General features: G+C 34.9%; 44 protein-coding genes and 4 tRNA genes. 39 read left to right on the top strand and 9 right to left on the bottom strand.

Annotation, left to right across the window (positions count from 1 at the left end):
• Positions 1–413, top strand: a 413-nt coding sequence (locus tag BKH43_RS06490; protein WP_253248067.1) for a methyl-accepting chemotaxis protein, incomplete at its 5' end; no start/stop codon positions are given.
• A gap of 940 nt (positions 414–1,353) precedes the next feature.
• Here BKH43_RS06490 and BKH43_RS06485 read toward each other — a convergent pair.
• Both BKH43_RS06485 and nrfH read right to left on the bottom strand, forming a co-directional pair.
• Positions 1,354–3,210: an ammonia-forming cytochrome c nitrite reductase subunit c552 gene (locus tag BKH43_RS06485; RefSeq protein WP_095229804.1), complete on the bottom strand. Its 1,857-nt coding sequence runs from the start codon at positions 3,208–3,210 to the stop codon at positions 1,354–1,356.
• A gap of 68 nt (positions 3,211–3,278) precedes the next feature.
• Entirely contained in the window at positions 3,279–3,737 is a 459-nt protein-coding gene (nrfH, locus tag BKH43_RS06480) for a cytochrome c nitrite reductase small subunit (protein ID WP_095229814.1), read from the bottom strand.
• Positions 3,738–4,398: 661 nt separating this feature from the next.
• On the opposite strand from nrfH, the gene BKH43_RS06475 reads away from it, so the two are divergent.
• From BKH43_RS06475 to BKH43_RS06425, 11 genes are all read left to right on the top strand, one after another.
• Positions 4,399–5,124 (top strand): pirin family protein, encoded by a 726-nt coding sequence (locus tag BKH43_RS06475; protein WP_095229802.1) that lies wholly within the window; start codon positions 4,399–4,401, stop codon positions 5,122–5,124.
• A 256-nt stretch (positions 5,125–5,380) separates the two neighbouring features.
• Complete coding sequence (locus BKH43_RS06470) at positions 5,381–7,003, top strand: ATP-binding cassette domain-containing protein (RefSeq protein ID WP_095229800.1); 1,623 nt, start codon at positions 5,381–5,383, stop codon at positions 7,001–7,003.
• Positions 7,004–7,028: 25 nt separating this feature from the next.
• Positions 7,029–7,652, top strand: coding sequence for an FAD-dependent thymidylate synthase (gene thyX / locus BKH43_RS06465; RefSeq protein ID WP_095229812.1), 624 nt, complete (start codon positions 7,029–7,031; stop codon positions 7,650–7,652).
• An 11-nt stretch (positions 7,653–7,663) separates the two neighbouring features.
• The gene (locus tag BKH43_RS06460; protein WP_095229798.1) at positions 7,664–9,166 is read left to right on the top strand and encodes an ATPase, T2SS/T4P/T4SS family; all 1,503 of its coding nucleotides are present in this window, start codon (positions 7,664–7,666) and stop codon (positions 9,164–9,166) included.
• Positions 9,163–9,894, top strand: coding sequence for a hypothetical protein (locus BKH43_RS06455; RefSeq protein WP_095229796.1), 732 nt, complete (start codon positions 9,163–9,165; stop codon positions 9,892–9,894). The genes BKH43_RS06460 and BKH43_RS06455 overlap by 4 nt, the downstream gene beginning before the upstream one ends.
• A 67-nt stretch (positions 9,895–9,961) precedes the next feature.
• A complete protein-coding gene (locus tag BKH43_RS06450) occupies positions 9,962–10,522 on the top strand; it encodes a flagellar FLiS export co-chaperone (RefSeq protein WP_095229794.1) in 561 nt (186 codons plus the stop codon).
• Between the two features lie 92 nt (positions 10,523–10,614).
• The gene (locus tag BKH43_RS06445) at positions 10,615–11,907 is read left to right on the top strand and encodes an AAA family ATPase (protein WP_095229792.1); all 1,293 of its coding nucleotides are present in this window, start codon (positions 10,615–10,617) and stop codon (positions 11,905–11,907) included.
• Positions 11,908–12,685: 778 nt separating this feature from the next.
• A complete protein-coding gene (locus tag BKH43_RS06440; RefSeq protein ID WP_143429044.1) occupies positions 12,686–13,459 on the top strand; it encodes a hypothetical protein in 774 nt (257 codons plus the stop codon).
• Positions 13,460–14,209: 750 nt separating this feature from the next.
• On the top strand, positions 14,210–15,298 hold the full coding sequence (locus BKH43_RS06435; protein ID WP_095229787.1) for a nickel-cobalt-cadmium resistance protein: 1,089 nt from the start codon (positions 14,210–14,212) through the stop codon (positions 15,296–15,298).
• Positions 15,298–18,357: an efflux RND transporter permease subunit gene (locus BKH43_RS06430; protein ID WP_095229785.1), complete on the top strand. Its 3,060-nt coding sequence runs from the start codon at positions 15,298–15,300 to the stop codon at positions 18,355–18,357. Before BKH43_RS06435 ends, BKH43_RS06430 begins: the two co-directional genes overlap by 1 nt.
• Before the next feature lie 10 nt (positions 18,358–18,367).
• The gene (locus tag BKH43_RS06425; protein WP_095229783.1) at positions 18,368–18,673 is read left to right on the top strand and encodes a DUF3240 family protein; all 306 of its coding nucleotides are present in this window, start codon (positions 18,368–18,370) and stop codon (positions 18,671–18,673) included.
• Between the two features lie 201 nt (positions 18,674–18,874).
• On the opposite strand, the gene BKH43_RS06420 is transcribed toward BKH43_RS06425, so the two are convergent.
• Positions 18,875–20,209 carry a TolC family protein gene (locus tag BKH43_RS06420; protein ID WP_172402337.1) on the bottom strand — a complete coding sequence of 445 codons (1,335 nt, stop codon included), beginning with the start codon at positions 20,207–20,209 and terminating at the stop codon, positions 18,875–18,877.
• 249 nt (positions 20,210–20,458) lie between these two features.
• A complete protein-coding gene (hemE, locus tag BKH43_RS06415; RefSeq protein ID WP_095229779.1) occupies positions 20,459–21,490 on the bottom strand; it encodes a uroporphyrinogen decarboxylase in 1,032 nt (343 codons plus the stop codon).
• 79 nt (positions 21,491–21,569) lie between these two features.
• Here hemE and fabD point away from each other — a divergent pair, with 79 nt between their 5' ends.
• The 4 genes from fabD to BKH43_RS06395 are packed head-to-tail and all read left to right on the top strand — an operon-like array spanning position 21,570 to position 24,723.
• Complete coding sequence (gene fabD / locus BKH43_RS06410; protein WP_095229778.1) at positions 21,570–22,487, top strand: ACP S-malonyltransferase; 918 nt, start codon at positions 21,570–21,572, stop codon at positions 22,485–22,487.
• A gap of 49 nt (positions 22,488–22,536) precedes the next feature.
• Positions 22,537–23,247 carry a septum site-determining protein MinC gene (locus BKH43_RS06405; protein WP_095229776.1) on the top strand — a complete coding sequence of 237 codons (711 nt, stop codon included), beginning with the start codon at positions 22,537–22,539 and terminating at the stop codon, positions 23,245–23,247.
• Positions 23,248–23,259: 12 nt separating this feature from the next.
• On the top strand, positions 23,260–24,159 hold the full coding sequence (gene lpxC, locus BKH43_RS06400; protein WP_095229774.1) for a UDP-3-O-acyl-N-acetylglucosamine deacetylase: 900 nt from the start codon (positions 23,260–23,262) through the stop codon (positions 24,157–24,159).
• A gap of 21 nt (positions 24,160–24,180) precedes the next feature.
• Positions 24,181–24,723: a hypothetical protein gene (locus BKH43_RS06395; RefSeq protein WP_095229772.1), complete on the top strand. Its 543-nt coding sequence runs from the start codon at positions 24,181–24,183 to the stop codon at positions 24,721–24,723.
• A gap of 37 nt (positions 24,724–24,760) precedes the next feature.
• Here BKH43_RS06395 and BKH43_RS06390 read toward each other — a convergent pair whose 3' ends face one another.
• A complete protein-coding gene (locus BKH43_RS06390) occupies positions 24,761–25,486 on the bottom strand; it encodes a hypothetical protein (protein ID WP_095229770.1) in 726 nt (241 codons plus the stop codon).
• Positions 25,487–25,516: 30 nt separating this feature from the next.
• Positions 25,517–26,557: an aldo/keto reductase gene (locus BKH43_RS06385; RefSeq protein ID WP_095229768.1), complete on the bottom strand. Its 1,041-nt coding sequence runs from the start codon at positions 26,555–26,557 to the stop codon at positions 25,517–25,519.
• A gap of 76 nt (positions 26,558–26,633) precedes the next feature.
• Between BKH43_RS06385 and htpX the strand changes: the two genes are divergently transcribed.
• Genes htpX through glmU form a run of 11 tightly spaced genes read left to right on the top strand, consistent with a single transcriptional unit; the run spans position 26,634 to position 38,940 of the window.
• Positions 26,634–27,572: a zinc metalloprotease HtpX gene (htpX, locus tag BKH43_RS06380; protein WP_095229766.1), complete on the top strand. Its 939-nt coding sequence runs from the start codon at positions 26,634–26,636 to the stop codon at positions 27,570–27,572.
• Between the two features lie 34 nt (positions 27,573–27,606).
• A complete protein-coding gene (locus BKH43_RS06375) occupies positions 27,607–28,107 on the top strand; it encodes an HIT domain-containing protein (RefSeq protein ID WP_095229810.1) in 501 nt (166 codons plus the stop codon).
• A gap of 36 nt (positions 28,108–28,143) precedes the next feature.
• The gene (locus BKH43_RS06370; RefSeq protein WP_095229764.1) at positions 28,144–28,983 is read left to right on the top strand and encodes an ankyrin repeat domain-containing protein; all 840 of its coding nucleotides are present in this window, start codon (positions 28,144–28,146) and stop codon (positions 28,981–28,983) included.
• Between the two features lie 34 nt (positions 28,984–29,017).
• Positions 29,018–29,260 carry a phosphoribosylformylglycinamidine synthase subunit PurS gene (gene purS / locus BKH43_RS06365; RefSeq protein WP_095229762.1) on the top strand — a complete coding sequence of 81 codons (243 nt, stop codon included), beginning with the start codon at positions 29,018–29,020 and terminating at the stop codon, positions 29,258–29,260.
• A complete protein-coding gene (gene purQ / locus BKH43_RS06360; RefSeq protein WP_095229760.1) occupies positions 29,257–29,976 on the top strand; it encodes a phosphoribosylformylglycinamidine synthase subunit PurQ in 720 nt (239 codons plus the stop codon). Before purS ends, purQ begins: the two co-directional genes overlap by 4 nt.
• Positions 29,977–30,035: 59 nt before the next feature.
• Positions 30,036–31,979: a sel1 repeat family protein gene (locus BKH43_RS08665; RefSeq protein WP_253248066.1), complete on the top strand. Its 1,944-nt coding sequence runs from the start codon at positions 30,036–30,038 to the stop codon at positions 31,977–31,979.
• 2 nt (positions 31,980–31,981) lie between these two features.
• The gene (locus BKH43_RS06350) at positions 31,982–32,995 is read left to right on the top strand and encodes a tetraacyldisaccharide 4'-kinase (RefSeq protein ID WP_253248065.1); all 1,014 of its coding nucleotides are present in this window, start codon (positions 31,982–31,984) and stop codon (positions 32,993–32,995) included.
• Between the two features lie 3 nt (positions 32,996–32,998).
• Positions 32,999–34,294: a glycosyltransferase gene (locus BKH43_RS06345; protein WP_095229758.1), complete on the top strand. Its 1,296-nt coding sequence runs from the start codon at positions 32,999–33,001 to the stop codon at positions 34,292–34,294.
• 9 nt (positions 34,295–34,303) lie between these two features.
• Positions 34,304–35,719 carry a glycosyltransferase gene (locus BKH43_RS06340; protein ID WP_095229755.1) on the top strand — a complete coding sequence of 472 codons (1,416 nt, stop codon included), beginning with the start codon at positions 34,304–34,306 and terminating at the stop codon, positions 35,717–35,719.
• Between the two features lie 60 nt (positions 35,720–35,779).
• Complete coding sequence (gene speA, locus BKH43_RS06335) at positions 35,780–37,627, top strand: arginine decarboxylase (protein ID WP_095229751.1); 1,848 nt, start codon at positions 35,780–35,782, stop codon at positions 37,625–37,627.
• 2 nt (positions 37,628–37,629) lie between these two features.
• Positions 37,630–38,940, top strand: a complete 1,311-nt coding sequence (gene glmU, locus BKH43_RS06330; RefSeq protein WP_095229749.1) for a bifunctional UDP-N-acetylglucosamine diphosphorylase/glucosamine-1-phosphate N-acetyltransferase GlmU — start codon at positions 37,630–37,632, stop codon at positions 38,938–38,940.
• Positions 38,941–38,968: 28 nt separating this feature from the next.
• On the opposite strand, the gene BKH43_RS06325 is transcribed toward glmU, so the two are convergent.
• Positions 38,969–39,871, bottom strand: a complete 903-nt coding sequence (locus BKH43_RS06325; RefSeq protein WP_095229747.1) for a HemK/PrmC family methyltransferase — start codon at positions 39,869–39,871, stop codon at positions 38,969–38,971.
• The gene (locus BKH43_RS06320) at positions 39,872–41,071 is read right to left on the bottom strand and encodes a M48 family metallopeptidase (protein WP_095229745.1); all 1,200 of its coding nucleotides are present in this window, start codon (positions 41,069–41,071) and stop codon (positions 39,872–39,874) included.
• A 228-nt stretch (positions 41,072–41,299) separates the two neighbouring features.
• On the opposite strand from BKH43_RS06320, the gene BKH43_RS06315 reads away from it, so the two are divergent.
• A complete protein-coding gene (locus BKH43_RS06315) occupies positions 41,300–42,196 on the top strand; it encodes a phosphatidylglycerol lysyltransferase domain-containing protein (RefSeq protein ID WP_095229743.1) in 897 nt (298 codons plus the stop codon).
• A complete protein-coding gene (locus BKH43_RS06310; protein WP_095229741.1) occupies positions 42,193–43,704 on the top strand; it encodes an anthranilate synthase component I family protein in 1,512 nt (503 codons plus the stop codon). The genes BKH43_RS06315 and BKH43_RS06310 overlap by 4 nt, the downstream gene beginning before the upstream one ends.
• Positions 43,705–43,893: 189 nt before the next feature.
• On the opposite strand, the gene BKH43_RS06305 is transcribed toward BKH43_RS06310, so the two are convergent.
• Positions 43,894–44,628: a hypothetical protein gene (locus BKH43_RS06305; RefSeq protein ID WP_095229739.1), complete on the bottom strand. Its 735-nt coding sequence runs from the start codon at positions 44,626–44,628 to the stop codon at positions 43,894–43,896.
• 90 nt (positions 44,629–44,718) lie between these two features.
• Here BKH43_RS06305 and BKH43_RS06300 point away from each other — a divergent pair, with 90 nt between their 5' ends.
• From BKH43_RS06300 to BKH43_RS06255, 10 genes are all read left to right on the top strand, one after another.
• Positions 44,719–46,092, top strand: a complete 1,374-nt coding sequence (locus BKH43_RS06300; protein WP_095229737.1) for a potassium transporter TrkG — start codon at positions 44,719–44,721, stop codon at positions 46,090–46,092.
• Between the two features lie 9 nt (positions 46,093–46,101).
• Positions 46,102–46,752, top strand: a complete 651-nt coding sequence (locus tag BKH43_RS06295) for a TrkA family potassium uptake protein (protein WP_095229735.1) — start codon at positions 46,102–46,104, stop codon at positions 46,750–46,752.
• Between the two features lie 200 nt (positions 46,753–46,952).
• Positions 46,953–47,028 (top strand) — tRNA-Lys (locus BKH43_RS06290).
• Positions 47,029–47,055: 27 nt separating this feature from the next.
• A tRNA-Glu gene (locus tag BKH43_RS06285) sits at positions 47,056–47,130 on the top strand.
• A gap of 25 nt (positions 47,131–47,155) precedes the next feature.
• Positions 47,156–47,231 (top strand) — tRNA-Val (locus BKH43_RS06280).
• A gap of 20 nt (positions 47,232–47,251) precedes the next feature.
• Positions 47,252–47,328: transfer RNA gene (locus BKH43_RS06275), tRNA-Asp, on the top strand.
• Between the two features lie 413 nt (positions 47,329–47,741).
• Entirely contained in the window at positions 47,742–48,902 is a 1,161-nt protein-coding gene (locus tag BKH43_RS06270; RefSeq protein WP_095229734.1) for an epoxyqueuosine reductase QueH, read from the top strand.
• Complete coding sequence (gene sppA / locus BKH43_RS06265; protein WP_095229732.1) at positions 48,899–49,762, top strand: signal peptide peptidase SppA; 864 nt, start codon at positions 48,899–48,901, stop codon at positions 49,760–49,762. The genes BKH43_RS06270 and sppA overlap by 4 nt, the downstream gene beginning before the upstream one ends.
• Positions 49,753–50,595 (top strand): formyltetrahydrofolate deformylase, encoded by an 843-nt coding sequence (gene purU, locus BKH43_RS06260; RefSeq protein WP_095229730.1) that lies wholly within the window; start codon positions 49,753–49,755, stop codon positions 50,593–50,595. Before sppA ends, purU begins: the two co-directional genes overlap by 10 nt.
• An 899-nt stretch (positions 50,596–51,494) precedes the next feature.
• A partial coding sequence (locus BKH43_RS06255) for a cache domain-containing protein (protein WP_143429043.1) occupies positions 51,495–52,802 on the top strand: 1,308 nt, incomplete at its 3' end.

Here is a 52,802-nt window from a genome sequence, read left to right as displayed (position 1 = left end):
AAGTTATCTCTCAATCTGAAGATATTAAAAGTGTTACTGTTATTATTAAAGACATAGCAGATCAAATAAATCTCTTAGCTCTTAATGCAGCTATAGAAGCTGCACGTGCAGGAGAACATGGAAGAGGATTTGCAGTAGTAGCAGATGAAGTAAGAAAACTAGCAGAAAGAACTCAAAAGTCTTTAGGAGAAATAGAATCTAATACTAATATCTTAGTTCAATCAATTAATGATATGGCTGAATCTATAAAAGAACAAGCTAATGGTATAACTCAAATAAATGATGCTATATCTTTATTAGAACAATCTACTCAAGGTAATGTAAATATAGCTGATGATGCTACTAAGATATCTAGTAATGTAACTCATATAGCAGATGAGATAATGAGTGATGCTAATAGGAAGAAGGTGTGAGGAGACTTGTTAAGTAGGCTTATAGGGGGAAGATAGGTTGATGGATTTATTGGTAGATAGGTTTATAGATAAGTAGACTTATTGGGCTAGTAAGTAGGATTTGTTAGGTAGATAAATTATTATTTTTAACCAGCAGCTATCTATATACAATGAAGCTTCCAATAATTATAGTTTCCTAAGCCGAAGGCATTCTCGCTTTGTTTCGTGGTGCAAAAAAATGGAATTAAGTAAGCAGTAGTGCTTACGCCATTTTTTTCAAGGAAACTTCGTTTTCAAGGAAGCTAACGCTTTGCTAGAAACGAAAAAAGTGATGCCCTCCCCTTATTTGCCGAAAAAGGCTTTCTTAAAAGAAAGCCCTAGTTGCTTACAGCAACCAAACTTGTTTCTAGGAAGCTTACGCTTTCACAGGCTTTGCGGGAGTGAGGAGGGGTTAAACCCCTTTTTTTTATTAAAAAAAACACATAAATAATAAATAATGCAAAAAAGAAAGTGTTGGAATAATGTCCAATCAAGATTGCAAAAAAGTAGTGCTTCCTATGCTATATGATTGATCTTAATAGGATAGGTAGGATTATTAGCTAGGTGGATAGTTTAATACTTTTATACCTTCATGCTAAGGTGTGAGGTTATAAGTTGGTTTATAGGGTTTATTAGGTTTATGATAAGAAATAAGTAGAAGTATAGACAACAAATAAGGGAGAATGGAATCTGGGAATTAAGATTCTATAAGTAATTTAGGTTTCTATACTTATAGGTTAATGTATTAGATTGGCATTTTTAGTGCAACTCTTATAGGAGCATTTTCTTTTAAGACCTAAGATATAAATAAAACACTGCTTTAAGCCTTTTTTTGTTTGCATAAGACTTAAAGACAGTTATAAATGATACCTCTCTACTTATAACTTTTTATATAAGCAGAGGGTAAGTAGTAAGATTTAGACTACTGGGTGTTTACATCTTTATCTAACTTTTCATAGTCGTAAGGATCAGTTTCTTTATCAAGTTGTAATAAGGCAGGAGAAGGAGCATCACCTACACCTTTACTATGATGAAACTTATCACCTTTTTTGCCACCATACATATCATCTACTAGTTTTAAGATTCCTGGATTTAGTTTTTGTATATCTTCAAACTTATAGTTTCTAGGAGTATAGGCTATATGATATTTGGCTGCTATGGTGCCAAGTTTTGCTTGTGCTAGGCGAGACTGATCTATGCTTTGAAGTAAGATTCTAGCCGCTTCTTCAGGGTTATGGAATCCACTTGAGTTTTCAGAAGCTGTAAAGTCTACTCTCATAGAAGCCTTTCTATGAAGTTCTAAAACATCTTTTAAAACAGCGCTAATCTTTTTGTCATCAGCCTTGCCATCAGTTTGAAACTCTGGAAGCTTTCCTAACTCAACTCTTACATCTCTAACATCATGTATCATGCTAACTAAGGCGTACTCTGCTGCTCTTTGATCATGGCCTATAGAAGTTTGGATTCTAAGGACTTGGTTTTTTAAGTACTCTACACTTTGAGTGTGACAAGCCTTACAAGAAGCGTTCATATCATCTAGTGGTGAAGTTACATTATGTTGACTAACTTTAGAGGCCCCTTGTCTAATATAAGGCATGTGACAGTCTGCACAACTTACACCATTAGCCGCGTGTACACTTCCACTATACATCTCAGCTTCAGGATGTTGCATTTTTAAGATAGGTGCTTTTGTAAGCGCGTGAGTGAAGTCATCAGGGAAAATATCTCTTACAGAATCATAATACTTATCTAACATCTCTATCCTAAAAGGCTTACCTTTAGGCCAAAAAGTCCATGGATAAGTAAGCTCTATACCGTTTACTTCTTTAGTAGTAGCATGGTTTCCATCCCTCCAAATATCTATTTCATCTACTGTTTTTTGAGTGCCATTCCACCATTTTGACTTGCCATCTTGGGCTATGCTTTCTCCCATAACTGTAACTTTGTGTCCAACTGGTTTAAAGTAGTATTCAACGTGGCACTGAGTACAAACTAAAGTTCTCATCTCTGCTCTTGTAGCTTTTATACCATAGTCTTTATCAGGTTGATAACCTCTAGCCATGTAGCCTTTTATGGCTGCTGGTCTTGTGATCCTTAAGCCCATATCATTTGGATTATGACAGTCAGAACAAGTTATACCCATCTTAGTTCCACCATGTGGGCTAACGTGGGCTTCTGCACTTTGATCTTTCATAACAGGGACATTTTTTATCATAGTCCAGTAGTCTGTTGAGCTAAATACGGCAAAGTCGCCTTTTGCTACATTTTTATAAAGCCAAGGCATCCATCCACTGTGGCATTGCATACAAGCTGCTGGTTGACCACCAAAGCCTTTTAGGCCGTGAGAGTTTATTAAGTCTTTATGATTACGCCCTGTTTCCATTTGATCGATTTGTGCGTAGTAGTGACCTCTATCTTCATTGAAATCTACTGCAAAGGTGTATCCCGCCCAGATTTGAGTAAGCTGTGGATATCTCATAAGCTTGCTATAGCTTATATTGCCACCATAGTCTGTATAGTTGGGATCTTTTTTAGTCACACTTAGATACATATCAAGATAGCTAGGGAAAAGTTTACCCCAAGTTGTAAAGCGCGGGTCATCATCGCTTAAGCTTACTGTTGAAGTAACACTTGTTTGAGCACGCAACTTTGCTGCCTCTTCTTGTTTTTTAGAGTTTATACTGTGATTAAACCATGCTATGGCTATGATTATAATTATGATGATAACTAAGACTACCCACCATATCCACTTTTTGCCTTTTATCCTATCTCCTTGCATTTTCTCTCCTTTGTGAAATTAAACTTATTTTGAGCTTTGTTGTTTGCAAATATTTTTCCCTTCCCATTTTAAAATCCCCTTTTATGACCCATGCCTGCATGACAAGAGACGCAGTTTAAAGCATCTCCATTATTAGGATGGTTTTTTAAAGTTGGATTTACTGCATTACTTGCATAAGGCATGTGACAGGCTATGCAGTTAGCTTGAACTACTTTTTTTGTGTTCTCACTTGCACTTAGATTAGGTGGCAAGTTGTCGTTAAATGTAAACTCATAAGCGTGCCCTACACCACTTTTAGCCTTTGCCATCCACTTGCCTACAAAATCATGAGGCAAGTGACAATCTATACACTTAGCATGTTTTGCATGAGGACTTTTTAGCCAGTCGCTATAGACGTCATTCATAACATGGCAGTTATTGCAAGCTTTAGAATCACTACTTAGATAGCTAAAGCCTTTGGCGTTATAAAAGGTATAGCTTCCTTGTAGTATCACCACCACTAAGGCTATACCCACTATAATGGGCAGCCACTTAGTGTAGGTATAAAAGCTTTTTTCTTCATCATCTCTATTTTTGTTTTGTTTATCTGGCTTTTCCACTTCTTTTTTGCCCCCTTTGCTTGGTGAAACGCACCTTTTTCTCCCTTTACTTATTAAGAGTTGGTGTTGTAAGTCTTAGTTTTTGACCTAAGTTAGTTTTTCCTTCATATATTGAGCTATCTCTATACTTTTGTAAGTTATGCAAAAGTAAATAAAGATTAAATGATTGTAATGTTTTTTCTTGTAAATGTAGTGTGATTTTGATCAAATTATGAATATTTTGTTAAGAAAATATAAATTTTTATTAATAAATAGTAAATTTTAGTAGGTGATAAGTATTATTAATAGCTTTTTGAAGATCTAACTTCTAACTTATCTAGCAAGGACATTCAAGGCTTTAAAATCTAAAGTTTTTCTATGATGGTGATGCTAGATAGCCTTTTTAGTAACCTATAAAAGGCTATATTTTAATAGTAGTAAAATAAACTCATACTTTTATATATTTATAGATAGATATTAAAGATAAGAAGTTTTAGGCTTAAAGCCTTTTTAGATTCTGTTTAAGTTTTTATACTTCTCACATAAAGCTTACAAACTTAAGCGATATAATTTTTATCTACTAAAAAAGAACTTAATAAGGCTAAAAAACATGCTAGAAAAGATAGATAAAGATGTGATGCATGTTGCAAGTCGTGGTTGGCTTACAAGTCGCTTTCACTTTTCTTTTGCTGAGTACTATGACTCTAAAAATATACACTTTGGTGTATTACGCGTGTTAAATGATGACATAGTGGCTCCACAAACAGGCTTTGAAACTCACTCTCACAAAGATATGGAGATAGTAAGTTATGTGGTTGAAGGAGAGTTAACGCATAAAGATTCTATGAAAAACAAAGAGACCTTAGATGCGCATAATGTGCAGTATATGAGTGCAGGCACTGGGGTAACTCACTCTGAGAAAAATGATAGTGAAAGTTTGTATTTAAGATTTTTACAAATCTGGATTTATCCAGATAAGAATAACTTAACTCCAAATTACGGCTCTTTTAAGTATGAAAAAAAAGACTTTGTAAATACCATAAAGCATATAGTTTCGCCTCTTAGTGGAAGTGCAAGTGTTAAGATAAATCAAGATGCAAACATTTATGCAAGCTTGCTAGAAGAAAACGCTACGCTTAGCTTTGAGTTACAAGAAAAGCGCCAAATCTATCTTGTTATGATAGAAGGAGTTATGCTTATAAATAATATGGAAGTAAGTAAATATGACGCAGTAAAAATCACAGATGAGTTAACCTTAAGCTTTAAAGCCTTGGCTAACTCTCATTTTTTGTTTATAGAAATGGCTAGTGCTGTAAGTGATGTAGATTATTTTTAACAAGCACTCATCCATGACAACAAAACTTCCAATAATTATAATTTTTTAAGGCCTGTGGCATTTTTGCTTTGTTTCAGTGCTGGAATAAAAGCTAGTTAACCTTGCAAAAAGTAATCTTGCCTATGCTATATGATGCTTTATAAGCACAAGAAAAAGATTTTTATCAATCTTTTATAAAAAAGCCTTTTGACATAGTAATATAACTAAAACATTATAGAAACTAGATTCTAAGGCTAGTTTAAACCTAAGGACGCAAATGCTACAAACTATTAATCTATCAATGAGATATGCCACAAAAAAGCTTTTTGAAGGTGTAAATATAAAATTAGATTCTGGAAAAAGGTATGGCCTTATAGGGGCTAATGGCGCTGGGAAATCTACATTTTTAAAAATCCTTTCAAACGAGCTAGAAGCAAGTAGTGGGGATATAGTTATAAATAATGGCCTTCGTTTAGGCGTGTTAAAGCAAGATCAGTACGCTTATGAAGACTTAAGCTTAAAAGATGCTGTTTTAATAGGCAATAAGAGGCTTTATGAGTGTATGAAAGAAAAAGAGAGACTTTATGCAGAGGGTGATTTAAGCGATGATAAGGTAAATGAGCGCTTAGCTGAGTTAGAGATGATTTATGCTGAAGAAGACCCAATGTATGAAGTTGAAGTAGTTATAGAAAAGATTTTAGAAGACTTAGGATTCCCCGCTAGCAAGCAAGATGACTTGATGAGTTCAATTACAAGTAGTGAGAAGTTTAAGATTTTACTAGCACAAGTACTTTTTTATAAGCCTGAGATTTTGCTTTTAGATGAGCCTACTAACAACCTTGATTTGCCTTCTATCAACTGGCTTGAAGAGCATCTAAAACGTCATGAGGGTACTATGATAGTTATAAGCCATGATAGGCACTTTTTAAATTCAGTCTGTACTAATATCTTAGATATGGACTTTGGAAATGTACGTGAGTTTAGTGGAAACTATGATGACTGGTATATAGAATCTACTTTAATAGCAAAGCAGCAAGATGCTGAGCGTAATAAAAAGCTAAAAGAAAAAGAAGAGCTAGAAAGCTTTATAGCACGCTTTAGTGCTAATGCTTCTAAGGCCAAGCAAGCAACATCACGCCAAAAACAACTTGATAAGCTAAACATAGAAGCACTCAAAATCTCAAGTCGTCGCGATCCAAGTATCGTTTTTAAACCAAAAAGAAGTATAGGTAATGAAGCCCTAGAGTGCGAAAATCTAACCTTTAGCTATAACGATTCTAAGCTTATAGAAAACCTAAGTCTAAAGTTTTTACCTGGTGAAAAAGTGGCATTGATTGGCCCAAATGGCGTTGGTAAGACTACTTTGTGTCGTCTTTTAGTAGAAGACTTAAAGCCAAAAAGTGGCACTGTTAAGTGGGGAGCTACCATAGAAAAAGGCTACTTTCCACAAAATGTAAGTGAGAGCATAAAAAGCGAAGAGACCTTGTATGAGTGGCTAAGAAGCTTTGATAAAAAAATGGATTCTAATGAGATAAGAAGCGCTTTAGGACGTATGCTTTTTAGTGGACCTGAGCAAGAGAAAAAAGTAAGCCAACTTAGTGGAGGCGAAAAACATCGCATGGTTATATCTCAACTTATGCTAGCAGGAGGGAATTTTTTAGTGCTAGATGAGCCAACTAACCATCTTGACTTAGAAGCTATCATAGCTTTAGGTGAAGGGCTTTATAAGTTTAGTGGTAATGTTATATGTGTAAGCCACGATAGGGAGTTAATTAGCGCTTATGCAAACCGCATCATAGAGTTAGAGCCAACTCCTAATGGAGTAAAAGTCATAGACTTTAAAGGAAGCTATGAAGAGTACTTAGAATCTAAGGGGCAAGATCTTAAAGGAGGCAGATAAGATGGAAGCAAAAAGCATAGATTCTATAAATATAACCTTGCTTCATCATACCCCCTTAAGTGTGTGTTCTCACGCTATACGCACTTGTTGGGAAAGCCACGCTAAAAGTGATAATGGCGGGGAAAATGACAAGGCACTAATTTATAGAGTAGGCAATGTCAACAAACATAAATCAACTCTAGAACATCTAGTTTATAACTTTGACATTAAAGGTATAAGTCGTGCTTGCTTGCAAGAGTTAGCACGCCACCGTATGGCTAATCTTAGCGTAAAGTCTACAAGATACACTTTAAAAGAGCTAAGAAAAGAAGAAGGCTTTTTAGATTCTAAAGATGGCTTAGAGAGGGCAACTAAGTATATAGTTTTAACAAATAATCCTGAGATAGATAAAGCCAGCCTAGAAGCTTTAGAAAACATTAAGAAGCTTTTAGATTCTGGTCTTCCTAATGACATAGCTAAGTACTCTTTGCCAGAGTGTTATAAGACTAGTTTAGTTTGGAGTATAAATGCTAGAAGTTTGCAAAACTTTTTAGAGTTACGCACTTCAAAAAATGCCCTTTGGGAGATAAGAAATCTTGCTTTTAAGATTTATGAAGCCCTGCCAGAAGAGCATAAGTATCTTTTTGTAGACTATCTAGCAAAAGATTAAAAAACAAATAGATGAAAAGCCAACCCCTCCTTTATGAAGCCAATCCCTACACTAACTTAACTCCTTTTTTAAACCTCTTAGATGAAGATAGGCAAAAGGATCTAATCTTAGATTTGCTTAGTAAAGATGGCATAGACTTAGAGCACTTTTTAGAAAGTAATCTAGATAATGAAGCCCTAATCTTTAAAGCCTTAAAAAACGAAGGGATAGAGTATATAGATATAGATTCTATACGCCTGGTTAATATCTTAATACTGCCTCAAGAGTTTTTACCAGCCATAGTAGTTGAAGTCTTAGCACAGACAAAACACCTTAAGCTTATAGCTCCTAACTTTTTAAACCACTTCCATAAGCTTAATATCACGCAAAGCATAAATGATAAGTTTAAAGACTATGAGATAGATTTTTGTGTGTGTTCTCACTATATGTTAAAAAAGATAAATATAGCCTTGAAGTTTAAGTATGAAAGCAAGGAAGTAAGCATAGCTTCTTTGCTAAGTTATGCAAGCTTGTTAAATGCTAGTGATATACATCTAGTTGCCAAAGGTAGCAAAGCTAGTTTTTATATAAGGCTTGAAGGAATCTTGCATTTTATTAGAAACCTAGAGTTAGGGAACTTTTTAAGTATCTCTAAGCAGCTAAAGCTTTTAAGCAATGTTGATATTACTAATAGATTTAACGCGCTAGATGGGCACTTTAATATAGAAGTAGATTCTAAAACCCTAGATATAAGAAGCTCTTTTCTCTTCCTTAAAGAAGGAGAATCTATAGTCTTAAGACTGCCTAGCTTAAAAACTAAGAGCTTTACTTTTAAAGACTTAGGTTTAGATGCTAAGTTTATAAACTTGCTTAAAGATAGTTTAGAAGCAAAGTCTGGGCTTATACTTATAAGTGGTCCAACTGGAAGTGGAAAAACTACGACACTTTATACTTGCTTAGAGCATATTAATAAAGGAGCTAAAAAGATAGTAACTATAGAAGATCCAGTAGAAAAAGACATAGAAGGCATCTCTCAGTGTGAAGTTAAAGAAAACTTTGGCTTTGAAGTAGCTTTGAAATATGTACTTCGTCAAGATCCTGATGTGATAATGATAGGCGAGATAAGGGATAAAGAAACGCTTGCTCTAGCTTTGATGGCAGCTTTAAGTGGGCATCTAGTCTTAGCAAGCATTCACTCAAGCTCAGTTTTTAGCATCATACAAAGACTTAGGAACCTTGGGGCTAAAAAGCATGTCTTAAAAGCAACTTTAAGGCTTTTTATATCTCAAAGACTACTAATGACTAAGTGTTTAGAGTGTGATGGAAGAGGCTGTATAAGCTGTTATTTTAGTGGGCTAGGTAAAAGAAAACTTATAAATGAATATCTTCCTTTTACCCCCTCTTTAGATTCCATAATGGATAGTGTTAGTTTGCTAGAAAACTTTTTTCAAACTAGTGATATCCCTTCACTTGAAGTCCAAGCACACGAGCTTTTTAAAAAAGGTATCATAACTAAAGGAGAAAGTCTTATATGAAAAAGCTTTACTTTATAGTCTTTTTTACCTTTTCTTTTAGTCTTCCTTTGCTTTATGCAGAAGGGAGTAATATGGGAGGTAATGATATAAACTTTGGAGATAACTCCCACTCCTATGATGATCTTGTTATGAACCCTAAAGACTATGTTCCTTTAGAATCTAGTAGTAAAGGGGTTGATTTAAAGTCGGAGTTTATAAATGCTAAAGTTAGCATCATGAAAAGAAGTGGGCGTTTTATAGGTGTCTCTATAGGAACTTTTCCTTTTCAGCCTGTAGATTCCAAAGAGACTAACTATCCTATAGCACTTGGAGTTTATGGAGGGGTTATAACCTATCTAAATGACGCTATAGGAGTTAGAGGCTATCTTAAGGCTGAAGGTGCTTTACACAACATAGCTTTTATAAATAACGCTGCCATACACTCTGGCTACACAGTCTCAGCTAGTCTTGGCCTAGACTTTTTTACTGACTTTAGGTTAGATAATGCATATAGCTATTATGTAGGGATAATCACTGGCTTTGGACTAGCAACCCTCTATCACAAAGATACACAAAACCACGTCACTCTTTTTAGAAACGGAGTTATAGTTCAAGGTGGTATAAGTTTTACTTTAGCGTATAAACATAGAATCGAGTTTTTAGTAAAGCTGCTTCCAGTTGAAAACAGCTTTGTAAGCACTACAGCCCTTGATTACTCAGGTAGTATAGGCTACTCCTACCTCTTTTAAAAGTCTTTAAAACTCCTTTGGCATGTTCTTTGCTTGAAAATACTACATTTCAAGATAAAGGCTTAATATGGACAAGATGCTGCAGACTTTAAAGAAGCACTTAGATGGGCTAGATACAGATATCAACTTAAAAGATTCTATGCCTAGTAAGGTTAGTACCTATCGCTTTGGAGAAGGTATGAAGGCGATAAATGAGCTAGTAGGCTGCCTACAAGTGCTTAGATCTAAGCTTAATAAGCTTCAAACTATAGTCTCAAAGATGGAATTTGGTTTTGAAGATAGAGCGCCTTTTGAAACTAGCTCTAGTAGTACTAGTGAGCTACTTTTAAATCAAGCACGCGAGCTTATAACAAGTGCTAGATTTGTAGATAAAGAACTTTTTGATGCTAACTTAAATGCCTCTTTAAGTGGCGTAGAGATAAGTTTTGAGATGGATAGCCCCCTTCCTTTACTAGAAGCTAAAAACTTTAAAACTCTAAGTGCTTATATAGCTAGTAAGAAAGATGAGATAAGTGTGTGCATGAACTCTATTAGAACTTTAAGCGAGTTAGATTCTATGGAATCTAGTGACATGGCTTCAGCTAATGTAAGCGCTGCTGATATACTAAAAATCTTTCAAGGTAGATAGAACATAAAACTAACACTTAGCTAAAGTCTAGTCTTGCAATCTTAAAAAAGACGCTATGAAGATAGAATCTATAATAAAAACAAAGGTTTAAGATGCCAGACTTAAAAGCACTTTTTAATGAGGTGGAGTACAGTAGACAAAACATCTTTTTGCAAGGCCAAGCAGGGAGTGGTAAGTCTACTTTCATACACTACTTAAAAACTAACTCTAATAAGAGGCTAGCCCTTACATCTCCAACAGCAGTAGCAGCACTAAATATAGATGGTGTTAGCTTGCATTCATTTTTCAAACTTCCTTTAAGTGACTTTTTTGTTTTTGATGAGATATTAAAAACACCTAGAAAAAGACTAAAAAGTATGCTTGCTAAGATTGATTTAATAGTTATAGATGAGATATCTATGGTTAGGGCTGATATGCTTGATATCATAGACTTATTATGCAAGCAAGCAAAGTCTAGCTCTAAACCCTTTGGTGGAATCCAGATGCTATTAGTTGGAGATCTTTGTCAGTTGCCTCCAGTCATTAAGTCTAACACCTATGAGATATGTGAGCAGTTTTATGGAAGCAGAAGGGCTTACTTTTTTGACTCGCAAGCTTTTAAAGAAGGTAGATTTAAAACTATAGAGTTAAGCAAGGTTTATAGGCAAGAAGATGAGGGCTTATTAGAAAACCTTATCAAAATAAGGGATGCTATAAACTTACAAAGTGCAGTAAGCTACTTTAATACTTGCAAGATTAAAGATAGCTCTATCTTAGAATCTGCCCTCCTTATAACCCCTTATAATAAAGTGGTAGATGAGGTTAATGAAAAAAGGCTAGCTCTTTTAAGCTCTCCTAGCAAGACTTATGTCTCTAAAACTAGTGGTAGTTTTGATCAAAGTCTTAACACCCCAGCCCCAAAGGTTTTAACTCTAAAAGTAGGTGCCTTAGTGATATTTAATAAAAACAATGCTACAACTTGGATAAATGGCACTAGTGGCATAGTAGAAGATCTAGAAGAAGATGTAGTAGTAGTTAGAATCTTACAAGGTAACAAGATAGTAAAAGTTGCTAGGGAAGAGTGGACTAGCTATAGTTATGAGCTAGATAGTAGTGGGGCTTTAAAAGAAAAAGAGATGGGCAAGTTTACTCAGTTCCCACTTCAGCTTGGCTATGCCTTAAGTATACATAAAGCACAAGGTAAGACCTTAGATAAAGTGATAATTGATATAAATAAAGGAGCCTTTGCGCACGGACAGCTTTATGTTGCTTTAAGTAGGACTAGACGCAAAGAAGATATACACTTAATGCGCGATATAAGCACTAAAGACGTGATAATGGATGCTAGGGTGGTTAGGTTTTTAAGAGAGTGTAGAGAAGTTATAGATGTAGATAGTTTGTTTTAAGGTAGATCTTACTTACTCCTATCTTTAAGAGAATGCCTTATATTATGCAAATTTATAGAATCTATACTCCTAGTCATGTGCTAAGAGTTTTATGGGCCTAGGTGAAAATTAGATATTTATAGATTCCATGTTTCAACATTTTTTTATTTTTACTTAATTTATATGTTTTTTTCTAAATTAAACAAAAAGAGAGTAACCCTTCTTTAGTTTCCCTTTGGCTTTAAAGCAAAGCTTTTTTAAAAACAACTAGATTTTTACAAGAAAGTCTTTTTGTAAAAATTGATAAATAAAAACTTAGATTCCATAAAGCTATAAAAAGTAGAGTATTGCGTTAAGAAGTGTTGTGCTAAGTTTTAGTTGCTTTCTAGTTATCAGCGTAAAATATCAAATCTAGTCACTAGATAGCATCTGCTAAGTAAATACATTTTTATTAACCTCTAGAAAAATAAGTAGTTGATACGAAAATATCTCACATTAAGCTTTTTTTAATCTAAAAAAAAGGCTTACAATATTTCGCACTCATAAAACATAAAGTTAGTAAAGTTAATCTTTGTTAAATCATATAGTCATATGCAGTTAGAAAACTTGCAAAGATATCTTATGCCAACTGGCTTGACTTTACCATTATGAGCAATCATAAAAATTATAAAACAACAAAATAAAAAAGGTACAAAATGAAAAAACAGTAATAGCTAGTTCTATTATCTTAGCGGCATTAGTAGGTTTAAGCAGTAGTGCTTTAAGTGCGCAAGAGCCAAAAGCTTTTAGTTTGATATGTGTGCCTTCAAAGAGTGATTCTACTTCCCTTACTTGCAAAGAACAAGAGCTTAACATACTAGGCCAACTAGACACTAGTACAAGTGCTAATAATAGTGAAGTTAATGCTAATAGAGTTGATGATAAAGAAGCTAATGACTACGCTGGGGAAAGGGTTAAAACTAGTGGAGTACTTTTTGGTATAGATGCAGGTTTTTCTTATCATGATGCTACTTCGTTTTCTTTTTCCGATGGTTTTTATGATGGAGATAGAAGTGGTGTTGGCTACTTACTTGGTTTACGCCTTGGTTATCAAGTGGCTTTTACTAAAAGTATAGGGATGAGATTATATGTAGGGGATAGTTTTTCTTTTAGTACTTCATATGCGATTAATTCACTTCTTGCCAATCTAGACTTTTACTATAACTTTACTAGGAAATGGGGGATATATGTAGGAGGAGGTTCTGGGGTGCAAAGCCTTTTTGATGTTCGTGCAATTACTTCAAGTGCGAGTATGGCGAGTGGTGGGGTAAATGTTGATAGCACAAGCTCTTCTAGCATTACCATACCTACTCCGCAGATACAAAAAAGGAACTCATATATCTATAGTGGTAACTTTGGCATAGAGTATCTACCTGGTAAAAAAGTTGGTAAGAACATCATAGCTCTTGGTGTGACTGTAGTATCACCTACCTCAGCAAATTATGTAATACAAACTTCTGGAAATTCTATAGATGCAGGCTCTGTTGTATTGCAAAATTATATATTCACCTTTGGCTATACGCATGTGTTTTAAAAAGTATTAATATAGGTTTTTAATGTCTAATTATCACTAGTGGTTTTTAGCTTGTTTTTGCAATGGCTATTAAATGTTATCGTGTATAGATGTGTGATTTTTAACGGGCAACTATCTATATATAATTAAGTTTCTAGTAGTTATATTTTTTAAGTCAAAGGCACTCTTGCTTTTGGGTTTTTGTACTAGCAAAAACAAGCGTGTGAGAGACTACTGGGTAAATATTTATAAAATAAAAACTTAGAGGGATAAGGGGAGGGCTTTGCTCAAGATAGGGTCTCCTCCCCCCTTTTTTTCACTCTTTGGCTGTTTTAAGAAAAATAGAAGGGAAAGAAATATCTGATATCTATGTTAGTGCGGACCCTAAGTGCGTAGTAAGTAAGTAGAACTTGCAGCCTTATATAATCTTAAAAAAGTAAAATCTATCACTACTTATTTATATTAAAGCTAAGTTTAGCTTTTAGCCATCTTCGCACTTGATATGGGCAAACTAGCAAGAAGTTGTGCAAGAAAGTTTTGATGTTTGTATATTGTCTATTTAATGTTAAATTTTACTTAATTATTACATCCAATCAACATTAGCGAAAGTAATAGCAATAATCATAGTAATATGAGAATTTATACAATAAAAATTGTTGTTACATTCTCATATTACTCAGTAAATAATAATTCTAAGATAGAATAGTGTGCATATCCATTAAAAAGATGATTGCTATGAAGATCTATGATACAAAAAGCCAAGGATGAAATATGAAGATACTAGTAGCCTTTTTTACATTTCTAATCACCTTAAGCATAACAAGTTTAAGTGCCCACACCTATAAACCAATCACAGTAAGCCAAAAAGACATGGACTACATGGGTTTAACCACAACTACTGTGGATGAAAACTATACTGGTAAGGGCATACCTTTTAGTGCTGTTATAGACTTTGATGGTAAAGAAGGATATACAAGAACTACTAGCTCTGAAGTTATAGTGGTTAATATCTACAAAAAAGAAGGTCAGAAAGTAAAAAAGGGTGAAAAGATAGCAGAGATTAGCTCTAATGAGCTAAGTAATCTCTTTTTTGAGTATCAAAACACCCTATCTAAATACAACGTAGCAAAAGATATAGCACTAAAAGATAAAAAGCTTTTTGAAGAAGGCGTTATATCTGAAAGGGAGGCCCAAGCTAGCCATTTAGCTATGAATGAGTTTAAGTTAAAACTAGGTGAGATAACTTATACCCTTACTCTATTTGGTATAGATGTTAACAACCCTAGAGGTAAATATGGTTTTGTGGTTAGGGCTAATGGAAGTGGGACTTTAAGTGTAGCTCCAAACTATATAGGTCAAAAGATACCAGCTTATAGCCCCTTTATTAGAATCTCAACTTCAAAAAAACTACTAGCTACCATAAGAGTTCCTTTAAGCATGAAAGATAATATAAGTGTTGGTGATGTAGTTATGGATTCAAATGGTAATGTCATAGGTTATGTAGGCACAGTTTCAGTCGTAGTAGATAAAAACTCAAACAGCATAAGCGCTATAGCTAATATAACCAATACTAAAGGCAGTGACTATAAAGTAGGCGAGATAATAGAAGTCTATATTTCAGGAAGCATACCAAGTAACGCCTTTGTAGTTCCAACTGATGCCATCATAAAAAATAATAATGACTACTTAGTTTTCAAAAAAACCAAAACAGGCTTTTTGCCAATTAATGTTAATGTCTTAGAAGAAAGAGATAATGCCTTTATCATAACTTCACCAGAGATAAAAAAAGGCACATCCATAGCAAGCGGATCTTTAGTTACACTTAAAGGCATTATAAATGGCGTAGGCGAAGGAGAATAATGCTCGCAAAGATTATAGAGTTTTCACTAAGACAACGCATTATCGTTGTCATCATGGCTTGTTTGCTTTTTATATACGGCGTTTATAATTTTATTAATATACCAATTGATGCTTATCCAGATGTAAGTAGCACTCAAGTTAGGATAGTAGTAAAGTATCCAGGAGCAAGCCCTGAAGAGTTAGAAAACAGAGTTATACGCCCTTTAGAGCTTGACTTATTAGGCTTGCAAGGTCAAAAGTCCTTAAGAAGCACAAGTAAGTACTCAACTGCTGATATAACTATAGACTTTGAAGATTCTGTAAATATCTACCTAGCGAGAAATATGGTTAGTGAAAAGCTAGCTAACATCTTGCCAGATCTCCCTGAAGGAGTTAGTGTTTCTCTAGCCCCCATAGTCACTCCACTTAGTGATATGTATATGATAACTATAGAAGGGGATATATCTTTAACTGAAAAGCGAGAGCTTATGGACTTTACCATAAGGCCAGCACTTAGAAGTATAAAGGGTGTTGCTGATGTAAGTGTTATGGGAGGTTATGCTAAGGCTTATGTTGTGATTCCAGACTTTCATGATATGGCTAAGCTTGGAATTTCCATGAATGAGCTAGAAGATGCCTTAAAAGAGAATCTTAAAAATGACGGTGCGGGTATCATAAACCGTAAAGGCGAATCTTATATCGTCAAAATAGAATCTGCTGCTAAGAATATGGATGATATAGAAAATATAGCCATCTCTACTAAAAGTGGCTATGTGCGTATAAAAGACTTTGCAACTGTTACGCAAAATCACTTGACGCGTCTTGGTTTTATCACTCGTGATGGCAATGAAGAAACAGTGCAAGCTGTAGTCTTAGGTCTAAAAGGAGCTAACTCTAAAAACACTATCACAGCAGTTGAAAAAAAGCTTGATGAGATAAAAGCAGAACTCCCAAGAGGAGTAAAGTTAATAACTTACTACAACAGATCTGATCTAACCCAAAAAGCTGTTGATAATGTCATAAAAGTGCTTATAGAAGCCATAGTTTTAATCATCATACTGCTATTTTTATTCCTAGGGGACTTAAGGGCTGCTGTTGCAGTTAGCGTGATACTACCTCTTGCTTTAAGTGTAGCTTTTATACTTATGCACTTTACTCATATAACGGCAAATTTAATGAGTTTAGGAGGGCTAATAATCGCAGTTGGAATCTTAGTAGATAGTGCTGTAGTTATGGTAGAAAACGCTTTTGAGAGGCTAAGCCACGATCAAAACTCCACTAAACTTCACTCTATTTATAGATCTTGTAAAGAGATATCAGTTTCTGTAGTAAGTGGGATAATTATCATCATAGTATTTTTTATACCTATCTTAACGCTTGAAGGTTTAGAGGGCAAGATGTTTTCTCCACTTGGTGCAACTATAGTTTTTGCGCTAATTGGCTCTTTAATCCTATCTATTACAGTTATCCCAGTTATAAGCTCACTTGTTTTAAAAGCTAAGCCTCATAAAGATACTTTTTTGATACGCTTTTTTAACTATATCTATAATCCAAGCCTAAGGTTTTGTCTAAACAACCCTAAGAAAGTTATAGTTATAGCCCTTATCTTCTTAGTCTTTTCTTTCTCTCTCTTTCCTTATATCGGCAAGGCTTTTATGCCTAATCTTGATGAAGGAGAGATAGTTTTAACAGTTGAAACAGTACCTTCTATATCGCTGCCTCAGTCTCGCGAGATAGTCTTAAAGATAGAAAAGCTTTTAATGGAAAAAGTTCCAGAGATAAAAGAGATAGTTGGAAGAACAGGTAGTGATGAGCTAGGGCTTGATATATCAGGGCTTAATCAAACTGATCTTTTTATCTCTGTTAAACCTCATAAAGAGTGGAAGGTAAAAACTAAAAAAGAACTAATAGAAAAGATGAATAATGCTGTAAGAGATATAAAAGGAGTTAGTTTTATCTTCACTCAACCAATAGAGATGAGAACTAGTGAGATGCTAACTGGAGTTAGGGGAGATCTAGCTATAAAAATCTTTGGTGCTGATATAGATGAGTTAAATAAACTAAGTGCGCAGATAGCAGATATCTTAAGAAAGGTCCATGGAAGTAGTGAGGTTTATACTGCGCTTAATAAAGGAGTAAACTACCTTTATATAACCCCTTCAAGAGAGGCCATGGCTAGGGCTGGTATAAGCACAGATGAGTTTTCAAAGTTTATGAAAAGCTCTTTAGAAGGAATCTTTGTAGACTACATCCCTTCAGGCTTTATAAGAACACCAGTTATTATCCGCCAAGATGAAAGCATAACTTATGATATAGCTAAGCTTAAAAACTTAGAGCTTGCAAGTGATGCTGACTTAGCAGTGCCTATAACTTCAATAGCTACTATAAAAGAAGTAGATGGCCCTATAAGCATAGTTAGAGAAGGTGGTAAAAGATATAGCGTAGTAAGAAGTAATGTAGCTGGTAGGGACTTAGGAAGCTTTGTAGATGAAGTAAAACAAAAGATAAACTCTGAAGTAAAACTACCTAGTGGCTACTCTATAACCTATGGTGGTCAGTTTGAGAATCAACAAAGGGCTAATGCACGTTTTGCTACTGTTATACCTATAAGCATACTAGTGATCTTTTTCATACTTTTCTTTACTTTTAGAAGTATATCTTTATCACTACTTATACTTTTAAATATACCTTTTGCTGTAACTGGTGGGCTTATCTCACTTTTCTTATCAGGAGAGTATATGTCAGTGCCTGCAAGTGTAGGCTTTATAGCCCTCTTTGGTATAGCTGTGTTAAATGGTCTTGTTATGGTAGGCTACTTTGTGCAGCTTATAAAACAAAACCATACTATAGATGAAGCAGTAGAGATGGGAGCAAAAAGACGTTTAAGACCAGTTTTAATGACAGCTTTTATAGCAGCCCTAGGACTTGTGCCTATGCTTTTATCTCATGGCGTAGGCTCTGAAGTTCAAAAACCTTTAGCTATAGTTGTACTTGGTGGACTTGTAACTTCTAGCATACTTACTTTGCTAATCTTACCTCCAACATTTAAGATAATCGCTAAAAAGCTAAAGCTAACATAAGGGATAAAAAATGGTGATGTTAGATATACATATAAAGTCCATATTCAAAGACAACATAGTAGATCTCTTTTTAGAGCATGGTTATAATGACTTTTTTTATATAGATTCCCAAAAGTATGCTTCTAAGACCTTACTAGCAAGTGATAAAGAGAGGGTAAGTGGTAGACAGGAGTTTGCGCTTATAAAGTTTTATGTAGATGAAGTTGAAGCGCAAAATGTAGCAGCTCTTGTCTTAAAGCATTTTGAGCATGCTAAGGTTTATAAGATAGAGTGTTCTTGTGTAATATGCCACTTTGAGCCTAAAAACACTAACTAAAAAGCTTACATTTAATCTCAAGTCTTGCCCTTTTGCTATGTCCTTACAAAGACTAACTAGATAGCCTGGGACCTTCTTTTTTCACGCTGTTTTTAGATGTTAGATTCTATTTTAAAAATATAGAATCATTACCTTCAAACATCCCCATTAACATGAGTGCGTAACGTAATTTAGAAATCTTAGATTATAGATAGATTTAAACTACTTGCTAAAACTCTCTCCTAAAGTCTCTTCTAAGAGTGCAAGGGTTTGTATATAGCGTATCTTTTGGTCTACTAACTGTATTTGGGAATCTACATAGGCATTTTCATAAGTTATATACTCAAATAGGTTTGATTTTTGTGCATCATAAGCAAGTTTAGTTAGGGCTGCTAACTTTCTTTTTATCTTGATATCTTCTTTTGCTATCTGCATATAGTGCCTTGATATGTCCATTTGTTGAAGATAGGCTTTTACTTTGATCCTAAGTGTATTTTTTGTGATATTAGATTTATAAAGTGTGCTTTGACCTAGTACCATGTACTTAGCTTTTAAGTGGGTTTGTTTTTTAGTTATAGGCAAAGGTATCTGCACATCAAAAGCTGCTCCAGTAGAAGGTCCTGTTGTATTAACTCCAAGACCAACTATTAAATCTCCTGCAGGAAATATATCTCTACTTGCTTGTCTAGCTAAAAGCTCATAGCTCTTAGTTTGGGAGTTAAGGATATTTATATAAGGCGAGTTTTCAAGCTTAGCTAGGGTTAGAGCTTCATTTAGCTTTTCAAAGTTCATATCTAGACCTTGAACCCTTAAGTCGTTATGGTTATGAGTTATGCTTCTTTCTACTTCTTTTAGTCTTGCTAGCTCGCTAGTTGTATTTGATAGTATGTTTGATATATCTTTTTTAGATGAGTTATTTAAAAAAGGGGCATCTTTTAAGCCTAAGATCACATAGAGATCTTGTTGTGCTTTTACTAGGTCATTTTTAGTAGAAAGACTAGTTAGGTTAGCAGCTATATAAGCACTTTCAAAGTTTACATAGTCTTTTTGACTAAGGCTACCTGCTTCAAGTTTTTTCTTAGCTATGTTTAAAAGTGTTAAAAAGTTTATCTCTCTTTGTATGTCATATCTATACTTTTCTTTTATGGCCTCATAGGTTAGATACATCTTTTTTGCATTTATAAAAGCTATGTTTTTTACAAGCCCTGTTGCTTCTTTATACTCTAAACCCTTTACTTTTAGGGCTTCTTTTAAAAGCGAGTTCACCCAAGGAAGTGTTGGTTTTAACATAAAAAGCGTAGTTGAAGTAAACATAGTTCCACCTCTCCCATCTGGCTCTGTATTTCCGGAGGCTTCTATGTAGGGAAACTGCCAAGAAATGTCACTTTTTGCTTGATTTAGTTGGCTTTCATAGTTGGCTTTGTTGCTATTTAACTCCAAGGAGTTGGCATCTATGGCGCGTTTAAAGTCAGATATGCTTAAGACCTCTGCAAAAAGTAGATTTGCCGGGAGTAGTAAGATAAGCGCTAATGCTTTAAATCTTAAGTTAGATCTCATAACTGATGTCCTTTTATCTAGTGAGTGTTTGCTTTGTAAAGTTTGTGCTATGAATGTTAGCATGGTAATGGTGAAAATAGCGAAAATAGAGTAATTCTTATAATTGTTCATATATGAGTTTTGTAATGATTTTTAAATATGACAGTAGCTAAGATAGAGGCTTTATCTAGCCTTTAGTGGTAAGGGCTAGATTTTATAAAGCAAATTCTATTAAGTAAGATTCTATAAAGCTATGCTGTGAGATAAGATTTATCTAGCACTTAGCTCTCTTACAAGCCCTACTAGCTTGATGGCATTTTCCCTTGGTAGGTCTGGAAGCATGCCATGCCCTAGGTTAAAGATATGCCCTGGTTTTTTGCCCATCACAGCGATTATATGTTCAACTCCTTGCTTCATAGCATCAAAGTCATAAAGTCTTGCAGGTTCTAAGTTGCCTTGTAAGACATATTTTGATCCAGCTTTATGCTTAGCTTCTTCTATAGGAGTTTGATAGTCAACTCCTAAAACATCAAAGTTTCCATTTAGTTTATGCAAAAAGTTACCTGTGCCTCTTGGGAAGAGTATAACTGGGATATGAGGATACTCTCTTTTAATGTGCTCGCTAATTTCTACCATATAGCTAAAACCAAACTCCATATAAGCACTATCTTCTAAGGCATTAGCCCAAGAATCAAAAAGCATAACAGCATCAGCCCCAGCTTGTATCTGACACTCTAGATAGCCTTTTAGCTCTGAAGTTAGCCTTCTCATTAAAGCATGCAAGGTCTCTGGACTAGCATAAAGCATCTTTTTAGCCTTAGCATAGCTTTTACTGCCTTGACCTTCTATCATGTAAGTTGCTAGCGTCCAAGGTGCACCACAAAAGCCAATTAAAGCCTTAGATTTATCAAGCTTAGCTCTAGTTAAAGAAAGCGTTTCATAGACATAATCTAAGTTTTTATAAGCCCCAGCTTTTAGATGCTTTATAGAATCTAAATCAGTTATAACATCTAAAAATTTTGGCCCTACGTGGTTTTCAAAAACTAGATCTAATCCCATCTCATGAGGCAGCATTAAGATATCGCTAAAAAGTATGGCAGCATCTACATCTAATATATCAACTGGCTGCAAGGTCACTTTAGTAGCAAGGCTAGGGTTTTTGCACATATTTAAAAAGCCATTAGCCTCACGTCTTACTTCTTGATACTCGCTTAAGTACCTCCCAGCTTGACGCATCATCCATATAGGCGTGTAAGGTGTTGGTTTTTTAAAGCAAGCATCTATAAAAATATTTTTACTCATTAGCTTTTTCTCCATATTGAATTTATTTAATTATAAACTATACTTTTTATACATAAACACCACCACTAAGGTTAATCATATGAAATACGCATTTTTATATCCAGGACAAGGGTCTCAAAGCTTAAATATGGGCTTAGATTTTATAGCTAACTTTAAGGTAGCTAAAGAGTTAAGTCAGAGGGCAAGTGAAGTTTTAAAGTGTGATTTTGAAGACTTACTAAAAGATGAAAGCAGACTTAATCTAACTCAGTTTACCCAGCCAGCTATCTTTACTGTTAGTGCTATGGCCCAAGCTATCTTTGAAAGTGAAAGTGAGATAAGACCTACTTTAGCCTTTGGGCACTCTTTAGGTGAAGTTAGTAGCTACTGCTTAAATGGCGGGGCTAGCTTTGAAGATGGAGTTAACTTAACTCATAAAAGAGGCGAGTTTATGGCTAAGGCTTGTGAAGATAAAGAGTGTGGCATGCTAGTAGTTTTAGGGCTAAAAGAAAGCCTTTTAAAAACCATGTGTGAAGAAGAAAGAAAAAAGGGCGCTAAAGTTTATGCAGCTAATTTTAACTTAGAGGGTCAAACTGTGCTAGCAGGCATTAAAAAAGACTTAGAATCTTTTATGCCAGTTTTAAAAGAAGCAGGTGCTAAAAGAACTTTACTTTTAAATATGTCAGTTGCAAGCCACTGTGATTTATTACAAAGTGCGTGCGCGCCTTTTGAAACGCTTTTAGAATCTAAACTTCAAGATTCTAAGATAGAAGTTATAAGTAATGCCACTTTAGAGCTTTATAAAAGCAAAGATAAGGCTTTAGTAAACCTAACTAGTCAGCTAATTATGCCAGTTCGCTACCATGAGTGCGTAGAAGTAGCTAAGCTTAAAGGCATAACTTGCTTTATAGAGTTTGGTAATGGTACAGTTTTAGCTGGGCTAAACGCTAAGTTAGGAGCGCAAACTTTAAGCATCAATAATACAGAGAGTTTGAAAGGCACCTTAGGCAAACTTTAAAGACCTTTACTTACAGTCGATATAAGGTCAAGTATATCAAGGGATACAAATGGTAAAAGCCAGACAAAAGACCATACGCGTATTTGAGTTTGAAGAGGGTACGCTAGATGAGATAAAAGCCTATACTTTAAAGCATGCAGAGCTTTTAAGGAACTACTATTTTAGCTTTAAAGATGAGCTATTAGCCACTATTAATGATGAAGGCTTAAAAAAGCTTTTAAGCTCCATGAACATGCAGTATCTTGAGTTTAAAGATATTAAAGAAGAAGAAAGTGATGATGGGCTTAGTTTGTTTGATGATGAGTGCTATAAAGATGACCTAGATATAGACCCAGCTTTTGATGAGACTAAGATTTTAGATTCCTTAAAAAAAGCAGCCCTTTTAAAAGAAGAAAGTGATGATGTGGAATCTATAAGCGATAGCACTATCACGCGAAATGCTGATACTTTAGTTATAAATAGGCATGTAAGAAGTGGTGAAGAGATCTTTTCTGCAGGAGACTGCGTCATCCATGGTAATGTGCATAGTGGGGCTAGTGTGACTTGTATGGGAAGCTTAAGTATACTTGGTAAAAAGTGTGAGGGGAATATTAATTGTGATGGTGATGTGCTAATTCTTAGAAATATATTTATTGGAAGAGTAACTTTTCAAGGTAATATTTTAAATAAGGAAGATGTAGAAGCCATCAATCTAAACTCGAATCTAAAGATGCTAAGGCTTAATCAGAGATTAGAGATAACAGAGTTAAATCCACTTTAAAAGGAGCAAGTGATGAAACAGCGAACCATAGCCAAAAGAGTGGAACTAGTAGGCATAGGACTACATAAGGGCGTACCAGTTAATCTAGCATTAGAGCCACTGCCAGCTGATAGCGGACTAGTTATATATAGAAGCGATCTTGGTGTGTCTGTGCCTTTAAGACCAGAAAATGTTATAGATACAACTATGGCAACTGTCATAGGTAGTCAGAAGGCAAAGATTTCAACTATAGAGCACTTGCTTTCAGCTGTGCATGCTTATGGTATAGATAACTTACGTATAGTCTTAGATAATGAAGAAGCCCCTATTATGGATGGTTCATCTATAGGCTTTTGTATGCTAATAGATGAAGCAGGCATAAAAGAGCTAGATAAACCAAAAAAGATTCTATCTATCAAAAAGGCTGTTGAAGTTAGGGATAAAGATAAGTTTGTAAGAGTTGAGCCTAGTGATTCTATAACCTTTGACTTTACTATACGCTTTCCTCACCCAAGCATAAAAGAACAACACTATAAGTTTAACTACAGCCTTCAAGCTTACAAAGAAGAGATAGCAAGGGCTAGAACTTTTGGCTTTTTACAAGAAGTGCAGCAACTTAGAGCTATGGGACTAGGACTTGGCGGGAACTTTAGTAACTGCATAGTTTTAGATGAAAATGGAATCTTAAACAAAGAAGGTCTTCGTTTTAAAGATGAGTTTGTAAGACATAAAATCCTAGATGCCATAGGTGATATGGCCCTACTTGGTATGCCCCTAGTTGGAAGTTATATCTCTTTTGCAGGGAGCCATAAGTTAAATCACTTTTTAACAGAAAAGATTTTAAGTGATGCAAGTAGTTATGAGATTATAGATTTAGAAGATAGAGTAGAAGATAAAGCGCTTCAGACCTCATTTTCTTACGCAAGTAACTAGCCTTTAAGCTAGTTTTGCAAGATGACTTTAGCCCTCCAAACACTAATCCCTCCTTTTCAAGTTGGCTTTTATGAAAAGGAGGGTCACTCTCAAAATAGCAAAGATATAAGTTATAAAAGACTTGAAAGCTTTAGCTTTGAAGGTATGTTAGTTCACTCCTTACGCGCCCTTTTTGGTGCACTTTTAAAACAAGATTATGACAAAAGTTTTTTTGATACTAAGGCTTTAAGAGCCCTTTCAAAGCTAACTACTTTAGATTCCATACTTTATGCTAGAGGAGTTGGGAATCTAAGTGCTATGAAGCTAACTCATATAGCGCTTCAAACTTTGCATAAAACTAAAGATATAAATATTTATGCTGGAGATATATTTAGCTTTTCGCAAAGTAAAGAGATAAAGGCTTTTGGAGCTATGAGTTATTTTTTAAAAGAAGAAGAGGGCTTAAAGTCTATAGTTTTAGAAAAAAGTCTAAGCCCAAGCATAGAGTTTTATATGCCAGAGATTTTAAGCTTAAAAGATTTCAAGCAGCCTTTAGAACCACTTTATATAACTAACTATTTATAAGTCTTAGTTGTATAAGACTTATAGGTTAAGAGTTTTTCTAGTCTATGATGTAAGGTATGCTATGTACGCCTGATTTTTCTACGCTATCACTAATTTTTAAGGCTGTATTATTATCTTTTACATTAGGATTATAGTCGTGTTCAAAGACTTTTTTTAGTAGGGCGATTTTTTGTTCTTGAGTTTTAGCTTTAGGGAGTTCTTCATAAAAACCTGAAGCTCTATTCATAGCTTCAACACCTAGTAGGCCAGCAACTAGGATTTCTACATTGCCTTTATCAAGATAAGAGTTTAAGTTGTCTATCTCTTGCTTACAGTGAGGGCAGGTTGTATCAACTATCATATGTATAGTTTTAGAACTTGATTTATTAGCCTTTAGGGTTATAACGTCATTTTTGTAAGTTTTAAAAAGAGCTAAGGCGTTTTTATCAACTAGGGCTTTGTTGGCATTGTTATTTTCAGTGATGCTTGCTTGTATCATGCCTATAAAAGGTTTATTACCAGTTACTATCCCTTCAGGATCTGGAGCTATAACTACGCTTCCATCTTCGTTAGTTAAAACTGAGGTTTGAAGGCCATTATCTCCTTTTATAGTCACTATCTTTAATCCTTTAGCCTTAGCATCTTCTATTTTAAGTATAGAAAACTTTGAGTGCAAGGCCAGTTTTAAAGTGGCTGTAAGATTTTCTTTTATATCAGCAGCATTTAGCAAGCCTAAAGGTAGACTTAAAAGTAGCAAAGGGGCTATGAGGTTTAGTTTTTTCATGATATTTCCTTTTTAGTTAGTGTTTAGTTATTAGTAGAGTTTAACTGGACTTGGGTCTCTTACTAGGTTAGCAAAACGCTGGTGCCAGTAAGGGTATATAGGCTTAAGTTGGCTTGCTTTATCAAGTAGCTCTATGTGTTTAGAATCTAGTTTTATCTCACTAGCTTTAAGATTTTCTTTTAACTGGGTTGGTTTGGTAGCACCTATGATCAAAGAAGTCACAGTAGGGCGACTTAGATTCCATGCTAGGGCAACTTGTGCCATAGTGTAACCACTTTCTTTAGTTACTATCTCTAAGGCATCAGTTATATTAAAAAGATGTTCTTTATCTATATCCCAAGCCCCACCACTACTAAGCCTGCTATCTTTAGAATCTATCTTAGTTCTAGTTATCTTGCCACTTAGATAAGCCCCACTTAAAGGACTCCAAGGCATAGTAGAGATGTTTTCTTCTAAAGCTAAAGGCATAAGTTCAAACTCATACTCCCTTGCAGCAAGCGAGTAATAAGCTTGATGGGCTATGGGGCGAGAAAGATTGTATCTATCAGCCACGCTTAGCATTTTCATTAGATGCCAGCCTGAGTAGTTACTAACTCCAAAGTATCTAATCTTTCCTATGCGCACTAGTTCATTTAAAGTCTGAAGTACTTCTAGATGGGGAGTTAAGGCATCATAGCAGTGAAGATAGTAAAGATCTATATAGTCAGTTTGAAGACGTTTTAAACTCGCATCTATGCTTTGAAGGATTTTATATCTTGAAGTTCCAAACTCATTAGGCCCTTCACCCATGTACATACCAGTTTTAGAGCTTATATAAACCTTTTCTCTATCTAGCTTCATGGCCTTTAAAGCTTCACCTAGTACTATCTCGCTATCACCACAAGAGTAGCAATCAGCTGTATCAAATGAGTTGCATCCATAATCAAGACAAGTTTCAAGTAAAGCTATAGCTTCATTAGTCTTAGTAGTGCCCCACTTTTTAAAAAGCTCAGTGCTACCTGCAAAAGTAGCAGTGCCTAAAGTCATGGCAGGGAGGATTAAACCACTACCTTTAACGTGCCTTTGTTCCATTCATGCATCCTTTGTAAATTGGAATTTGGTAAATTGTATAATATAAAAGGTATATTTTGAAAGACGAGGAAAGTTTATGTTTCAAAAGATTATCAACGAAAATAAGCGCAAGACCATTTATGTTTTACTGACTTACGTGCTTATATATATCATTATAGGCTTATTAGTTGATGTAGTTAGGATTAATTCTACTAATTTTTCTCAAAGCCTCTATTATCTCATAACATTTAAAATCTTCCCAACAGCCACTGTTATCTTAATACTTGCTAGTTTGGTTGTTATCTATATAGCTACAACTTGTTTTAGCAAGATAATGCTAGGTGGAGCCAAACACAAGCTTTTAGATCCTAATGCTACTTTGCTAAACTCAAGAGAAAGAGAGGCTTATTATATACTTCAAGGTCTAGTAAAAACATCTAAAACTAACTTTACCCCTAAGCTTTATGTTATGGAAGCACCATTTATGAATGCTTTTGCAAGTGGATGGAGTGAAGATAACAGCCTTATATGTCTAACTACAGCCTTGCTTAGTAAGCTAGAAAAAGATGAACTAACTGCTGTTATAGCTCATGAATTAAGCCATATAAGACACTATGATGTAAGGCTTACTATGAGTGTTGGAATCTTAAGTAACATCTTAGTTTTTGTGGCTAATATGGCAGCTTACTTTTTCTTTCCTACTAATAGAAACTCTGGAGCCAGTATCGCAAGAAATATCCTTTTTGCCCTCCAACTTATCTTGCCTCTTATAACTTTAGTTTTACTTATGTATCTATCTAGGGCTAGGGAGTATATGGCAGATTCTGGAGCGGCTTATATTATGAAAGATCCACTACCTATGATAAGGGCACTTCAAAAAATTAGTGCTGATTATAAACAGACTAATTACTCTCATACTGAGGTTAATCCTGCAAGAAATGCTGCTTATTTAGTTAGTATAAAAGAAGCTTTTAGCACTCATCCTAGTGTAGAAAGTAGAATCCTTGCCTTGCAAGGTAAAAGTTATAGGCGCTAAAAGTCTAGATGAAAGTAAGGGAGCAATTAAAACCATGAAAAGATTCTATGATGTTTTATACTCTCCAGTTAGGGAAGAGTACTTTAAAGAAAAAGTTGAAGGCTGTGTTTTTTGTAATATCTCTGCAAACCCACAAGATGACTTGCAAAATAGAGTTTTTTATAGGGATGAGTTTTGCTTTGGCGTTATGAATAAGTACCCTTACTCTCCTGGCCACTTTATGCTTATACCCCATGTGCATGTTAACTCTCCTAGCATTTTAGATTCTAAAATATGGCTTCATATAAACGCCTTAGCACAAAAAGGCATAGCGCTTTTAGAAGAGTATGGTGCTAGTGGGATAAATATAGGTATGAACTTGCAGCGTGCAGGAGGAGCTGGAATCCCTGAGCATATACATATGCACTTTGTGCCTCGTTATATAGGTGATACTAACTTTATAACCACTATAGGCTCTGCTAGGATTTATGGTGTTAATCAAGATATAATATTTAAAGAGATTTTAGAGCTTTCTAAGAAGCATTTTAAGATATGAGCACTTGGTGCTAAGGGATTTAAACAAGGAGACTAGATGGTTAAACTAGCATTTTTAATTTCTACTCTTTTTGTGTTTTTAAATGCAAATGTTTATGACTATTTGCTAACTAGTAATGTCTACTCAGATGTTAAAAGGGGCATAGAGTTAGGAGCTGATGTTAATGGGAGGGTAAGAGGTCTAACTCCTTTATATGTCGCCGTGCAAAACAACAACCCAGAGATACTCTATCTCCTTTTAAAAAGAGGTGCTAAGGTTAACGCACTAAGTAATGGAGAAAGTGCCCTTCATAAAGCAGTAGAGTTAAGAAAATATCCTTATGTTAAAGCCCTCTTAGAAGCTGGGGCTAATCCAAATTTAAAAGATGATATAAAAGGTAACACTCCTCTTGCTTATGCTGTCGTTGATAATGACCCTAATATGGTGAGTTTACTTTTAAGATATGGGGCTGATATGAGGGTGGCTAATGATGAAGGCGTTAGCCCAGCACAGTTTATCTTGGCTAATACTATCTTGCCTCCACTAGAAACACAAGATAGCGTTTTAGCACTTTCTTCTAGTGCTTTTAGAGTTGGGAGTGGCGGGGTTGCAGTAACTTTAAGGAATCTAAGTGATTACTATGTAGTGGTTAATTATGTAAGTTTTTATATAAACAAAACTTTAGTAAGCGATATGCCTGTTAATAGAGTTTTGCCACCAGATTCAACTATAGATTCTATAGCTATCTTACCTCTTCCTCCTAAGTCTTTGGGGCTATTGAAGATAGGTGAAGATGGGATTACTAACATAGAATATGGCTTTGATATAGAATACTCAGTAGGCAATAAGCCAAATAGTCTTTATAATACCACTATAAAAGAACTCAAACTTTGGTAGCTAGTCATGCTAAACATTATATAAGGTTGAAAAAATGATAAAAGTAAAGATAGAAGTAAGCACAAGAGAAGGTATCTTAGATCCAGAAGCAAAGGCTATATATACTGCTTTATTGCACATAGATGACAAAGTAGCTAGCCTTAAAAAAAGTACAGTTTTTTATATAGACTTAGATGTCTCATGTGTTAATGAGGCAAATATGAAAGCTATAGCTTTGTGTGAAGAGCTTTTAGTTAACCTAGTCATACAAGACTACAAGATAGAAGTTTTATCATGATAGCTATACTTCACTTTCTAGGCACAAACTGCGCTTATGATTTAAAAAACTTTTATGACGCACAGGGTTTAGAATCTATCTTTATAGATGCTAACACTAAAGCTCTTCCAAGTGAGACTACTCTAGCTATCATCGCTGGAGGTTTTAGCTATGGAGACTACTTAAGATGTGGGGCTATAGCTGCTAGGGCTAGGAGTATGAAGGCCTTAAATGAGTATGCTACTAAAGGTGGCAGGGTACTTGGTATATGTAATGGCTTTCAGATACTTTGTGAAGCTAGGATGCTGCCAGGGGTGTTGATGAGAAATTCTAGGTTAAAGTTTATAAGTAAAGATGTAAGGCTAAAGATAGAATCTAAAGATAACAAGATGCTTGCTAACTACTCTAAAGATTATATAACCTTGCCAGTTGCTCATATGGAAGGTAACTATCAAGTTGATGAAAAGACGTTACAAGACTTAAAAGATAACAACCAAATCTTACTAACCTATGAAGATGATATAAATGGTGCTGTATCTAAGATAGCTGGGATTTGTAATAAAGATAAAAACATCTTTGCGCTTATGCCTCATCCAGAAAGGGCTATCCATCCTCATACACACACTCATACTCATGGACATGAGCACGATCATCATCACACTCACTCTCATGAACATACACATTCTAACCTTGCCTTGCCTAGCGAGGGCAAAGAGATGCTTTTAGGCTTAGTTTAAGGTAGGTATATGTTTTGCTTTTTAAATAATAAAATCTCTATCAAAAAGGTCAAAAACTCATGAAAACTACACTATTTTGTGCTCTAAGTTTATGTAGCATCCTATCTCTTAGCTCACTTAGTGCTAATGGCTTTGATAATGGGAATCTAAACTATAACTCACCAAGCACTAGAGCTACTCTAGATCCAAGAAGCCCAAACTACGATCCTAGACTTGACCCAAGAGTTAACTCAAGCATGAATCCTTACTATCAAAGTGCACCAGTACAGCCAAACTATAATAATGGTTATGATCCAAGCTATAACGCTGGAGCTCAAAACTATAATCAAGTCATGCGTAACATGCCAAATAGACAAGGTAGCATGAATCAAGGAGTAATGCAAGGAAGGGTTATACAAAGAGATATAAATCCTAATGCTACTAATCAAGATGCTAGGAATCCTAATAGATCACCTCAAAATGTACCTTTAAACCAAGGGTATAACCCACAAAATGCCCAGCAGATGCAGCCTAGAATAAATCCAAACTATGATGCAAGAGGTTATCAAGACCCTAACTATCAAAATCCTAATTATCAAGACAATCAAAGATATGGTAGCTCAGACTACTATGATGACGCCCCAAACTACAATGATCCAAACTATGATCCAGGCGTTTATAGAAATGGCCAGTACTATGATAGATATGATCCAAGGCTTTATGAAGATAGGATCTACACTCCAGCTCCAAGAGTGTACTACGTGCGTCCAGCAGAAAGGCCAGTTACGCCTAATACTTACTACTCACCAGTAGCTCCTTCCCAAGATATACCTTCTCAGTCCCTAGATCCAAACTATCCTGATCCTAACTCAGGTTGGTATGATGACCCAAGATCTAGTTTATCACCAAGGTTAGAAAGTGCACAAAAAGGCTTTCAAAATGTCTTAAAGGCTGGAAGTGGAGATGTATATCTAAGCTCAGATTCTAGTGCTTTGCCACAGGCTATGGTTTATAAGGTAGCAGATAGTGGTATAGATCTAGCACCTAGAATCCCGCCTATGCCTCAAAGCCCAGGTGCAGTAAATGTCTTACCTCCTCACTCTAATCTTGCTAACTCTAATCTTGAAGGCCCACAAGGGACTAATAACTTCTCTAGTCTCTTGCCACCAACTGAAGATGCTTTGGCTAATCCACTAAGTGCATCCGCAGCCTTAAATGCAGCTATAAAAGCAGCAAGGGAAGGGGACTATAAAAAAGCCTTAGATCTTTTTAACACTTCTTGTAATCAAGGAAACCCAGCAGCTTGCTTTGGCATAGGTGTTATGTTTATGTATGGTGCAGGTGTACCCCAAGATAGATCTAAGGCTACTAGATACTATCAGATGGGCTGTAGTGGAGGAGATCCTACAGCTTGTACTAACTTAGGCATGCTTTATGATGAAGAGGCCAAACAACCTGGCAATCCTAGAAAGGCAGCAGAGATGTATATGACAGGTTGTCAAGGTGGAGATGTAGAATCTTGTAATAATTTAGCCTGGGCTTATTCTAACGGTGTAGGCGTGCCAAAAAACTATCAAATGGCACTTCAGTACTATAAATTTGCCTGTGATAACGGATCTGATATAGGCTGCTATAACTTAGGATTACTTACTAACACAAATAGTATCTATGGGCCTAATAAAGCCACTATGACACCACTAGAACAAAATGTTGCTGCTTGTAATGCAGGCGATGTAGAAGGCTGTGCCAACCTTGGTTGGATGTATACTGTTGGAACGCATGGAGTATCTAAAAACTACCGTCTAGCCTCCCAGTACCTAAACACTGCTTGTATAGGTGGAGTAGGAAGTGCTTGTAATAACTTAGGTGTTTTATATGAAAAAGGGCAAGGTGTTACTCAAAACAAAGCTCAAGCCCTAGAGCTTTACTCACTAGCTTGTGATAGAGGCGTGGCAAATGGCTGTAGAAACTACGCTATTTTAAATAATAAAAAAGATGAGAAAAAAAGTAGGTTTAGGTTTTAAGCTTGCCTAAGCGCATTTACAAAAACGTCCAAGATAAGATGGATGACAAGATAGCTACAAGTAGCACCAGCACTTCAAAAAAAGGTGCTACAAAAGACTTTATAGAATCTTTTTTTTTCTACCCTAAGTTTTATCACCTACTTTTAGCCTTTTTGCTTTTGCCTTTTAGCTTTATCTACTCTTTAATTACCATGCTTTTAAAGCTTTTAACCCCAAAAAAAGACTTTAATATACCCATAATAAGTATTGGAAATCTTGTAAGTGGAGGCAGTGGCAAAACGCCTTTTTGCATAGCAGTAGCAAGGCTTTTAGATTCTAAAGGTATGGATGGAGTTTTTATAGTCTCTAGGGGCTATAAGCGAAAAAGTAAGGGTGTACAAGTTGTTAGTTTAAAAGGTGCTTTAAAGCTAGCAGTTAATCTCGCAGGAGATGAGCCTTACTTGATGGCAAGGATGACTAAGGCTAGTGTTATAGTAAGTGAAGATAGAAAACTTGGAATCTTAAGTGCCAAAAGGCTAGGTGCTAAGGTTATAATCTTAGATGATGGCTATAGATTTAATTACAAAAAACTTGATATCTTACTTAAGCCTAGTCTTAAGCCAGTGCTTCCTTTTACTCTTCCTAGTGGTTACTACCGTTTTTATCCTTTCTACTACCGTTTTTGCGATCTTTGCTTAGAAGAAGGTAAGGACTATAAAAGGCATGTAAGCTTAGAACACGCAAGCCCTGCTATGCTATTAGTTACAGCTATAGCTCAAAGCTCACGTTTAAAGCCCTACTTAGATTCTAGGGTTGTAGGCTTTGTGTCTTATAAAGACCATGCAAGTTTTGAAGAGAAAACTTTAGAGGATTTGCTAAGTCGATATAATGCAACAAGTATTTTGATGACACAAAAAGATGTTATTAAATGTGAAGGATATAGCCTTCCTTTTAGTCTTTTAAACTTAGAGATAAGCATAGAATCTAAGGCTATGGAAGAGATTATAAAGTATGCTTCAAGCTATTATGAAGGTTAAAAGATGCTAAGGCTTTGTGTAATCATCCCCGTTTTTAATGTTGAGAGATATTTACAAGAGTGTTTAGAATCTTGTTTAAATGAAGATTTAACTAATATCGAAGTTATAGTTATAGATGATGGCTCAAGTGATAAAAGTTTAGAGATAGCAAAAGAGTATGCTAGAAAGCACAAAAATCTACTAGTTATAAACAAGCCTAATGCAGGACTTAGCAGTGCAAGAAACGCAGGCCTTGAAGTACTAAGTGGGACACCCTTAAGAGCCTTTTTAGATTCTATGCCCATAGAATCTAAAACTTTAAAAAGCACCTTAGACCTTACCCCAATAGATTCTAAGGCTAATACTACAAATCCTAGCTTTAAGCTTCATAAAGACTTAAACAAGCACTTTCAAAGACTAGAAGAAAATATCTATCAAACTAACATAGCTAACTTTAATGATATAAGCCTAGCTAAACTTCCAAGTGATGTAGTAGTGCACTTTTTAGATAGTGATGACTACTTTATAAATGACGCTTTAAAAAACACTGCTAGGCTTTTTAAAGATGAAAGCCTAGATCTAGTTTTTAGCGATCATTTTGCCTTTCAAGAAGGTAATATCAAAGGCTTTGTAGCAGGCAATAGAACTGATCTAAACGCCCTAAAAACCTATATAGCAGATTTATATGTAGAGCCAGGTGAAGTCTTAAAGTACCTTTTTAAAAGTATGTTTTGGTGGAGTTGTAGTGGAGCTTTTAGGGCAAGTGTCTTAAACCCTTATGCCTTGCGTTTTAGTATGGCTATAGAAAACGAAGATGTAGGCTTTGGCTCTATAATATTTAGCCTAGCTTCTAAAATCTATCTTGACTACTCCCCTCGCTTAGCTTATAGGGTAAATAGTAACTCTATAAGCCACTCTGCTAGTAATGTCTTTAAGCTTCCTACTATGCCAGCTTATCTAAAAGAGCTAGATTCTTACTTTAAAACCTATGCAGACTTAAAGTACTACTATAAAACACATAGCTTTATAACTATCTGTGAAAGTTTTTATAACTTTCAAGAGAGTTTAAAAGATACAAGCTTAAAAATGCTATATATTGAAAATATACGCATCATCTTAAAAGCAGTATCAAAAAGACTAGATTTTAAAAAGCTAAAGTTTGCTGATCCAAAAAAACTTGCCAAGCGGTTTGATGCTTTATGCAAAGAAACTGACCTTAAAACTAAAGCCTTTGCTATGAAACGCTATGCTCTAAAACACCGCTATAAAGATATAAAAGATAGCTTTAAGGCTTTGCGCAGGCAAGCCCAAACAAATTAAGAGGTAAAAATGATAAAACTTTGTGTAATCATCCCAGTTTTTAATGTTGAGAGATATTTACAAGAGTGTTTAGAATCTTGTTTAAATGAAGACTTAGCTAACTTAGAAGTTATAGTTATAGATGATGGCTCAAGTGATAAAAGTTTAGAGATAGCAAAAGAGTATGCTAGAAAGCACAAAAATCTACTAGTTATAAACAAGCCTAATGCAGGACTTAGCAGTGCAAGAAACGCAGGCCTTGAAGTACTAAGTGGGACACCCTTAAGAGCCTTTTTAGATTCTATGCCCATAGAATCTAAAACTTTAAAAAGCACCTTAGACCTTACCCCAATAGATTCTAAGGCTAATACTACAAATCCTAGCTTTAAGCTTCATAAAGACTTAAACAAGCACTTTCAAAGACTAGAAGAAAATATCTATCAAACTAACATAGCTAACTTTAATGATATAAGCCTAGCTAAACTTCCAAGTGATGTAGTAGTGCACTTTTTAGATAGTGATGACTACTTTATAAATGACGCACTAAAAGCTACTAGTCTAGCCTTTAGCGATACTAGTTTAGATCTAATGTGGCATGACTTTAGCGTAGTCTTAGATGATGATATAAAAGATGTATCTTGGCATAACTCAGGTGAGTTAGCTTTGTTAAAAACACTTACTAGTAAGATTTCCTTAAGTAGTGCTGAGGTGCTAGGCTATATCTTGCATGGGTGGCTTTGGTGGAGTTGGGGAGGGGCCTTTAGAGCTAGTGTGTTAAATCCTTATGCTTTGAGATTTAGCCACTCTATAGAGTTTGAAGATAATGACTTTGGCCCTATAGTCTTTGGACTAAGTAAAAAAATCTTAATTGATTATAATCCCTTTCTAGCCTACAGGATAAGAAATAGTTCTATAACTAGAAGCTACACTCGCCCAAAAGTTATACCACAGTATCTAGCAGCTATAGAATCTAACTTTGAAACCTACACGCAAGCTAAAGTTTACTACAGGGCTTATAGCTTTTTTGTACTTTGTCTTAATATCTATAACTTTCAAGATGCTTTTATAGATGAAAGCTCGCCTTTAAAAGAAAACTATAAACAATGCATGCATGCTATCTTGCTTAGTGCTTTTGAGTTAGTAACTATACAGGGCTTAAAGAAAAATGATCCTCTAGATATTTTAAAGATCTATAATTTTTTAAATGACAAACTTAACTTTACTCCTAGTATGTCTCAAAGTTTTAATAGCTCTATAAAAAGAAAGATCATGTCAAGGTCTAAAAATGCATCAGCTGTAATTGAAAGTCTTGCACAGATAAAAAACTTAACTAAAAAGTACGTAGTTGATATGATAAAAGTACCACTTATAAATAAAGCTTTAAAGACTATCTTTCCTGGCTTTATAAGAAGACCTATAAAGGCTTTTTTAAAAAAGATACTATAGCTTGCCATGCTTGCATGTTATAATCATTAAAAATTCAACTTTGCATAGGATAAGTGCGTAATGGTAGATTATGGTATCAAGTTTTGGTCAAATGATGATTTTATCATTGAAGATTCTGTAGTTAAGATTAACTATAAAAATAAGCCTTCATTAATAGATATAGTTTTAGAAGCGAGGGAAAAAGGTTATCGTGGCCCCCTTCTTATAAGATTCCCCCACTTAATTAAAAATCAGATAGATAAGATATTTTCAGCCTTTAATGGCGCTATAAGGGAGTATAACTATAAGGGCAAGTTTAAGGCCGTCTTTCCTTTAAAAGTTAATCAGATGCCAAATTTCATCTTGCCTTTAGTTGAGCTAAGTGAAGATAAAGACTATGGTTTAGAGGCAGGTTCAAAGAGTGAGTTAATCATAGCTATGGCTTATACTAATAAAGGAAAGCCCATAACTGTTAATGGCTTTAAAGATAAAGAGATGATATCTTTAGGCTTTATAGCGGCTAATATGGGGCATGATATAATCTTAACTATAGAAGGCTTAAATGAGCTAGAAACGATTATAGAAGTAGCTAAAGAGATGAGTGAGCCCTATCCTGATATAGGCCTTAGGATAAGACTTCATAGCACTGGTGTTGGTCTGTGGGCAAAAAGTGGGGGTATAAACTCTAAGTTTGGACTAACTAGCACTGAGCTTTTACAAGCTATAAAGATGCTTACTAAGTCTAATCTCTTGCATAAATTTACCATGATTCACTTTCATATAGGCTCACAAATTAGCGATATATCCCCACTTAAAAAAGCTATACGTGAGTTAGGCAATATCTATGCAGGCCTAAGAAAGATGGGTGCTACTGGGTTAAAGAGCGTAAATATAGGCGGTGGACTAGCAGTTGAGTACACCCAACATGAAGGTATAAATTACAAAAACTATACTTTGCAAGAGTTTAGTGGCGATGTAGTTTTTAGCTTAAGAGAGATAGTCAAAAACAAAGGCGAGCCAGAGCCTGATATATTTATAGAATCTGGTCGCTTTGTTGCTGCTAACCATGCTGTATTAGTTGCTCCAGTTTTAGAGCTTTTTTCTCATGAGTATGATGAAAAAGCCCTAGAGTTAAAAGAAGAAAACCCTCCTTTAATAGAAGAGCTTTTAGATCTTTATAACAGCATAGTTGAAAAAAATGCTATCGAATACCTTCATGATAGCTTAGATCATATGGAATCTTTACTTACTCTTTTTGATCTAGGTTATATAGACTTACAAGATAGGTCTAACACTGAAGTTTTAGTTCATCTAATCATAAAAAAAGTTATAAAACTTTTAAAGTATAAAAATCATAATGAGATTTTAAGAATCCAAGAAAGCGTGCAAGAGCGCTACTTACTAAACTGTAGCTTTTTTCAGTCACTGCCTGATTACTGGGGGCTAGCACAAAACTTCCCAGTTATGCCGCTAAATCGGCTTAATCGCCGCCCAACGCGCGCAGCTAGCCTTTGGGATATAACTTGTGATAGTGATGGCGAGATAGCTTTTGATCCTAAAAAGCCTTTATATCTCCATGAAGTAGATGTGTCAAAAGAAGAGTACTTTTTAGGCTTTTTTCTAATTGGGGCTTATCAAGAAGTCTTAGGCATGAAGCATAATCTTTTTACGCATCCAACTGAGTTTAGTATCATCTTTGATGATGAGTTAAATAAGGGCTATGAGATAGAAAACTTGCTTGAAGCACAAAATATTTTAGATGTTTTAGATGACTTAGACTATGACACTAAAGATATAGAAAGAAGACTAAAAGCCGGTCTTGAAGAAAGTGAGTTAAGCCCTGAAGATAAAAAAGATGTTTTAGGTAAGCTTTATGTCATGCTTAGTGAAAATGGCTATTTAAAAACTATAAATCCTGAAGAAGAGTGAATATGTTAAGTGTTGTTATAATGGCTGCTGGCTTTGGCACACGTATGAAAAGCACTACTCCAAAAGTTTTGCATACGATTTGTAACAAAAGCCTTTTAGAGTACGTAATAGATGCTGCAAGAAAAGTTAGTACCGATATACATTTAGTGCTTTTTAATGAGCACGCAAAAATCAAAGACTATATAGAATCTAAATATGAAGGCTTAAATTTTCACATACAAAACCATGAAAAAACGCCCGGTACTGGTGGGGCTTTGATGGATAAAAATAAAAACTTTTTAAATGTTAGTGGAAAAAAAGTGCTTATCTTAAGTGGGGATACACCTCTTTTAGATGGAGATGAGCTTTTAAGGCTTTCTCAAAGCAACTCTGATATGAGCATAGCTTACTTTAAAACTAGCACTCCTTTTGGTTATGGTCGCATAAAGCAAGAACAAAATATCTCCATAGTTGAAGAAAAAGATGCAACTACTGAAGAAAGGGCTATAACTTTAGTAAACGCAGGACTTTACTGCTTTAAAGCTAGTGTATTAAAAGCATGTGTGCCGCTACTAAAAGATGATAATGCACAAAAAGAGTTTTACCTAACTGATGTTATTAAGCTAGCTCAAGAAAAAGGCTTTAAAGCTAGTCTTTTTGAAGTTAAAGAAGAAAATCTTTACGGAGTAAACACTAAGGCTAACCTTGCTTATGCACAGGATTTAATGCTTAAAAGTTTACGCAAAAAATGGATGGAAGTAGGCGTTATTATGAATATGCCAGAAACTATTTATATAGATTCTACAGTTAGCTTTGTTGGTGAGTGTAAGTTAGATAGCTTTGTTGCCATAAAAGGAAGTAGTGTTATAAAAAACTCTCATATAAAGCAAAATACTATAGTGCTTGATTCTACTTTAGAAGATAGTGATGTAGGTCCAAGTGCTAATATACGTCCAGGCTGTCTTATAAAATCTTCTCACATAGGCAACTTTGTAGAGTGTAAAAACGCCAAGCTTAGTGGAGTAAAAGCAGGCCATCTTAGTTACTTAGGAGACTGTGAGATAGATGAGGGAACTAATATAGGCGCAGGAGTTATTACTTGTAACTATGATGGTATAAGAAAGCATAAAACTGTGATAGGGAAAAACGTCTTTGTGGGAAGTGACACTCAACTAGTAGCACCTATAACTATCGCTGATAATGTCTTAGTAGCTGCAGGAAGCACTATAACTAAAGATGTAAAGGCTGGATGTTTAAGTATAAGCCGTATCAAACAAACTGATATAGAAAATGGCTTTTTTAAGTTTAAAGAGTTAAAAAGTAAGACTTTTTAAGGAGGCTAATGTTTTGCTATTTGATGCATTAAGCCTTTGCTATAAAGCCTCTAACTAGCCCAGCATAAGTAAAAAAAGAAAACTCTTTATATCCACATTCTTTTAAGATCTTAGTGGCTATATCTTCTTGGTCATAGCCTATCTCAAAGGCAAGATAGCCAAACCTAAAAGCACTTGCTTGTCTTATAAGTTTTACTACTAATTCATCCCCTTTTTCTCCACCAAAAAGGGCTATGTGTGGTTCGTGCAAGACTTCTATATCTAGTGGATAGTTTTTAGCTATGTAGGGAGGATTAGAGATAAGTAAGGAGTTGGTGTAGTCTTTTTTTGGATTTAAGGAATCTAAAAGATTAGATTTTATAAAAGTTAGATTAGTTGCATTTAGCACTTTAGCATTAATCCTAGCTACATCTAGGGCATCTTTACTTATATCAAGCCCTAAACCAGCATTTTTAGATTCTAAACTTAAGGTTATACTTATTATCCCACTTCCAACGCCTACTTCTACAAAGTCTAAAAAAGGTAGTTTTAAGGCATTTTCACATAGGGCTTCTGTATCACTACGCGGTATTAATACTCTTTCATCTATAAAAAACTCCCTACCATAAAAGCTAGCTTTTTTAAAGATGTACTCTAAAGGATAGCCGCTAGCTCTTTTGCAGACTAAATCAAAGAAGCTTTGTAGGTCTTTTTTGCTTAAAACTAACTCGTAATTTGTATGAAGTAAGATTCTAGATGTATCTAGCACAAAGGCTAGTAGGCTTTCAGCCTCACTTCTAGGAGATGGAATCTTAAAGCTTTGAGAGCTAGTGCTTAAGTTTTTTAAGTCTAAAAAGTCTTTTTGCTCTAGGTTAAATCTACTTAAGTCATCATGCTTTAATAAAGCCACACCCAAATCTAAGGCATAAGTTATGGATAAAGATTCTAGCAATTAGTCTTCTTCTAGGGCCTTTAGTCTTTCAACTAGTGGTGGGTGGGAGTAGTAAAAAAAGACAAAAGCTGGGTGGGAGTAAGGAAAGCTTTTATTTTCATTAACCAGTCTTATAAGGGCTTGATATAAAGAGTGTTTACTAGAAAAAGACGCTCCAAACCTATCAGCACTATACTCAGCCTTTCTAGAAAAGTAAGAGATGATAGGCATGAAAAGAAAGGTTAAAACAGGCATCAAAAGAACTAGTAAACTTAAAAAGATTCCATCATCCATAACCAAGCCAAGATGCTTTTGTAGAGGATAGATAAGATTTCCTGCTATGGCAAAAAGTATAAAAAGCATGCAGGCCATAAGGGCTATGTTTTTAAGTATATCTTTGTGTTTGAAGTGGCCTAACTCATGACCTAAGATAGCTATTATCCCCTCTGTGCTTATCTTGTTTAAAAGGGTATCAAAAAGCACTACTCTTTTACTTTTACCAAGTCCTCCAAAGTAAGCATTAAGTCTACCATCTCTTTTTGAAGCATCTATGACGTAAATCCCACTACTTTTAAAGCCTACTTTATCCATTAAGTTTTGGATTTTATCTTTTAAGGTCTCATCTTCTAAGGGTGTAAACTTATTAAACATAGGGGCAATTAGGGTTGGGTATATAAGGTTAGCTATTAAAGCTATGACAAAGAGCACTACAAAGCCTAAAAGCCACCATAACTCAAAGTACTTCATAAGCAAAAGTAGTAATATAACTATAATCCCACCTATAACTAGAAATAAGATAGAGCTTCTTAAAGTGTCTTTTAGATAGATATGTGAAGTGACGTTACTAAAACCAAAGGTTTTATCACGCCTTAACTCTAAGATAGAGAGTGGGAGGTTTATAATGGCATTAATAACAAAAAATATCATAACTAATAGCCAAGCGCTAAAAAGCGTACTTAAGTTAAGATCTGAAAGAGCATGTTCTAGTGCATTTAGACCAAAAAATATCCACACTACAAAGATAATGAAGTTAAGCACATGCTCTGTTACTTCATACTTTTGCTTAGATATGGCATAGCGTGCTGCTAACTTATAGTCATCTGCTTCTAGGATGATAGGAGGTTTTGTAGACTTAAGTCTTACATATCTAATCTGAAGTAGGCTTAAAGTTATGCGAGGCAAGGTATATAAAACTAAATATGCTAAAACTAACCAGCCCATTTTTATCCTTAGAGAAATTTTACATTTTGCGTTGCTACTCTAGTATAGAAAAGTCAAAATAGAGTTAATTATACATTGCCATAGCGACTTTAAACTAAACTGCACCTTCTTAGACTTAAAGCTTTGTAAGTAAGAGGGTTGGCGTTTTACATTAATGCTGTATTTGATAAAATACAAAAACTAAGTGCTTGATAAAAGGCACTAACTTGAAAATAAGGCACTATCCTCATGGAATCTAATATTTCTTTCACAGAGATCTCGCTAAAAAGCAAAGACTTAATTAAATCATATTTAGCAAAAGAAGACTTTTTAATATCAGATATAACTTTTGGGAATCTTTTCATATGGCGTCATGCTAGAAAGATAGAGTATGCAGTTATAAATGAGTGTTTAGTTATTAAAACAACCTATGAAGGAAAGAATCCTTTCATATTTTTCCCTATAGGGGATGGCGATAAAAAGCAAGCCTTGCTAAGCTTAAAAAGCTACTTTGAAGAAAGAAAAGAAAGCTTAGAGCTTCATAGTGTTGAGGTTAAAAACCTAGAGCTTTTAAAAGAACTTTTTCCTAGTGCTAGTGCTACTTTAAATAGAGATAGGAGTGATTACTTATACATAACTAAAGAGCTTATAGAGCTAAAAGGAAGAAAGTTTCATAAAAAGAAAAACCACTTTAATCGCTTTTTAGAAGAACATGCTGGCTTTGTCTATGAGCCTATGAGTGAGGCTAACTTAGAAGAGCTTATAGAGCTTCAAACTAAGTGGCATGAAACTAATGATGATCCAAATGACTTAGGGCTTCACTTTGAACATATCGGGATAATAGATGTGTTTAAAAACTTCTCTAAGCTTTCTCTTGAAGGTGGCCTTATAAGATGCACTGGCAATGTAATGGCTTTTAGTTTTGGTGAAGCAGCAACTAATGAAATGTGTGTTATACATATAGAAAAAGCAGATATATCTTATCGTGGGGCTTATCAGGCTATAAACCAACAGCTACTAAGCCACGCTTTTAGTGATATCCTTTATGCTAATAGGGAAGAAGATTTAGGCATAGAAGGTCTAAGAAAGGCAAAACTTAGCTACAACCCAACTATGATAGTTGATAAGTATGAGGTTAAAGTATGAAGTACTGCAAGCAAAATGGAAACATGCTTACACCTATACTAGTTTTTAAAAAGCTAGAAGCTAAGATCTTATTAGAAAGTGCTTCACTTCATATGGGCAAGGGGCGTTTTTCTATCATAGTAAAAGATATAGCTTTTAAGCTTATTTTAGAAGATGAAAAGACTTATTTAAAAGTGGATTGCAAGTCTTATCCTATGGATAAGATAAAAACTATAAAAGATGTGGATGAAACACATGCTGCGTTATTTACTAGCATCTTAAAACATAAACAAACTATATTAGAACACAAAAAAGCTAAAAGCCTCTCTCAAAAGAATCTACTTTTAAAAGAACACGCGGACTTAGATTTTTTAGACTATGTAGAGTTGCTTTCTATAGTTTTAAAAGAAGATAGCTCGCCTAAAACTAGACAAGAAGTAGATGAGCTTGAAAGTTTACCTTTGCCACTTGGAGGTTTAGGCTACTTAGGTTATGAGTTTTTTTCTCAAGTAGAAGAGATGAAGTTTAATAAAGCAGGCCTTTATGAAGCACCAACTTGTCAGTTTGTCTATGGCAAGGAGTATGTGATATTTGATCATTTATATGATGAGCTTTATCTTATAACTACTAAGTACTCACAAACTAGCCTAGAAGATTTAAAAGCTCTTTTAGATAAGCCTTATATCTCTAAAGATGAGCTTAAAGTGCACTCTAGCATAGTAAGCAAGGATAACAAAAAAGAGTACATGGATGGTGTAGAAGCTATTAAAAAAGAGATATATAAGGGGACATTTTTACAGTGTGTTTTAAGTAGAAGCATAAGTATAAAAAGTAATCTTGCTCCTTTTAGCATGTATGAAAGACTAAGGCGAAGTAACCCAAGCCCTTATATGTACTATCTTGATATGGATGATGTAACTATCATAGGAGCAAGTCCAGAAGTCATGCTTAAGTGTGATGGCAAGGTGCTTATACTTAGACCAATAGCTGGTAGTGCTAAAAGAGGGGCTAACTTAGAAGAAGATAAGCAAAACGAACTTGAACTACTAGCTGATAAAAAAGAAAGCGCTGAACACTTGATGCTAGTTGACCTAGGGCGTAATGATGTTGGAAGAGTAGCAAGCTCTGTTAAGATGAATGCTTTTAGGGTGATAGAAAAGTACTCTAAGATCATGCACATAGTAAGTGAAGTAAGTGGGGTTTTAAGAGAGGGTATAACTTCAAAAGATGCACTTAAAGCTAGTTTTCCAGCAGGTACTGTAAGTGGAGCACCAAAGATAGAAGCTATAAAGTTTTTAGAAAGAATTGAACCTCATGCAAGAAAGATTTACGCTGGAGCTATAGGATATTTTAAAAGTAATGATGACTTAGATAGTGCTATAGCTTTAAGAACAGCAGTTTATAAAGATGGAATCTACTACTTGCAAGCAGGAGCTGGTATAGTTATGGATAGTGACCCTTTAAAAGAGTATATTGAGACTAATACTAAGCTAGGGGCCTTGCTTCATGCTTTAGAAGTTGAGATCTAAGTTTTTAGTTTTTATTTTAAAGATATGGGGTTTTATTTTTAAGCCTAGTACTTGCATTATTATGCGTCATAATTTAGGACTAACTAAGTTATGGCTCATAGATAAAAAAATTTTTATTCATATATTTTTGCTTTAAAACGTGGCGCTAAAAAAGCAAAACTTTATTAGCGATTATAAAAGTTTTAAGGCTTAAAACTTGAAGTTAACTCCTAGTCCTAGTTGCATTAGTGGGTAAGAAGTTAGATCTATGTTTTGTCTTGCTACTGTAAAAGTTTGATTATTAGCAGTGATACTAGTTTTATCTGGTGTTACATGGAAGTCATTATAATCTACGTTGATAGTTTTGAAAAAGAGTTCTAACTCTAGCCATTTTAAAGGTGCATAAGTCATACCAACTATAGCCCCACCAGCAAAGTAGTCATTACCATTAACTCTGATGTTTGAGATATTAGAGATATTAGCATTTGCATTGTTACGTAAAATCGCGCCTTTATTGCCTATCTCTAAATTTAGATAGCCTGCATGCAAGCCAGCAAAGACACCAAAGTTTTCTAGAAACTCATATTTATAATCCACATTTATAGCAAGATAGTTCATCCTAAGATTCCCTAACCTATAAACGCCATTAGCATAGTTTCTATCATAGCTTAGATTAACCCTCATAAGATGTTTTGTTCCATGTACTGCAAACTCATATCCTACTTTTGCCCCAAAACCAAAGTTTCCTAAGGTACCGCTAGTATCAAAGTCATCATGATCTACGCTATTATTGCTATTACTTACTTTATACTCACTATCTATACTACTTAAACCACCAGTTCCCCTAAGACCAACTATAAAGTTATTAGCACTAAGAGTAGTGCCAAGTGTGGCACCTACAACCAAAGAGCAAGCTATGAATCCTAAAACTTTGTTTGTTCTCATCTTATTTCCCTTATAATTACACTTTCTAAAAAAAACAGGTCAGATTATATCTTGCAAAGGATTATGGCATAAGATTAAGGAGAAGATTCTATGCAGCTAAAGAGCATAAGAATTATACTAGTAGCCTATATAGGTATCATCTTAGTAGGTGCGATTATCCTTACCTTACCAGGCATGCATAATGGCCCTTTAAACTTCACAGATGCCTTATTTACGAGTGTAAGTGCTTTAACTTGTACAGGGATAATAGTAAAAGACACAGCCCTAGACTTTAGCGTTGGTGGTCAGGTGACTATTTTAGTGTTAATACAAATAGGCGGCTTTGGTTATATGAGTGCTTTAGGACTTTTGTATCTTTTTGTAAGAAAAAAACTAAGCAACTCTGAAAAAAACCTTATAAAAGAAAACATTAACTATTCCACACTTGATGGTCTAGGCAAAGTTATGATAAGAACTATCATCTTTGTTTTAAGCGTAGAAGTTATAGCAGCTATCATCTTAAGTATACGTTTTAGTATGTATAAAAATATAAGCATAGGAGAAGGCATCTATGCTGGAATCTTCCATGCAATAAGTGCTTTTAACAACGCTGGTTTTTCTATCTTTAGTACTAACCTTGCAGCCTTTAGGGGTGATCTAACCATAAACTTAGTTATATGTCTTTTAATCATAATAGGAGGGCTAGGTTATGTATGCATGCTAGAGCTTAATAACTTCTGCCTTCATAAGATAAAGGCCTTTTTTACAAGACGCTACATACATATAAGGATGAGTTTAAATACTAAAGTCATCCTTTTAGTAACTGCTATTTTGTTAGTAGGTGGGACTTTGATAGTGCTCTTTTTTGAGTGGAACAACCCAGATATTATGAATATGAAAGGGATTAGCAACTACGAAAAGATACTAAGTGCATTTTTTGCTTCAGTAAATTATCGAACCGCTGGATTTAATACATTTGATCTAAGCCATCTAACTGATGCGGATATGTTTTTTTCAACCTTCCTTATGAACATAGGTGGCTCTCCTGGTGGTACAGCTAGTGGTATAAAGGTTACAACCTTAGCTGTGCTTATAGCCTACTCTTATTCCATCATAACTAATCAAAAACAAACTAAGCTTTTTAACCGCGCCATACCGCAAGAAGTTATATCTAAGTCCATAACTGTTTTTATCATAGCTTCAACTTATATCTTTGTAGCTACTTTCTTGCTAACCTTAACACAAAAGCATGTGGCTTTGCTTCCTATACTCTATGAAGTAGGCAGTGCTTTTGCTACAGTTGGCGTATCTGTTGGTAATGGAGGCACAGTTAGTCTAAGTGCTAATTTTAATGAGATAGGCAGGATAATAATCATGCTTTTAATGCTAGGTGGTAAGGTTGGAATCTTAAGTTTTACTCTTATATTTTCAGGCACATCTAAGTCTGCAGAGACTAAATACGTAGAAGAGCAAATATCAATCTAAGGAAAAGTTATGGATAAAATTTATGGAGTTATAGGTTTAGGTAAGTTTGGATTCCATCTTGCAAAAGGCCTAGTTGATAATAATGAAAATGTGATCCTTTGTGATAGTAAAGAAACCCCTTTTCAAGAATTAAAAGATAGAGTTGAGCAAATCTATGTTTTAGATTCCACAGATAAGAGGGCCTTGAAAGAAGCAGGTATAGCTGAGCTTGATGTAGTTATAGTTAGCATAGGAGAAAATATAGAAGCAAGCATCCTAACAGTTATGGCTTTAAAAGAGCTAAAAAACAAGAGGATAATAGCCAAAGCAGTTAGTGCAACACATGGGGCTATACTAGAAAAACTAGGCGTTGATGAGGTAGTTTACCCAGAAAGACAAGCGGCTTTTAGGCTTTTAAGCGAGCTTACTAAAGCTAAGCTTGACACTATAGATCTAAGTGCTAATATGAAGTCTTGTAAGACTATAGCAAACTCATATTTTGCAAAAAGAAGTATAAAATCTATAGCTAATGAAGATGGAATCAAAATAGTTGCTATAAAAAGGGATGAAGAGTGGAATCTAGACTTTAATGATGACTTTTTAGTGCAAAAAAATGACATCTTACTCTTTTTGGGAACTAATCTAGCCATAGAAGAGATAAGCAAAAAGATAGAAGATTAATAGGAGGCTAGGGCACTTTTTAGATTCTATCTAGGCTTTTTTTGGAAGGATTTATAGGCTTTTTTAAGGTTTTAGAGGTATTTTCTAACTAGCATCTTACTAGTTTTAGGGCTTTTAGTGATTTAGTGGTTAAAAATGGCGTAAAATTCTTGACTTACTAAAAAAAAAGTTCTATAATTTGACTTCGTTTTTAAATAAATGACCCGTTAGCTCAGCTGGTAGAGCAATTCCCTTTTAAGGAATGGGCCGTTGGTTCGAATCCAACACGGGTCACCATAATTAAATGAATTTAAACACTAATCTGGCCCCTTCATCTAGTGGTTAGGATATCGCCCTTTCACGGCGAGTACAGGGGTTCAAGTCCCCTAGGGGTCACCACTTATTTTTTAAGATGTTCTTTTTTGGTCGCTTAGCTCAGTTGGTAGAGCGCTACCCTTACAAGGTAGATGTCACAAGTTCGAGTCTTGTAGCGACCACCATTTTTTATATATAACTTTGCGGAGTGGTAGTTCAGTTGGTTAGAATACCTGCCTGTCACGCAGGGGGTCGCGGGTTCGAGCCCCGTCCATTCCGCCAGCTACGTTTTACTTTTTTTTACAAGATTATCCCCTAACTACATTTTATTGTTCTTAATAATGGCAAGATCATAAAGCTTTATGATGTTAGCTATATATCGTCTTTAAAATATAAGCTTTTTATAAAAGCTAGTAAAGTTTGGCTAGGATTTATTAAAGCGTTAAGACTAGTTTTAAGCACGCTTTAATTTGCCTCCTTACAAAAAGACCCATTAAAAAAATCTAAACTTTATTTTCATCATTATCTAATCTTGATTTAATGCTTATAACATTAATATTTCAAAAGCCAAATCAGCATTAAACAGGAGCTTTACCATGCCACCACTTGATCTTGGATTAGTTATATTTTTGTTAATAGTAGTCATAGTTGGTTTAGGTGGTTTTTTATACTACGCCTTCAAAAGTCAATAATGCATGTTAGTTCATATCTGCTGTAGTGTGGATAGTCATTTTTACTTACAAGAGTTAAAAAAGATCTATCCTAATGAAAACCTAAGTGCCTTTTTTTATAATCCAAACATACATCCAAAAGCCGAACATGACTTAAGATTAGAAGATGTTAGAAGAAGCTGTCTTAAGCTTAATGTACCTTTACTAGAAGATATCTTTTATGAAGATACATCTTGGTTAAAGCAAGCTAATGGACTAGAAAGTGAGCCTGAAAAAGGCACTAGATGTAGTATGTGTTTTGATATGAGACTAGAAAAGACTGCCTTAAAGGCTAAAGAGCTTGGCATGTCTAAGTTTACTACCACGCTTTTAAGCTCCCCTATGAAGAAGCAAACTGAGCTTTACATGCTTGGAGATATAGTAGCTAGAAGACATGACTTAGAGTTTATAAAAGTAGATGTTAGAAAAGATGGTGGCACTCAAAGACAAAGCGAACTAGCCAAAAAAGATAGGCTTTACTCTCAAAACTACTGTGGTTGCATACACGCTTTAAGTGCTCAAAGAAATAAGCAAGCAAGAGTGCCTTTAGAACTCCTTATGCCACTTAGTAAACAAGTTTTGCCTGCTAGTATAGAAGATAGAAGTCTTACTTTTAAAAAGCGCGATAGTTTAGAATCTAAAGGCAAGGGCTATATCTTACGGTCTAAAAAGATGCTAGTTTGGAGGCTAATAAGTGCTAGTGTAAAGCTAGTAGCTCCTAATGACACAAAAGTTTTAAACTCTTATATCTTGCTTAACTCAGATTCTAAAAGTAAGGCTAAAAGTGGAAATATCATCTATATAAAACCACGTTTTATAACAGAGTTTTTAAAGGTTAATTACCCAGAAAAACTTGAGCACTACTTAAAAGATGAAAGTTTAAGTATAGGCTACTCAAAGAGGGATGACTTTATATTTTTAAGTCTTAAGATGCTTAATCTACTAAGTGCTAAAAATTTTAAGAGTATAAAGGATATAGATTTAAGTTATGAAGAAGAACTTAAGTTAAGAGGGCTCTTAGGTGGGGCAGATAGTATTAATGCCATCATTATTTTAGATACCATAATCCCTCACAGTTTGCTAGTAGATATATACTCTATTAGACAGATTGAAAGTGTATATGAAGTCATAGAGGAGCATGGATGAAGTTTTTAGATGGAATCTTAAAAATACTTAAGATAGTTTTTTGGATAGTTTTAATAATCATAGTGATAGTTATACTAGTTAGCATAACTCATACTAAGTCTAATCCAACACCTAATCTAGCCAAGCTAGAACTAAAGTCTATGATAATAAATAGCGATGATATGCAAAGACAGATAGATCGCATCAAAGAAAACCCAAGTATTAAAGGCGTGCTTTTAGAAGTTAACTCACCAGGTGGGACTATGAGTGGGAGTATAGAGATAGCAGACTTATTAAGAGAGCTACACTTACCTATAGTTGCTTATGATGCTGGTGTTATGGCTAGTGGAAGCTACTATGCAAGCATATACTCAGACTATATAGTTGCTAATAGAGGCGCACTAGTAGGAAGCATAGGAGTGATATTTGAAGGTTTTGATATAGAAAACCTACTTGCTAAGCTAGGCATACAGTCTCAAACCTTGCAAGCTGGCGAGTATAAAAGTGCTGGTACTTTTACTAGACAGTGGACTAAGGAAGAAAAAGACTATCTTCAAAACTTAGTCAACAAGCAGTATGATCTTTTTGTTAGCGACGTAAGACAAAGACGCCATCTAAAAGATACCTCAAGTACTGTTTTTGCTGAAGGCAAAGTTTTTACTGCTAAGCAGGCTAAAGAGCTAGGTCTTATAGATGAAGTAGGAAGCAAAGAAGATGCTATTAAAAAGCTACTAGAGCTTATAAAAGATAAAAATCCAAAAGATGCTATAACTAAGCCTGTGTGGTTAGAAAAGCCAAAAGTTGAAAACTTTAGAGATATACTCATAAACAACGTTAGCTCAAAAGTTTTAAGCACTATAAGCTCTAAGGTTTGGATGTGATACTAAAAGTAAGCACAGAAGATGCAAAAGGGCTAGTAGCAAAAGTCTCTCACATACTTTATGAAAGAGACTTAAACATAGAACAAAATAGTGAGTTTGTTGATAAAAGTGAAAATAGATTCTATATGAGGACTGAGTTTAGCGGGGGTAATGTCTTAGGCTTGCTAGAAGACTTGCAAGCTACCTTACCAAAGAATGCAGAAATATCTCTTTTAGAATCTAGAAAAAAGGACATAGTAGTTTTTTGCACCAAAGAAAACCACTGTCTTGGAGACTTGCTTTTAAAGCATCATAGTAGTGAGTTAAATGCAAATATTAAAGCAGTCATTAGCAATCATGAGAACTTAAGAGAGCTAGTAGGAAAGTTTAATGTACCTTATTTTTATATACCTGCAAATGAAAACCTGCCTAAAGAAGAGAGGATAAAAAGCCAAGAAGAAGCAATCTTTAGTCTACTTGCAAAATATAGCTTTGATTATATAGTCTTAGCTAAATATATGAGAATCTTAAGTGATAGCTTTTGTGAAAGATTTCCTAATAAGATAATAAACATACACCATAGTTTCTTACCAGCCTTCATAGGCGCTAACCCTTATAAGCAAGCCTTTGAAAGAGGAGTTAAAATCATAGGGGCTACGGCGCACTTTGCAACACCTGATTTAGACTGTGGGCCTATCATCTCTCAAGATATCATCAATATAGATCATACCTACACTTGGCAGATGCTTCAAAGGGCTGGGAAAAATATAGAGCGCTCAACCCTAGCACGCGCCCTTGATCTGGTCTTTGATGATAGGGTTTTTATATATAAAAATAAAACTGTGATATTTTGATTAGATAGATTGTTTTTAACGGATAGCTATCTATACACACTGAAGTTTCAATAATCATAATTTTTTAAGCCGAAGGCATTCTCGCCCGTTTTGTGGTGTAAAAATCACGAGAAAAGTGAGCAGTAGTGCGAACGCGTGATTTTTACTAGAAACGGATATAGCGAGGCCCTCCCCTTGATTGCCGAAAAAGTACCTTTTTCGGGGTTAAGGGGAGCGGGGAGGGGTTAAACCCCTTTTTGGTTAAAAGAAAAACATATAGGTAAGAAAAAGTAGAAAAAGAAAGTGTTGGAATATATAGCTGGTCAATAGTGTTTGGCTCACGCCAAAAAAAGACATTCCTTAAAAGAAAGCCCTAGTTGCTTACGCAACTAAACCTGTTTCAAGGAAGCTTACGCTTTCGTAGGCTTTGCGGGAGTGAGGAGGGGGTAAACCCCTTTTTTGTTAAGGAAAACACATAAATAATAAATCCATATTAAAAAGAAACTGTTGGAATAACGATTTAGTTAATACTGTAAAGAAAATGAAACTGCCTATATAAAAAGCATGGTAATTTGATATCTTTAAAGCCTTTTGCTTTATAGTTTTAGAATCTACTTTTTATAAAACCCATATTTTTATTTAATAAAAAAAAGAAGATTGCACCCCCTAGCTATTTGACAGCATATTTAAATACAAACGCATGTATGCTCACTCTTAATGTATGGTGGCATGAAGGACCTAAGATTTTATAAAACTAGTAAAACCTTTTAATCTTGATGTGTGTTTACAAAAAAAAAAAAAAAGATTATACTTTTAGTCTAGTTGTCATCAGCCACCGTCTTTTAAAGCTTCATTTAGTTCATACTTTCTGGCTTTATATTCATTATTAACCAAAAATCCACTAATTGCAAGAAGGTGTTATGAGGAAGTCCATCAGTCTGAAAGTTGGCATAATTGCAGCCATAGTGACAATAATAGTCATAGCCATCCTTTCTACTATAATCATAGAAACAGCAAAAAGTGCTTTAAAAGATCAGATAAATTCAACCTTAGAACATACATCCATAGAAGTTGGAAGAACAGCAGAAAGTCAGATAGCTCAAGTTAGAGTAAGCACAGCACTTATTGCTTATAAATTAAACTTACTCTTAAGTAAGAGCTCTGAGCTAAGTGCTACTACACTAAAATATGAACTTAGCTCTATGCTTAGTGGTACAAAGTTTGGGATAGCTTCATCTTTGTATCTAAAAGATACTAAAGTAGATGATGCTAACTATGAGCTAAATGGTGATGTTTTGATGAGTGTTGCACAAAGTGGTGCTTCTTTAGATTTTTTAGATTCTAGGGCGTCTAAAGTTGTACTTGATAAGTCTCCAACCATACAAAAAGCTATAGATACTAGATATCCTTCTATAGGCTCTCCTGTTAATATAAATATTAATGGTAAAGATTACTACAGTCTTGTTATGGCCTTCCCTTTAATGAAAGATGGCAAGGTCATAGGTGCTTTATCACAACGCATGGATCTTGATTATCTAAATAGCATTGTTGATGATAACACTAATGATAAGTGGCCAAATATCTACCGTTTGATCGTAAATCCAAATGGGATAGTAGTAGTAGGTAACTTCCCTAACTCTAATGGTAAAGTTTTTGGGAATCTTATAAATGATCCAGACTTTAAAGTCATAGCAGCAAAAACTGCCAGGGGAGAAAACTTTATAAGTGATGTTTATCTCTCAGATAGAAAAGCCTATGCACTTATAGCAAGTCACTCTTTCCCACTTACTGGGTTTAATACAAACTGGTCAACTTATGTTTCAGTGGCTGCCCCAACTGCCCTGCAGTCTATAACTAACCTTGTATGGGTAGCAACTATCACTGCCATCATAGCAATAATCATCATAGTAGTTTTCTTTTACTTCTATATAGATAAAGCCTTCATAAAAAGAGTAAGAAATATACAAGCTACTCTAATAGATACCTTTGCAGTTATAAACCATGAAAAAGCTATAAACATACCTAAACTAGATACTAGATCTAAAGATGAACTAGGAGTTATATCTAATGTTATTAATATAGCTATGGATAAAACTAAAACCTCTTTATCCAAAGACAGTGAAGCTGTAAGTGAAGCATTAAATGTAGCTAAGACTATAGAAGAAGGTAACTTAAGTGTGAGAATACTTAAGTTACCTTCTAATCCTCAATTAATTGAACTAAGAGAT

It is taken from the genome of Helicobacter sp. 13S00401-1, from assembly GCF_002272925.1.
Taxonomy (GTDB): domain Bacteria; phylum Campylobacterota; class Campylobacteria; order Campylobacterales; family Helicobacteraceae; genus Helicobacter_I.
This window is presented reverse-complemented; position numbering and strand designations above follow the sequence as displayed.

What these genes read in the sequence shown, in the direction of transcription:
- glmU (WP_095229749.1), top strand. Translation starts at nt 37,630, where the DNA reads ATGTTAAGTGTTGTTATAATGGCTGCTGGCTTTGGCACACGTATGAAA.
- BKH43_RS08665 (WP_253248066.1), top strand. Translation starts at nt 30,036, where the DNA reads ATGAAAACTACACTATTTTGTGCTCTAAGTTTATGTAGCATCCTATCT.
- BKH43_RS06300 (WP_095229737.1), top strand. Translation starts at nt 44,719, where the DNA reads ATGCAGCTAAAGAGCATAAGAATTATACTAGTAGCCTATATAGGTATC.
- BKH43_RS06310 (WP_095229741.1), top strand. Translation starts at nt 42,193, where the DNA reads ATGAAGTACTGCAAGCAAAATGGAAACATGCTTACACCTATACTAGTT.
- BKH43_RS06320 (WP_095229745.1), bottom strand. Translation starts at nt 41,071, where the DNA reads ATGGGCTGGTTAGTTTTAGCATATTTAGTTTTATATACCTTGCCTCGC.
- purQ (WP_095229760.1), top strand. Translation starts at nt 29,257, where the DNA reads ATGATAGCTATACTTCACTTTCTAGGCACAAACTGCGCTTATGATTTA.
- BKH43_RS06295 (WP_095229735.1), top strand. Translation starts at nt 46,102, where the DNA reads ATGGATAAAATTTATGGAGTTATAGGTTTAGGTAAGTTTGGATTCCAT.
- BKH43_RS06405 (WP_095229776.1), top strand. Translation starts at nt 22,537, where the DNA reads ATGGTAAAAGCCAGACAAAAGACCATACGCGTATTTGAGTTTGAAGAG.
- BKH43_RS06375 (WP_095229810.1), top strand. Translation starts at nt 27,607, where the DNA reads ATGAAAAGATTCTATGATGTTTTATACTCTCCAGTTAGGGAAGAGTAC.
- BKH43_RS06420 (WP_172402337.1), bottom strand. Translation starts at nt 20,209, where the DNA reads ATGAGATCTAACTTAAGATTTAAAGCATTAGCGCTTATCTTACTACTC.
- BKH43_RS06370 (WP_095229764.1), top strand. Translation starts at nt 28,144, where the DNA reads ATGGTTAAACTAGCATTTTTAATTTCTACTCTTTTTGTGTTTTTAAAT.
- BKH43_RS06475 (WP_095229802.1), top strand. Translation starts at nt 4,399, where the DNA reads ATGCTAGAAAAGATAGATAAAGATGTGATGCATGTTGCAAGTCGTGGT.
- htpX (WP_095229766.1), top strand. Translation starts at nt 26,634, where the DNA reads ATGTTTCAAAAGATTATCAACGAAAATAAGCGCAAGACCATTTATGTT.
- BKH43_RS06435 (WP_095229787.1), top strand. Translation starts at nt 14,210, where the DNA reads ATGAAGATACTAGTAGCCTTTTTTACATTTCTAATCACCTTAAGCATA.
- BKH43_RS06270 (WP_095229734.1), top strand. Translation starts at nt 47,742, where the DNA reads ATGTTAGTTCATATCTGCTGTAGTGTGGATAGTCATTTTTACTTACAA.
- BKH43_RS06425 (WP_095229783.1), top strand. Translation starts at nt 18,368, where the DNA reads ATGGTGATGTTAGATATACATATAAAGTCCATATTCAAAGACAACATA.
- BKH43_RS06340 (WP_095229755.1), top strand. Translation starts at nt 34,304, where the DNA reads ATGATAAAACTTTGTGTAATCATCCCAGTTTTTAATGTTGAGAGATAT.
- BKH43_RS06445 (WP_095229792.1), top strand. Translation starts at nt 10,615, where the DNA reads ATGCCAGACTTAAAAGCACTTTTTAATGAGGTGGAGTACAGTAGACAA.
- lpxC (WP_095229774.1), top strand. Translation starts at nt 23,260, where the DNA reads ATGAAACAGCGAACCATAGCCAAAAGAGTGGAACTAGTAGGCATAGGA.
- BKH43_RS06345 (WP_095229758.1), top strand. Translation starts at nt 32,999, where the DNA reads ATGCTAAGGCTTTGTGTAATCATCCCCGTTTTTAATGTTGAGAGATAT.
- fabD (WP_095229778.1), top strand. Translation starts at nt 21,570, where the DNA reads ATGAAATACGCATTTTTATATCCAGGACAAGGGTCTCAAAGCTTAAAT.
- BKH43_RS06390 (WP_095229770.1), bottom strand. Translation starts at nt 25,486, where the DNA reads ATGAAAAAACTAAACCTCATAGCCCCTTTGCTACTTTTAAGTCTACCT.
- sppA (WP_095229732.1), top strand. Translation starts at nt 48,899, where the DNA reads ATGAAGTTTTTAGATGGAATCTTAAAAATACTTAAGATAGTTTTTTGG.
- BKH43_RS06305 (WP_095229739.1), bottom strand. Translation starts at nt 44,628, where the DNA reads ATGAGAACAAACAAAGTTTTAGGATTCATAGCTTGCTCTTTGGTTGTA.
- BKH43_RS06455 (WP_095229796.1), top strand. Translation starts at nt 9,163, where the DNA reads ATGAAAAAGCTTTACTTTATAGTCTTTTTTACCTTTTCTTTTAGTCTT.
- BKH43_RS06385 (WP_095229768.1), bottom strand. Translation starts at nt 26,557, where the DNA reads ATGGAACAAAGGCACGTTAAAGGTAGTGGTTTAATCCTCCCTGCCATG.
- BKH43_RS06470 (WP_095229800.1), top strand. Translation starts at nt 5,381, where the DNA reads ATGCTACAAACTATTAATCTATCAATGAGATATGCCACAAAAAAGCTT.
- BKH43_RS06485 (WP_095229804.1), bottom strand. Translation starts at nt 3,210, where the DNA reads ATGCAAGGAGATAGGATAAAAGGCAAAAAGTGGATATGGTGGGTAGTC.
- BKH43_RS06395 (WP_095229772.1), top strand. Translation starts at nt 24,181, where the DNA reads ATGACTTTAGCCCTCCAAACACTAATCCCTCCTTTTCAAGTTGGCTTT.
- speA (WP_095229751.1), top strand. Translation starts at nt 35,780, where the DNA reads ATGGTAGATTATGGTATCAAGTTTTGGTCAAATGATGATTTTATCATT.
- BKH43_RS06450 (WP_095229794.1), top strand. Translation starts at nt 9,962, where the DNA reads ATGGACAAGATGCTGCAGACTTTAAAGAAGCACTTAGATGGGCTAGAT.
- purS (WP_095229762.1), top strand. Translation starts at nt 29,018, where the DNA reads ATGATAAAAGTAAAGATAGAAGTAAGCACAAGAGAAGGTATCTTAGAT.
- hemE (WP_095229779.1), bottom strand. Translation starts at nt 21,490, where the DNA reads ATGAGTAAAAATATTTTTATAGATGCTTGCTTTAAAAAACCAACACCT.
- BKH43_RS06460 (WP_095229798.1), top strand. Translation starts at nt 7,664, where the DNA reads ATGAAAAGCCAACCCCTCCTTTATGAAGCCAATCCCTACACTAACTTA.
- BKH43_RS06315 (WP_095229743.1), top strand. Translation starts at nt 41,300, where the DNA reads ATGGAATCTAATATTTCTTTCACAGAGATCTCGCTAAAAAGCAAAGAC.
- BKH43_RS06430 (WP_095229785.1), top strand. Translation starts at nt 15,298, where the DNA reads ATGCTCGCAAAGATTATAGAGTTTTCACTAAGACAACGCATTATCGTT.